Genomic DNA, 53,885 nt, shown 5'->3' with positions numbered 1-53,885 from the left:
TGCTCGGCCTGGCGCTGGCGGCGATCGCCGCGATCTGCCTGGGCGCGGCCCGCTTCGGCGGCGTGGCGGCGACCGAGGCCGCCGCCGCCGACCACCCCTGGCTGCTGCGCGGCCTCATCACGGCTGCGACGCTCGCCGTGCTGTTCGTGCTCAGGGACGACAATTTCGGCCTGCTGATGCTCTCAACCGTGCTGATCTATGCCACCGTCTGCGTCGGCCTGACCATCCAGATGGGTTATGCCGGCCTGACCAATTTCGCCGCCGCCGCCTTTGTCGGCACCGGCGGTTATACCGCCGCCATGCTCGGCCAGGCCGGCGGCCTGCCCGATCCCGTCGTGCTGGTCACCGGCGGACTGGTCGCGGTTGCCATCGGCTCGCTCTTGATCCTGCCGGTGCTGCGCACGCGCGGCCACTACGCGGCGCTGACGACGCTGGCCTTCGGCGTGATGTTCAACGTCTTCCTCGACGCCAACGAACTGCTCGGCGGGCCGCAGGGCCTGAAGATCCCCGGCATCAACCTGTTCGGCTGGGATTTTTCCGAGGACCTGCACATCGCCGGCTTCACCATCTCGTTCTACGCCAATTACGTGCTGCTGACCGGCGCGCTGGCGGCGCTCGCCATGATGCTGGCCGGCCTGATCGACCGGTCCTGGATCGGCATCTGGTTCGATGCCGTCCGGCTCGACGAAACCGCGGCCTCGGTGTTCGGCCTGAAGATCGGTCGGTGGAAGATCCTGGCCTTCACGCTGGGCAATTTCCTGGCCGGCGTGATGGGCGCGGTCTATGCGAAGATGACCGGCTTCATCGCGCCGAGCAATTTCACCTTCGGCGACTCGCTCGTCATGGTGTCGATCGTCATTCTCGGCGGCATCGGCAACCGCTGGGGCGTGCTGCCGGCAGCCCTCATCGTGGTGCTGCTGCCGGAGAAGCTGCAATTCATCCAGGAATACCGGCTGCTGCTCTACGCGCTGCTGGTGATCGTCATCCTGATCGTCCGGCCCGACGGGCTGGTGGCGCGCCGGGTGCGCAAGCTCAACCTGGAGGCCCGGTCATGAGTGCGCATCAGGCACAGGCCAACCCGGCCAGCGCGGCGAGCCCGGCGAGATTGCTCGAATGCCGCGGCCTGTCCGTGCGCTTCGGCGGGCTCATGGCGCTCAACGAACTCGACATCGATGTCGGCCGCGGCGAAGTGCTGGGGCTGATCGGCCCCAACGGTTCGGGCAAGACGACCTTCTTCAATGTGGTCAGCGGCGTCTATGCGGCGAGCGCCGGCTCGATCCGCCTCGACGGCGTCGACATCACCCGCGCCCAGGCGCAGAACCTGTCGGCCCATGGGCTTGCCCGCACCTTTCAGCGCTCGCGACTCTGCCTGCCCTTGTCGGTGTTCGACAATATCGCGCTCGGCGCGCAGGGCCGCCTCGACAGCGGGCTCTGGCACAACCTGTTCCGCCGCAAGGCCTTCGCGACCGAGGCCCGGACCATGGCGGCCGAGGCGCGCGAGCTCTTGCATGTGTTCAGCCCGACACTGGCCGACAAGCTGTTCGAACCGGCCATTTCGCTCGGCATGATCGACCGCCGCCGGGTCGAGATCTGCCGCGCCCTGGTCGGCCGGCCGAAGCTGGTGCTGCTCGACGAACCCTCCGCCGGCATGACCCATGACGAGACCGACCAGCTGATGGACGAGATCCTGGGCGTGCGCCGCTCGCTGGGCGATCTCACCATCATCATCGTCGAGCATGAAATGGGCCTGATCGAGCGGGTCACCGACCGCTGCGTGGTGCTCAATTACGGCAAGAAGATCTGCGAGGGCCGGTTCCGCGACGTTGCCGCGGACCCGGTCGTGCGCGAAGCCTATCTGGGGCAATCATGACCGGCCGGCTGACAGTTACGGACGTCTACACCGCCTATGACCGGGCCGATGTGCTCTCCGGCCTGTCGATCGAGGTGGCGCCCGGACGCATCACCTGCATCCTCGGGTCGAACGGCGCCGGCAAGTCGACGCTGATCCGTTCGATCCTGCGCCTGACGCCGCCACGCGCCGGCTCGATCGCCTTCGACGGCCACAAGCTCGACACCCTGCAGACCCACGAGATCGTCGGCCTCGGCATCGCCTGCATTCCCGAGGGACGGCGCATCTTCGCCAAGATGACGGTGGAGGAGAACCTGCGCCTCGGCGCCTACCGGGTGGCCTCCGAGAAGGTGATCCGGATGCGCATGGACAAGGTGTTCGAGACCTTTCCGCGGCTCGGCGAACGCGCCAGGCAATTGGCGGGCACCATGTCGGGCGGCGAACAGGCCATGGTCTCGATCGGCCGCGGCCTGATGACCGAACCGAAGCTGCTGGTTGTCGACGAGCCCTCGCTCGGCCTGTCGCCCCTGTTCGTCCAGGAGAACTTCAACGTCATCCGGCGCATCAACGACACCGGCGTGACCGTCCTGCTGGTCGAGCAGAACGTCAACCAGACGCTGGCGATCGCCCATTACGGTTATGTGCTGTCGCAAGGGCGGATCGCCGTGCACGGCACACCCGAGGTGCTTTTGGCCGATGCCGAGGTGCAGCGCGCCTATTTCGGCGGTGTCCATTGACCCGCCGGCGGCTGGCGGCGCCCCTCGTCGAGGCCGAATAATTGGCCCGATCCTTGCTGTTGTTTCCCGGACTGATAGGCTCGCCCGAGCGCGGCCATTCCGGAGGACGCATGGCAGAGTTCGGTCACCATCGCGGTCTCCCATCGGCCAAGGCGCCGCGGCGCCAGCTGTCGGTCGGCTTCGTGCTCCTGCCCAATTTCACGCTGATCGCCTTTTCGGCGATCATGGACCTGTTGCGGCTGGCCGCCGACGAGGGCGACCGGAGCCGGCCGGAACGCTGTTCCTGGAGCGTTCTGGCGCCCGATCTCAGCCCGATCGCGGCGAGCTGCGGCCTGCAGGTCCTGCCCTGGGAGACCTTCGACCGGCCCGAGCGTTTCGACTATATCGTCGTGGTCGGCGGCCTGATCGACCGCGGCACGACCTATCATCCCAAGACGCTGGATTTCCTGCGCCAGGCGGCGGCCAAGGGGGTTTCGATCGCCGGCGTCTGCACCGGCAGCTTCGCGCTCGCGGAAGCCCAGCTCATGCGCGGCCGCAAGTGCTGCGTCAGCTGGTACCACCTGCCCGACCTGATCGACCGTTATGGCGACATGGTGCCGGTGGCCGACCAGCTGTTCGTCGAGGACGGCCCGTTCATCACCTGCGCGGGCGGCCTTGCGGCGCTCGATCTCGGCGCCTGGATGGTCGAGCGGCACCTGGGTCCCGGCCGCGCGCAGAAGAGCCTGCACATCATGGTGACCGACAAGGCCCGGCCCGCGGCCGGCGCCCAGCCGCAACCGCCGAGCGCCGGCGCGGTCGACGATACCAGGGTGCGCCGCGCCATGCTGCTGATCGAGCAGAATCTCAGCACGCCGCAGAAGGTCGACGATATCGCCCATACGGTCGGCCTGTCGAAACGCCAGCTGGAGCGGGTCTTTCGCAAGGTCGTCGGCAAGAGCATCCAGGAGTTCTCGCGCGACCTCCGGGTGTTCTACGGCCTGTGGCTGCTGGCCAATTCCGACAAGACCATCACCATCGTCGCGACCGAAAGCGGCTTTTCCGACATCTCGCATTTCAACCGGCTGTTCCGGGCGACCTTCGGCTGCGCGCCTTCGGTCATCCGCCGGGAGGGACCGGAGGCCATGAAGGCGCTGATCCGGCGTTGGCAGGCGACGCAGACCAGCCCGGTGCCGGCCAAGCTCGCCACCATGGACGCGCCGCTGCCCGAGTGGACGGCCGCGATCGACCCGCCCGGCCCGGCATCGGGCGCATCCCGACCCGAGGCCGATCTGGCAACGCCGGGCTTCCTGCAGCGTGAGCGGCGCCCCTATATCTGAGCGCCGGCGCGCATCGCCGGCGCATCGTCCCGGCCAGGTTTCGAACCAGCGACATGTCAAGCGATCGCGCGGCCGGCGTTGAGACGGCGCGGCGCCTGAGGTCACCGGCATTGCCGCCGATCGATGCGACGCGGTCGCCCCGCCCCTTGCCCAAAATCTCGACGAAATGCCGCAAGCACGTGCTGCCGCACGGCCGCCGATGGCTGCGGAACGTCTGAAATTTCAGCTTGACTTCGATATGAAATAGCTTTTTTCTAAAGCTAATTAAGAATGATAATTCGACTATGAGGAGGATGCGCATGTTGGCGCAGCAGATCGTCAACGGATCGATGCTGGGAAGCATCTACGTGCTCGTCGCGGTGGCTTTCACCATTGCCATCGGCATCCTCAATTTCCTGAATTTCTCGATCCCCGGCCTGTTCATGCTGGGCGGCATGGTCAGCTGGGCCATGCTGGCCGCCGGCTGGCACTGGTCGGCCGCGATCATCACCGCGCTTTGCGCCGCCGCGGCGGTGGCGCTGCTGGTGGAACGGCTGTCCTACCGCCTGATGGCCGAGGGCGACCCGGAGATCCCGCTGGTCAGTTCGCTCGGCTTCCTGGTGCTCCTGGAAAACCTGGTGCTGATCCGCTTCGGCTCCGACCAGCAGTCGTTTCCAGCCCTCATCCCCGATTTCAACATCCGCGCCGCGGGCCTGGTCATCGGCGGAGCGCAGCTCGTCAGCCTTTTGGTCGCGGTCGCGCTGGTGGCGGGCTTGTCGGTGTTCCTGAAGGCCACCAGCACCGGCCGGCGGATCCGCGCCATCGCCGAGAGCCGCGAAACCGCGACCGTGCTCGGCGTCAACGTCTCGCGGCTGATCCCGCAGGTCTTCGTGTTCTCGGCGGTGTTCACCGCCATGGGCGGCATACTCTTCGCGATGAACTACCAGCAGGCCTCGCCCTTCATGGGCGAGGTGGTCGGGTTCAAGGGCGTCGCCGCCATGATCATCGGCGGCATGGGCAGCATCTGGGGCGCCATCCTCGGCGGCATGATCATTGGCCTCGCCGAGGTCCTTTCGATCCATTTCCTCGGTGCCAACATGGTCAATATCACCGTCTACGGCCTGCTCCTGGTCATCCTGATCATCCGGCCGCAAGGCCTGCTCGGCGCCAGCCTGACGCGGGAGAAGCTGTGATGACCAGTTATCAGCTCGGCATCCTGGTCATCCTGTCGTTCAACATCATCGCGGCCTATGCGGTCTACCTGCCGCTGGCCGCCGGCCAGCTCAATCTCGGCATTGCCGGCTTCATGGCGATCGGCGCCTATGCCGCCGCCTATCTCACCAATGAATTCGACTGGTCGGTGGCCTTCGCCATCCCGACCGGCGGCCTCCTGGCCGGGCTCATCGCGCTGATCGTCGCCGTGCCGGTGCTGCGCACCCATGGCATCTACCTGGCGCTCGCCACCTTCGCGCTCGGCCAGCTGATCGCGGCGGTCTTCCTCAATGTCGAGGCGGTCGGCGCGGCCGCCGGCTATCCGGTCAGCACCTATGTCGGCGCACCCTGGGTGATCGCCGCCGCGGTGGTGATCGTGCTGGTCGTCTTCCTGATCTCGCGCACCCGTTTCGCGCTCTACCTGACCGCGGTGAAGAGCGATGTCGTCGTCGCCGACCTGCTCGGCCTCAACGTCCGCGGCCTGCAGGTCGCCGGCTTCACCATCGGGGCGGTCATCGCCGGCATCGGCGGCGGCTTCTACGCCCATCATTTCAGCTTCGTCGAGGCGCAACATTTCAGCGTGCTGCTGAGCGTCTATACCGCGCTCTACGTGCTGCTCGGCGGCACCCAGACGGTCTGGGGTCCGCTGGTCGGCGCCGCCTTCTTCACGCTCCTGCCGGAACTCCTGCGCACCAGTTCGCAATGGCGTTACGCGGCCTTCGCCGCCCTCATCATCCTGATCATGGCGGCAAGGCCCCAAGGGCTCGTCACCGCCAACCTGTTCCACCGCTTCAGGCGCCGGGCGGGAGACGCGTCATGACGGCTTCCTCCCAACCCGTCCTGTCGGTCGCCGGGCTGTCGAAATCGTTCAACGCGCTCAAGGTCGTGCGTGATCTGAGCTTCGATGTCCGGCGCGGCGAGGCGACCGCGCTGATCGGCCCGAACGGCGCCGGCAAGACCACCGTGTTCAACCTGATCAGCGGCGTCTATGGCGTCACCGGCGGGCGGATCGCGGTCGACGGCCGCGACATCACCGACGTGCCGTCGCGCCAGCGCATCCGCCTCGGCCTGTCGCGCAGCTTCCAGAACGTCCGGCTGATGGCGCATCTCTCGGTCATCGAGAACCTCTTGGTCGGCCAGCACGTGCAGACCCGGGGCTTGCGCGACCTCGCCTCGCCGTTCCGGCTGTTCCCCCGCCACCGGTGGCGGCGCGAGGCCGTCGCGGCGCTGGAAGAGTGGGGTCTCGAGCGCTTCGCCGACGCACCGGTGAGCGCGCTCTCCTATGGCGTGCGCAAACGCGTCGACCTGGTGCGCGCGACGCTCGCCAAGCCAACCCTGCTGCTGCTCGACGAACCCGCCGCCGGGCTCAACCCGAGCGAGACGGTGACCTTGCGCGACCATCTCGTCGCGCTGAAGGCGCGTGGCGTGACGCTGCTGGTGGTCGAGCACGACATGCATTTCGTCGACAGCCTCTGCGACCACGTCGTGGTGCTGAACTTCGGCGAAAAGATCGCCGAGGGCTCGCTTGCCGACATCCAGCGCGAGCCGAAAGTCCGCGAGGCCTATCTCGGCGCGACGGGAGGGGTTTGAACCATGGTGCTTCTCGAGGTCGCCGACCTGACCGTCGACTATGGCCGCGTCCGCGCGCTGTCGGGCGTTTCGCTCACCGTGCGCGACGGCGAGGTCGCCACCGTTCTCGGCGCCAATGGCGCGGGCAAGAGCACGCTCCTGCGCGCGATGATCGGCACCGCCAAGCCGACCACCGGCAGCCTGCGTTTTGCCGGCACCGACATCACCCGCCTGCCGACCCATGGCCGGCTCGCCCAGGGCATCGTGCTGGTGCCGGAAGGCCGGCGCATCCTGATCTCGCTGACCATCGAGGACAACCTCCGGCTCGGCGCTCATCTGCGCCGCGACGGCGTGGCCGTCAGGCGCGAGATCGAGATGATCTACGAGCGCTTTCCGAACCTCGCCGAGCGCCGGTCGATGCTCGCTTCCTGCCTGTCGGGCGGCGAGCAGCAGATGCTGGCGATCGGCCGAGCGCTGCTCGCCAAGCCGCGCCTGATGATGCTGGACGAACCTTCGCTCGGCCTGTCGCCCTTGTTCGTCGAACGGCTGTTCGACTTGCTCGCCGAGCTCAACCGCGACGGCCTGACCATCCTGCTGGTGGAGCAGAACACCGGCAAGGCGCTGGCCGCGGCCGACAGCGCCACCGTGCTCGAACTCGGCCGCGTGCTGATGGCCGGCGATCCGCGCCAGCTGGCCGCCGATCCGGCCCTGCAGGCAGCCTATCTCGGCGCGGCCAAGCCCGCCCCGAACGCCCTTACCCCAAGCTGAGCTCCGACCACGAGAGGAACCGAACCGTGCAGACACGTCGTCAAGTTTTAGCCGCCGGCGCGGGTTTTGCGCTGATGTCGCGGGCGCAAGCCGCCGGACCGCAGGAGCTGATCCTCGGTTATTCCATGGCCAAGACCGGCCCCTATGTCAGCCTCGCCGCGGCCAATGAGGTCGCGGTCGATTTCGCCGTCGACGAGATCAACGCCGCCGGCGGGATCAACGGCAAACGCCTGAAGGTGGTCAAGTTCGACACCGGCGGCGAGCCGCGCCAGGCCCAGCTCGCAGTGCGCCAGCTGGCCGAGGACGGCAAGGCGCTGGCGATTATCGGGCCGTTCTCGTCGAGCGAGGTCCGGGTCGCCTTCCCGGCCGGCGACCGTGCCGGCATCACGCAGATGTCGATGGCCTCGTCCGCCCCGAGCCTGGCCAAGGGCTTTCGCTTCGCCTTCCGCAACACCACCGACGAAGGCCAGGTGATCGACCAGGTGCTGGCCGCGATCAAAGCGAAAGGCCTCGCTGCCGGTTCGAGCGCGATCGCCTTCGCCTCCGACGACACGGTGTCGAAGTCGATCGGCATCACCGTGCTGCCGACCTTGCTGCCGAAACACGGCGTGCCGATCCTCGGCTCGGTCGATTTTCAGCTGAACGCCTTCGACCTGTCGCCGCAGGTGTCGCGGCTCGCCCAGATGAAACCCGACATCGTCGGCCTCGGCGCGCCGCCCGAGGGCGCCATCAACCTTGCCAAGGAACTGCGCCGGCAAGGCGTCAGCACGCGGGTGATCGGCGGCACCACCATTGCCGATCCCGACCTGCCGGCCCGCATGGACGGCGCCGGCGAGACCATGACCATCGGCACGACCTTCTTCCGCGACGTCGACCAGCGCACCCGTACCTTCGCCGAGGACTTCGCCAAGCGGGCCAAGGCCGCGGGTCTCGCACGCACCGAGCCGAACCAGTTCGACGCCTCGGTCTACGACATCGTCTACCTCTATGCCGAGGCGATGAAGCTCGCCAAGGTGACCGGCGATCCGGCCAGGGCGGCCGAGGAGCGGGTGCAGATCCGCGATGCCCTGCGCGCGCTGAAGAACTATCCGGCGCTGGAAGGGCCGATCAGCTTCGATGCCGACGGCGACGCCATCAAGCCGGTCTATGTCATCGAGGTGAAGGGCGGAAAATGGGTCCTGCTCGACAAGCGCACGGCAGCCTGAGGCGCCGGCGGCGGGGCACCGTCCCGCCGTCCCACACCCACAAGCGGACATCCAGCATGACCTCGTCGAACCTGCCTTTTGTCGTCAAGCGCCAGCAGCGCTCCAGCGCCGAGATCTTCCGGATCGACCATGCCGTGATCGCCGGCTGGACCGGCCGCGATCCGGCGGCGCGGGAAAAACATATCGCCGAGCTGGAAGCGCTCGGCGTCAAGCGGCCGGCGACCACGCCGGTCTATTACCGCGTGGCTTCGAGCCGGCTCACCATCGACGACCGGATCGAGGTTTCCGGCCGGGCGTCGAGCGGCGAGGTCGAGTTCATGCTGCTGCGCAGCGGCGGCGTCACCTATGTCGGTGTCGGCTCCGACCATACCGACCGGCAGGTCGAGACCTATGACGTCACCGTCTCCAAGCAAATGTGCGAGAAGCCGGTGGCGCCCGAGCTCTGGCTGTTCGACGACGTGGCGGATCATTGGGACCGGCTGACCTTGCGCTCCTGGGCCACCATCGACGGCACCCGCGCGCTCTATCAGGAAGGCCCGGTCGATACGATGCTGGCGCCAGACGCCGTCATCGGCGGCTATCTGAACGGGGCACCCTTGCCCGAGGGCACCGCGATGTTCGGCGGCACGCTGGCCGCGCGCGGCGGCATTCGCCCGGCCGACCGCTTCGACTTCGAGATCGAGGATCCGGTGCTCGGCCGCCGCATCCGGCATGGCTACGAAGTCATTGCCCTGCCGCTGGCCTGATCCCGGCACGGCATCGTGACCGATGGCCCGCATGACGACCGCGAAGGGCGGCCGGCGCCGCCGCCCGCAGCGCCCTCATGCAATGATCTCGCTTATGCCGAGATCAAGCATCGGGTGATCACCTGCGTCTACCGGCCCGGCGAATGCCTGAGCGAGGCGGCGGTCAGCGCCGAGCTCGGTTATGGCCGGACCCCGGTGCACCAGGCCTTCATCCGGCTGAAGCGCGACGGCCTGGTCGACGTGCTGGCGCGCAAGGGCATCCTGGTCCGCCCGATCAGCCTGGACGAGGTGCTGGATATCGCCAGCGTCCGCCTGGTCAACGAGACCTATTGCGTGCGCCTGGCGGTGGAACGGGCGACGCCGCGGGATATCGCCGAGCTCGAGCAGAATGTCACGCAAGCCGGCGAGGCCGCGCGGGCCTGCGACATCGCCCGGCTCATGCTGCTCGACCGCCGGTTCCACCAGGTGATCGCCACCGGCGCAGGCAACCCGATCCTGGCCGAGGTGCTGGCGCATCTGCACGACCGGTCGCTGCGCGTCTGGTTCATGTCGCTGCGCGACGCCGAGCACCACCGCCGCGTCATCGAGGAGCACCACGCCATTGTCGCGGCGATGCGGGCGCGCAACCCCGATGCCGCCGAACAGGCGATGCGCGCCCATATCGCGGGCTATCGCGGCAATATCATCCGGCAGTTGTGAAGGCGGGCGGCGGACGAGATCCCCGTCGCCGCCCTTTTTCGTCATGGCCAGCCTTCGGCCGGCCGTCCACGCATGCCTTGACCCGCGGAAGCCGTGGATGGCCGTGACAAGCACGGCCAGGACGAAGTGAAACCGACCGCGCCACAGAAAAAGGCCCGCCACGACATGCGTGACGGGCCTTGTCGCTTGCGCGGTCCGGCAGCCGGCTCAGGCCGGATCGAAATAGTGGATCTCGAGCAGAAGGCAGCCGGCCTCCGACTTGAACGGGCCGTGGAAGGCGCCGGGCGGGCGGCAGGCATAGGTGAAGGGCTGGAACGGCGTGCCGCCCTTGCCGGCCTCGTCATTGCCGACCGTCAGGTCGCCCGACACCAGGAACACCTCTTCCCAATAGTCGTGAACGAAGGGTTTGGTGGTGAAGGTGCCGGCATCGAATTTCAACAGCCGCGTGCGGCTGCCCAGGCGGTTCGGCTCGTCGAGCGCCCCCGAGAGAACCTTCTGCTTGATGCCCGAGGGATAGCCCTCGGGGACCTCCCAGCCGGCGGTCATGTCGAGGGTGTGGAATTCGTCGTGCAGCTTGTTGATGGCCATGCTCGGCTCCCTGGAAGACGGTTTCTGGTGGTCAGGCGGCGGGGGCTTCGGCGAGCCCGGGAACTTCGTCGCCGAGCGCATAGCCATCGAGCATCAGGTTGAGCGCGCGATCGGCCCGGGCCCAGTCGTAGCTGCGGAAGGAATGACCCTTGGTGACGAAGGTCGCACCGGCGTAGAACATCTCGTATTGGGTGTGGCGCGAGGCGAATTCCGAACCGACCGCGTCCCAGGCGAGCTTGTAGAACTTCACCTTGTCGACGGCACTTGCCGCCGGCGACTGCTGGGTCTTCCCGATCAGGCCGGCAAGCTCCGGGTTCCGGAAGTCCTCAACCGACGACGGCAGCATGATCATGCCGCCGCCGGCGAGCTCGCGGAGCGTCGTCATCACCTTGGGATAGAGCTGCTGGGTCAGGGTCTGCGCCGCGTAGAGCGTATGGGTGTGCGGCACGAAATAGGCCCCGCGCTGCGATCCCTGCACCTCCATGCAGGCGACCAGCGCATCGACCATGCCGACCTCGGCCGCCAGCTGTCCGAGCGTCTCGCGCACCTGCGGGAAATTGACCACGCCGTTCATCTCGGCGGTGCGCCGGGCGATGCCGGTCAGGAAGCGCAGCTTCACCGCCAGGCGGATCATCGCCTGGTAGTTCTGATAGACATGGGCAGGCGTCGCGTGGAACTGCTTCTGGCACATCTCGACATTGTCGACGACGAAGACCCGGTCCCACGGCACCTTGACGTCGTCGAAATAGAGCACCGCGTCATTCTCGTCGAAGCGGCTCGACAAGGGGTTGTCGAACACCGAGGGCGCGGCCGCCTCATAGGACTTGCGCGACAGGATCTTCAGACCCTTGGTGTTCATCGGAATGGCGAAGGAATAGGCGTATTTCTCTTCGCCCGGCTGCAGCGGCTGGATGATGGTGACCAGCACTTCATTGGCCATGATGCCGCCGGTCGCCAGCATCTTGGCGCCGCGCACCGTGATGCCCTCGCGGTCGCGGTCGACCACGCCGGCGGCCAGGAACTCGCTCTTCTGCTGGGCCGCGCTCTTCGAGCGGTCGGCCTGCGGATTGATGATGACATAGGTCAGGTAGAGGTCGTTGTCGCGGGCGTAGCGGTAATAGTCGGCAAGGGCCGCCGCGCGCTTGGGGTCATAGGCCTCGAACACCTCGAGGCCCATATACATGCCGGCGATGCAGGAGGCGACGTGGTCGGGCGCGCGCCCCATGAAGCCGCCATGCAGTTCGGTCCAGGCCTCCAGCGCCTTGCGCCTGACGACCAGTTCCTCATAGGACCCGGGCAATTGCCAGATGCGGTTCGCCCTGACGCCCGAATCCGGCGCCACGAAGGTCATCAGGTCCTGGTTGGCGGGTGCCGCGTGGAAGTCGAACAGCTTGCCGGTCGACCTGACCGCATTGCGATAGGCCGGATGGCTGGTGACATCATTGACCCGCCTGCCGTCGATATAGACCTCGCGGCCATCGCGCAGCGACGCGATATGGTCTTTCCCGTTCTTCATCATGACATGACCTCCCTGAGGCAAAATGATCCGGTCGTTGCGGATGGTTCGGCTGGCTAGTAGTGGATCGGCAGCGGCCAGAGCGGCGCCCGCTCGCCCTCGCCATCGACGCCGTGATATTTGCCGCGAAAGAACAGCAGCGGCTGGGTTTCGAGGTCGGCCGGCGTCGAGAAGCGAATGACCTTGCCGACGAAGATGACGTGGTCGCCGCCGTCGTAATGGGCATAGGGTTCGCATTCGAAATGGGCGAGCGCACCGTGCAGCAAGGGCGCTTCGGCGTGACCCGGCGCCGAGGCGACCGCGGCCCATTTGTCGGCCTGCGCCCGGGCGAACTGGTTGGACAGATGTTCCTGCCCCCGGCTCAGAATGTTCACCGCATAGCCCCTGGCGACGAGCATGGCCGGCAGGCTCAAAGCCTTGCGGTCGGCGCTGAACAGGATCAGCGGCGGATCGATCGACACCGAATTGAACGAACTCATGGTCAGCCCGATGGCCTCGCCGGCGCCGCCATGGGCCGTGACGATGGCAACCCCGGTGGCGAACTGGCCGAGCGCGCGGCGAAACGCGCGGGCATCGAAAGCCGCAGCGCCTGACGACGCCGACAGATGGGATCCAGCTTCGTTGGCCATGGAAAGTATCTTTGTTAATTAGCTTATAAAGAAAGCTATCTTGATCAAGCATTCACTGTCAAGTGGCTTCGCGACGACCGCCATCGGAGGCGTAACGCCCTGTGAACGCTGCATTTCCCGACAGTACGGCCGAGGCGCCAGGCAATGGCAGGCGCCGGCCCGCGGCGGCACCGGCCAGCCGCGTGGGCCGCATCGGCGGGCTATCCGCGGTGTTGACCGTGCCGAAACTGCGCTATAGGTGGCGCCGTCGTGTCACTGTCCCAGGCCGACGCGCGGCATCCGGCGCGAGCGAGGACGAGCGGGACAACGACGATGAAATGCGGAGGGCGGCCGGGCGGTCGGACATGGCGAGAAAGCTCTCAGCGACGCATGAGATTGCGCCCCAAAAAGACTTGGCACCTCCGGCCGGGCGGCCCCTGACCGTGTCCAGACCGGAATTGCTCAGGGACGGCTCCGACAAGGCCTTTCGCCACTTCGTCCACGATACGCTGGCCTTTTCGGCGCGGATCCAGGAGGTGCGCGGCCGGCTCGGCGGGCTGATCGGCCTGACCAGCACGCAATATACCATCCTGATCACCATTGCCCATCTGCACGGGCCGGCCGGCGTCGGCATCAATGCGGTTGCCGAGCACGTGCACCTGAGCGGCGCCTTCGTGACCATCGAGGTCAACAAGCTGGTGGCCAGGAAGCTCGTGTCCAAGGAGACCAGCCTGGAGGATCGCCGCCGGGTCAACCTGACCATCACGGCCAAGGCGCGCGCCCTGCTCGACGAGCTGACCGTGGTGCAGGCACCGGTCAACGACGCCCTGTTCGCCGACCTGACCGCGGAAGAATTCGATATGTTGCGCGCGATCATGACCCGGCTGGTCGACACCGCCGACCGGTCGCTGCACCTGTTCGGCTTCCTGGCGCCGGATGGGCGGGGAACCGACTTCACCTGAGGGCGAAGCACATGATCGACCGGCGCGCACCGGCGCGCCGGTGATCCGGCACCTCATCGAGCCGGTCGCATGGGCGGCGGCGATGCCTAACCGGCAGCCACCCGCCGGGTCGTCCAGTCCCAGATCCTTTGCATGATCCCACCCCTGGCGATCGCGCGCAGCCGCGCCGCGACCTTCGGCGCCGTCATGGTGCCGCGATAATGACAGTCACAGAGAAGCCGATGGGCCTCGGCATGTCCCAGGCCGAAGAAACCCACGGCGTCGCCCAGCCGGTCGCTGAGGAGGCCGTCGGCGCGCAGGATCGGATCTGAAAAGGCGACCGATAGCGGCGTCTTGTCGCCGCGCAGGTTGTCGCGCTCCCGCGGCGCGTAGTCCTCGATCCGGACCAGCGGCACGACCTGGCCCTCATGCTGGTCGAGAACCGCGGCCCAACGTTCCAGACGCTCGCGGTGAGACAGTCGCGGGACATCTCGCCCAAGGGAGAAAATGTCGGCGACCTGTCTGATTTCGGCTAAGCTCTCGTGCTTCATGACAGCCTCCGCTTTGAAGCCGCCCCCCGGTGCTCGAGACGCATGATCGCGGTGCTCATTCGACGCCGGGCAAGCGCGGCCCGGGGATCGTGGCGTGATCCCCGTCTGCGATCCAACGCGCTCGCGTCGTTGCTGTTCCACCGGTCGCCGGAGAGATCGCAAGCCCCACGCCATGGCCGCCGCCGGCGACCCGTTTACTGCATAGGGGATTGTTCTGAAATGCGTGTCGCATTTTTGGGCACAAAGGCTCTACGGTGTCGCCACAACAAAAAAGTGCGGCCGGACCACCGGTCGCCGGGGAAACGACGCCAGAAAAGACCGGGGAGGATCAGCCGTGCTGAAGAAATGGGTTATCGCGACCACGCTTGCCGCCGTGATGGGGGCCGTGAGCTTGGGGGCAGCGGGCCTTCTGGCCGACGCCGCCGAAGCGCAGACGCCGCGCCGGGGCGGCACGATCCGGTTCACCGCGCCTTACGGCTCGAGCTTCGCCAGTCTCGACATTCACACCACGCCGCGCTCGCAGGACGAGATCTGGGCGCGCGCCATCCACCGCACGCTCTATAGCTGGGACGCGGCCGCCAACAAGCCGGTGCTCGAACTCGCCAGGGAGGTGACGGTCTCGGGCGGCGGCCTCGTCCATACCTTCAAGCTGCGTGACGACGCCTATTTCCACAATGGCCGCCGGATGACCGCCGACGACATCATCTGGACCTATACCCGGCTGATGGACGGCGCCAAGGCCTTTCCGGGCGCGCGCTACGCCCGCCTGATCAAAGGGGCGATCGAGGTCGAAAAGGGCCAGGCGCGGGAGATCTCCGGCTTGCGCAAGATCGACGACTTCACGCTCGAGATGACGCTGACCGAACGGATCGAGCCGGGGTTCAATTTCTACCAGGCGGTGACCTCGATCTATCCGGTGGGCGAGGGCAATAGCGAGAGCTTCGCCGCCCGGCCGATCGGCCTCGGTCCCTATAAGTTCGTCGAATATGTCCCGGGATCACGCATCGTCGGGGAGCGCTGGGAGCGGTTCTACAAAGCCGGCAGGCCCTATGCCGACCGGGTGGTGATCTCGATCATGGGCGAAGCCGCCGCGCGCGACGTCGCGTTCCGCAGCCGGGAGATCGATGCCTCCATCCTCGGCGCGGCGCAATATGTCGCCTATCGGGCCGACCCGCAGCTGTCGCGGGGGATCCTCGAGGTCCCCGAGGTGTTCACCCGGGTCATCGGCATGAACCCGAACTTCAAGCCTTTCGCCGACCGGCGCGTGCGCCAGGCGATCGGCTACGCCATCGACGCCGATCTGATCATCAGGCGGCTGCTCAGGGAAAAGGCCTTCCGGGCGACCAGCTGGCTGCCGATCTCGTCGCCCGCCTATGACGCCAATCTGAGGCCCTATGCCTTTGATCCGGCCAAGGCCAGGCAGCTTCTGACCGAGGCCGGCTATCCGAATGGCATCGAGTTCGAGATCACCGCGACCTCGAACGAAAGCTGGGGCATCCCGGTGGTCGAGGCGATCATCCCGATGCTCCAGAGGGCCGGCATCAAGGTCACCATCAAGCCGGTCGAATCGACCGTGCTGGCCGAGGTCCTGCGCAGCGGACAGTTCCAGGCCTTCATGTATTCGATGGTCTCAGGGCCCGATCCGGCAACGGCGCTGCGCTGCTTCCACTCGGCAACCCCGCAGTCGGCCTGCAATTACGCGCTGTTCAAGAACCCCGAATTCGACCGGCTGCTGGACGAGGCCGGCCGGACCGACGATCCGGCTGTCCGAGCCGAAAACCTGCGCAAGGCCAATGCCATCCTCCTCGAAGAGGTTCCGATGTGGTGGTTCAACTACAACAAGGCGGTGATGGCCTATCAGCCCTGGCTGAGAGGGCTGCAACCGAACGCCACCGAGCTCGCGGTGCAGAATTTCGAGGACATCTGGATCGACGAAACCTCGCCGGCCAAATAGGCCCCGACCAGGCCGGCCTTTCCTGACCTGTGGTTCCGGCGCCCCGGACGTCGTTCCGGAGCGCCCGGGTGGAGCCTCTCATGATCCAGTTCATTGTGCGGCGTCTCCTGCAGGCGGTGCCGATCATCCTGGCCGTCGCGGCCCTGATCTTCCTCTTGTTCAGCGTGATCCCCGGCACGTTCGCCGCGAGCCTCGGCGACGACGGCCGCAACGTCGTCGATGCCGAGGTCATGGCGCGCATGAACAAGGAACTGGGGCTCGACGATCCGGTCTATGTCCGCTTCGGCAAATATGTCGCCAAACTCGCCCAGCTCGATCTCGGCACGTCGTTCCGCACGCGGCAATCCGTGACATCCATGCTGGCCGCGCGGCTCTGGCCGACCGCGCAGCTGACCTTCGCCGCGATGCTCTTCGCCATGGTCTTCGGCGTCACGCTCGGCTTCATCGCCGCCATGCGGCCGGGCAGCTGGATCGACACCGTCTCGATGATCGGCGCCGTTTCCGGGCTGTCGCTGCCGAAATTCTGGCTCGGCCTGCTGCTGATGTACCTGTTCGCGCTGCAACTGGGCTGGTTCCCGAGTTTCGGCTACGGCAATGGCGGTCTCAGCCACCTGATCCTGCCGGCGGTGACGCTCGGCGTCGCGCCGCTCGCGCTGCTCGCCCGCACCACCCGGGCGGCGGTGCTCGATATCATGAACGCCGATTTCGTCCGCACCGCCCGCTCCAAGGGCATGAGCGAGCGCCGCGTGGTGCAATGGCACCTGGCGCGCAATGCCTTGGTCATCGTGCTGACCACGATCGGGCTGCAGTTCGGATCGGTGATCGGCCAGGCCGTGGTGGTCGAAAAGCTGTTCGCCTGGCCGGGCCTCGGGTCGCTGCTGGTCGACAGCGTGACCCTGCGCGACATCCCGGTCGTGCAAGGCACGATCCTGTTCATCGTCCTGCTGTTTCTCCTGATCAACACGATCGTCGACGTGCTGTGCGCGATGATCGATCCGCGTATCAAATATAGCTGAGGGCGGCCCCATGAAGCTGAATGTCAGTCTCATCATCGGTGGCGTCGCCTTGACCACGGTGGTGGTCGCCGGGCTGTTCGCGCCCTGGCTCGCCCATACCGACCCGGTGCTGGACGCCGATCTGATGAATGCCGAACTGCCGCCGGGCAAGGAGTTCTGGTTCGGCACCGATGCGCAGGGCCGCGACATCTACAGCCGCGTCCTCTACGGCGCCCAGATCTCGCTGACGGTGGGCATCGTCTCGCAGCTGATCAATACGGTGATCGGCGTGGCTCTCGGCGTCTCCGCGGGCTATTGGGGCGGCTGGTGGGACGATTTCGTCAGCGGCCTGACCAATATGATGTTGTCGATCCCCTCGCTGATCTTCGCCCTGGCGATCATGGCGATCCTCAACCCGGGGTTGACCAGCCTCCTGATCGCTCTCGGCCTGACCAACTGGTCGTTCACCTGCCGGCTGGCACGGGCCTCGACCCTGTCGCTGAAGAGCCAGGGTTATGTCCAGGCGGCCAAGACGCTCGGTTATGGCGACATTCGCATCATGCTGACCCAGCTCCTGCCCAACATGCTCGGCCCGATCATCGTGATCGCCACGCTCGGCATCGGCGGGGCGGTGCTGGCGGAGGCGACGCTGTCGTTCCTCGGCCTCGGCATCCGGCCGCCATTCCCGAGCTGGGGCAGCATGCTGTCGGACGCGCGCGACCAGATCACCACGGCGCCCTGGATCTCGGTTTTCCCCGGGCTGGCGATCTTCGTCACCGTGCTGGGCTTGAACCTGCTCGGCGACGGCCTGCGCGACATTCTCGACCCGCAATCGCGGAGCCGGCGGTCATGACCGGCGACGCCTTGCTTGAGGTCGAGAACCTCCGGATCGACCTGACCATCGGGGACCGGAAATACCCGGCCGTGCAGGATGTCTCGTTCAGCATCGCCCGGGGCGAGACCTTCGGCCTGGTCGGCGAGTCCGGTTGCGGCAAGAGCATTACCAGCCTGGCCCTGATGGGATTGCTGAAAGCCCCGCTCGGCATCGGCGGCGGCAGCATCCGCTTCAACGGCCGCGAGATCCGCGACCTGCCATCGGCCGAGGCGCGCAAACTGCGCGGCGACCGGATCGCGATGATCTTCCAGGAGCCGATGACGGCGCTGAACCCGCTCCTGCCGGTCGGCCGGCAGATTGCCGAGATGTTCGTGCTGCATCGCGGGGCGAGCTGGAAGGAGGCCGAACGCCAGGCCGTCGATGCGCTCGCGAGTGTCCGGGTTTCGGCGCCCGAGCGGCGGGTCAAGGACTATCCGCACCAGCTCTCCGGCGGCATGCGCCAGCGCGTGATGATCGCCATCGCCTTGGCCTGCGGGCCGGATCTCCTGCTCGCCGACGAGCCGACGACGGCGCTCGACGTCACCGTGCAGGCCGAGATCCTCGACCTGATCCGCGACCTGTCGGCCGCCAAGGGCACCGCCGTGCTGATGATCAGCCACGATCTCGGGCTGATCGCCAACATGTGCAGCCGGGTCGGCGTCATGTATGCCGGGCGCCTGGTCGAACAGCGCTCGGCCGACGAGATCTTCCAGGCCCCGAGCCATCCCTATACCGGCGGCCTCGTCGCCTCGCTGCCGCTGCTCGGCGCGCGTTCCGCCCATGGCCAGCAACGGCTCGCCGAGATCACCGGCGTGGTTCCGCCGGTGACGGCTTTCCCGGATGGCTGCCGCTTCAATCCGCGCTGCCATGCCAGCACCGAATTGTGCGTGCGCCAGGATCCTGAGGTGACCCCCCTGGCCAATGGCGGTCTCGTGAGGTGCCATCATCATGTCTGAACGATCGGCCGAAACGATCCTGCAGGTCGAGAACCTCACGGTTCATTTCCCGCTCGGCGGGGGGCTGCTCGGCGGACCGCGGCGCCTCGTCCACGCCGTCAACGGCGTCGATCTCGCGCTGAAGCGGGGCGAATGCCTGGGCCTGGTCGGCGAGTCCGGCTGCGGAAAGTCGACGCTGGCGCTCGCGATCCTCGGGCTGCAGCCGCCGACGCAAGGCCGCATCGTGGTCGGCGGACACGAACTCGGAACCGCCGGCATGGACCGCAAGGCACGCGCCCGGGTCGCCCAGATGGTGTTCCAGGATCCCTATTCGTCGCTGAACCCGCGCCAGACCGTGCGCGCGACGCTGGAAGGCCCGCTGCGCCTCCACGGCGTGACGGCGAAGAGCGAGATCGACGCGCGCGTCCAGGGCATGCTGGCCCGTGTCGGCCTGCGCCCGGAGGCGGCCGAACGTTATCCGCACGAATTTTCCGGCGGCCAGCGCCAGCGCATCGGCATCGCACGCGCGCTGATCCTCGAGCCGCAGATCGTCATTCTCGACGAACCGGTTTCCGCGCTCGACGTCTCGATCCGGGCGCAGATCATCAATCTCCTGCTCGAACTGAAAGAGACGCTCGGGCTCTCCTACATCATGATCAGCCATGACCTCGGCGTCGTCGAGCACATGAGCGACCGTGTCGCGGTGATGTATCTCGGCCGGATCGTCGAGACCGGCGCCTGGGAAGACATTTTCACGCGGCCGGGGCATCCCTATACGCGTGCACTGATCGCCGCGATTCCCGACCCGTTCAAGCGCAGCCGGGGCACCAAGATCACCGGCGAGCTGCCCAACCCGCTCAACCTGCCGGCCGGCTGCGGTTTTCATCCGCGCTGCCCCGAGGCGCGCGACCTGTGCCGGGCGACGGCGACGCCGGCGCTCGAGGAGGTCGCGCCTGATCATCGGGTGCGCTGCCGGCGTTATCACGAGATAAGGCAGGACGCGCCGCTGGCCGCGAGCGCCTGACCGGGTGCCGCGATTGCCCATGCGGGCAGCGCTCACATCCACGACCCGGCGTTCATGACCGGCTGACACATAGTCGATTGACTATGCAATCAGCTCGCGTTGATGTCCCTGCTTGACAGACACATAGCTCTGTAGCTATTGGTCGATCAATAGCCAGCGGGGTATCGATCCCAAATGTCAAAGGCTCACGATGTGCTCTTCAAAACGCTCGCCGATCCAACCCGGCGGGCCTTGTTCGAACGGCTGTGCCGCGAAGGCGAGAAGACGGTCGGGGATCTGACGGCCCGGGCCGGGGTCTCGCAACCGGTCGTCTCGAAACATCTCGGCGCGCTGAAACTGGCCGGCCTGGTGCGCGACCGCCACGAAGGTCGCCACACACATTATAGCGCGCAGCTCGGCGCGCTCGCCCCACTGATCGACTGGACAAGCCAAATGGCCGGCTTCTGGCAAAACCGGTTCGACGACCTGGAAGATCTGCTCAAGAGGATGGACCAATGAGCAAGGCGGCAATCGAAACGCTCTCCGTCATTGTCGAGAGGACGCCCAAGACGCCGGCGAAGGCCGCCAAGACGGTCGCAAAGAAGGCCGCCGCGACGGCGGCCAAGCCGCGCAAGACGGCACCGGAGCCGCAATCCGACAAGGCCGCCAAGCCGGCCCTGCTCGCGGGCGGCAATCCGCAGATCGCCAAGGGTTATGGCGACGCCCCCGTGCAGGCCTATATCGCGGCCATGCCGGGCTGGAAAAGCGAGGTTGGGCGCCGCCTCGACGCGCTCATCTCGCGCACCGTCCCCGGCGTGCACAAGGCGGTCAAATGGAACTCGCCGCTCTATGGCGTCGAGGGCCAGGGCTGGTTCCTCGGCGTCCATTGCTTCGCGAAATACGTCAAGCTGGCCTTCTTCCGCGGCGCGTCGCTGCGCCCTGTCCCGCCCGGCGCATCCAAGAGCCAGGACACCCGCTACCTCGACATCCATGAGCACGACCAGCTCGATGAAGCGCAGCTCGCCGCCTGGGTGCAGCAAGCCAGCCAGTTGCCCGGCGAGCGAATGTGAGCGACCAATGCGCGGCGGCTGCGGGGCGTGAGCGGACGCCGGATCATCAGCCCGCACATGCGGGTGAGCGACGACAACCAGGACGAAAGCGACAGCAAGCATGAAGAGCGACGCCAAGGACGGACAGGAAGCAGACGTCTCTGCCTCGGAGCTGATCGATGCGCGCATCGGCGAGCTGAAAGATTGGCGGGGCGAGACGCTCGCCCGGGTCCGCAATCTCATCAAGCAGGCCTGCCCCGAAGTGATCGAGGAGTGGAAGTGGCGGGGCGTTCCGGTCTGGTCGCAGGCCGGAATGATCTGCACCGGTGAGACCTACAAGACTGCGGTGAAGCTGACCTTCGCCAAGGGCGCCGCGCTGGAGGATCCTTCAGGCCTGTTCAACGCCAGCCTCGAAAGCAATACCAGGCGTGCCATCGATTTCCATGAAGGCGACACGATCGATGAAGCGGCGTTGAAAGCGCTCATTCGCGCCGCCGCGGCCCTGAACACGTCAGCGCGGGCCGGCCGGGCCCGCCCTCGGACGTGATCTCCTCGAAAAGGAATAGACCCATGAACCAGCACGCGACCGAGACCCAGTCCGTTGTCGTCGAACGAGAGATCCCGTTTCCGCCGGAGAAGATCTGGCGCGCGCTGACCCAGCCACACCTGATCGAGGAGTGGCTGATGAAGAACGATTTCATGCCGGTCGTCGACCACCGGTTCAATCTTCGCGCGGACTGGGGCGCGGTCGACTGCCAGGTCATGGCGGTCGAGCCGCACAAGACGCTGTCCTACACCTGGGCGGCCTATGGCCTGGAGAGCGTCGTCACCTGGACCCTCACCCCGACCAGCGCGGGGACCCATCTGCGCATGGAGCAATCGGGCTTCCGGCCGGACCAGCGGCAGGCCTATCAGGGCGCCAAGGCCGGGTGGCGGCAGTTCCTGGCAAACCTCGAGCAGACCCTGGCGCGGATGGATTGATGTGAGCCGGGACTTGCCCGGCGCGTCGAAGGGGGTGAACCGCGCCGAGATCGGGATCATGGGCGCGCAAGCCGGGCTGGTGCGGGCACTTGGCCGCATCAGGCCTGTGGCTGGCCGGCTATCGGGTGTGGTTCGCTCTTTTTTCGGAATTGCCATCGGCGCGCTATCCATGGCGCTGCTGCGCTTCATCCTCTCGTGATCCGCAGGCTGACGATAGCGCACCGTCCTCGCGCATTCGAACGCGAAAGCCCCCGGGCGCGGTGCGTCCGGGGGCGCCTATCGGTTATCGCCTTTACTTCGCTTCGGCGGCCTGCGCGATGAGCCTGGCGACCGCCTCGGGCTTCGAGACATAGACCGCATGGCTACCGGCGGTCTCGACAACCGTCGCACCGGCACGCTCTGCCATCATGCGCTGGGCCGCCGGGGGGATCATGCGGTCGTCCGCGGCAACCAGATAGTAGCTCGGCTTCGTCTTCCAGGCCGGGACGGTCACGGCGCCGGTCAGCGCTTCGACACCCCACGGCACCTGGGAGTCGGCCATGAAGGCCGCGGTCTTGGGGTCGACATCGGCCGCGAAGGAGGCAGCGAACTTCGCCTTGTCGAGAAAGAGGAAGCCGTCGACAGGGGGCATGATCGGCGGCACGGGCGCGCCAGCCGGCGGGTTGGCGATCAGGGTGGAGACCGACTCGCCCTGGTCCGGCGCGAAAGCCGCGATATAGACGGCAGCCTTCACCTTTTCGGCGGTTCCGGCTTCGGAGACGACCACGCCGCCATAGGAGTGGCCGACAAGAACGACCGGTCCATCCTGCTGCGCGATGGCACGCCTGGTGACCGCAACATCGTCGGCAAGCGAGGTGGTCGGATTCTGCACGATGGTGACGTTGTAACCGTCCTTCTTCAGAATGTCGTAGACGCCCTGCCAGCCCGAACCGTCGACGAAGCCGCCATGAACAAGCACGACATTCTTGGCGACGGAGGCGGAGGTGCTGAGGATGCTGGTCATTTCGGATCTCCCTTGGGCTTGATTCCGCGATAATCATTATCGCGATAATCATCCTATACGGACATCCGATTCCCTTGTAAAGCTCTTTTTTATCGCGATATCATTTTTCGCGATGCCGAACCTGCGGCACCCATTGGAGACCCTGATGCCCGACGCCCCCACGCTGCCGCTGGACAGCCAACTCTGCTTCTCGATCTATTCGGCTTCGATCGCCATCAACCGGGCCTACAAGCCGATGCTCGATGCCTTGGGCGTCACCTACACGCAGTATCTGGTCCTGAGCACATTGTGGGAAAAGGACGGCCTGACGATCTCTGTTATCGCCGACCGGCTGGGTCTCGAGCCCAGCACCATCACGCCGGCGGTGAAGCGGCTGGAAGCGGCGGGTTTTCTCGGCCGGCAGCGCAGCGTGGTGGACGAGCGGCAGGTGCAGGTCCACCTGACCGCGAAGGGCCGCGATCTTCATGTGAAAACCGGCTGCCTGACCGATGCTCTGCTGAAGCATTCGGGTTTCACCGTGCCGGACATGATCGACCTGAACCAAAAGGTGCAGAAACTGCGGGATGGGATGCGGGACGCGACCACCTGACAAACCGCATCGGGCTCTTTCCATCAGCCCGTTGGGGATCGCAGCTGTCACCGGCAAAATCGGGATCGGATATCGGCTTCGGCCTCACGTTGGCGCCGCCAAAGCGACACGTCGTCCAATCGCCATTGCCCGGTGAATCATGGGGTAGCGGGGCGGGTTTGATCCGCCCCCATTGAAGCGCGTCCGGGCCGTCCCTCATTCGGCTGCGATCCTCGAACGATCCAGCGGGCTCGGCCGGGCCGCTTGGAACGCCGTCTAGTTGGGCTTGATATTGTTGGCGCGAATGATGTCGCCCCATTTCCTGGCCTCGGCCTGCATGAATGCGCGCAACTCCGCTGGCGTCGACGTGGCCGGCTCGGCGCCGACCTCGACGATCCGGCGGCGCGTCGCGGGATCGGACATGGCCTTCATGTAGGCGGCGTGCAGGCGCGCGACGATCGGAGCTGGCGTGTTCTTCGGCGCGAGCATGGCGAACCAGCCATAGGCCTCGTAGCCGATCATGCCGACCTCCGCGACCGTCGGCACCTCAGGCAGCACCTCGGAACGCTTGTTTGCGGTAATCGCGAGGGGGCGCAGCTGACCACCCTGGATCTGCCCGAGCACATTGGGGATGAGCTGGAAGGAGACCTGCAACTGTCCGCCGACGAGGTCGCTCACGAGCTGTCCCGTCACCCGGTAGGGAATGTGCGCCATGCGCGTTCCGGTGACCTGCTCGAAATAGGCGGCCGCGAGATGCTGCGAACTGCCGTTGCCGATGCTGCCGTAGTGCAGCTTGCCCGGTTCCGTCTTGGCCGCGGCGATGAGGTCGGACACCGATCGCAGCGGCTGGTCGGCATTGACCACGATGACGTTCGGCAGGGTGGCGATCAGCGAGATCGGCTCGAAGTCGGCCAGCGGATCATAGCCGATCCTGGGAAAGAGCGACTGATTGACTGCCAGCGGCCCGGAGGCCGAGACCAGGATCGTGTAGCCATCCGGTTCTGCACGGGCCACGGCCGCCGTACCGAGATTGCCGCTGGCACCGGCCTGGTTCTCCACCACGAAGCGGTGGCCGAGATCATCCGCCATCTTCTCGAGCACGATGCGTCCGACAATGTCCGAAGCGCTGCCGGCGGCGAAGGGCACGATGACCCGGATGGGTCGTTCGGGATAGGCGCCTTGCGCCATGGCCGGCGCTCCGGCGAGGCCGGCGGCGGCGATCATGGCGAGGCCGGCAAGAGCGGTTCTGCGGCGAATGTCCATCACGATTCCTCCATCTTGTTTCCTGCGCGGCAGTCTTCGGGACTGCTTCTTGACGACCGGGCGGCCTTGCGAATCTCGCTGAAGCTCTGTCTCGGCGTCAGCGCCTCCGGCTCGACGATGATTTCGATCAGCGAGGCCTTTGCCGATGCCAGGGCCGACGGCCGCCTCCCCGCACTTTCGATGAGCTCGACATGCGTCGCTCCCGCAACGGCTCCGGCGGTCAGGCGCGGACAATCTGGTCCACGTAGCCCGTGTAGACCTGCGACTTCGGCTTCTCGCGATCTTCCGCGTTGACATAGGCGATGGAGCTGCGGCCCAAGAGGGCGGCCGGCAGCACCATGACGCGGATGAAGCGGCTGGCACGATCGCCCGCCGCCTGTGCGAAGACGGGATCGGGGCCGCTTTCGAACCATGCGGCGCCGGGACCGAAGCTTGCCGAATGGCCCGCGGTGTCGATGCGGATGCCGCCATCGATCAGGCAGCGGATGCCTGGCCCCTGATGCGTGTGCAGGTAGGCGCAGCCGCCCGGCGGGAAGGAGACGCTGTCGGCGCGGATCAGGATCTCGTCGGCGACCGGCCAGACAATGCGCCGGCGCAACTTCTCGCGCGTGACGCCCGCTTCTGTCGACAACGGGACGACGCGCGCTGCCTCGGGCGCGAGTTCGTAGCGCCAGACCGTCGCGCCGGCTGCTGCCGCTTTCACCTGGGCAGGTCCGGGCAGCAGGATCGCCTGGTCGTCGCGCAGGGAGGTGCCAGCGGCTTCGATCTCCCCGTGAACGACATAGCAGACACGATGGACGCCATCGTTCGGCAATGACAGCCGCGCTCCCGAGGCGATCACGTCCTCGACGAGCCTCAGTTCCATGGCGGGCGTGGTCATGCGGCATCCTCATGGATCAGCTTCGGGGAAAAAGCGGCCGGGATCAGGAGCTTGTTCTCCTGGTTCACCACCCATGGGCGGATCTTCGCCACATAGGCCTGCCAGCCGGGACCGGCGGCCAGCCGGCGCCGACGGGTCTCCCGGTCGGCAAGATCGCGATAGGCCCACAGATGCACGATCTGGTTGAGTGGACCGAACTCCGTTGAGAAATACCCGACCATAGTTCCGAGCATGTCCTTCTGGATGGCCAAACCCTCGTTCTCATAAACCTTGAGATAGTCGGCTACCTTCCCGGCCATCAGCGTATAAATTCTTTCCTCTACGATCATGATGCGTCATTTCCGGGTCGAAGAGATGCTCAGGAGGCCCTCTGAACCGAAGCAGGGCGCCGCTATTCGCCAGGGATCGTACAGGTCGGCCGCATCGGCGGCTTACCGTCGTGTCCGGTAACTTACCTTTCCGTCCGATTTAGTGGATGATGCCGGGAAAGCCTTGCCAGACAGAGCAGGCGAAGGAGGAAGCATGACCGGCGTCATCGGCGTCCATCAGGGCCTGTTCGGCCGGGTGACGCTTTTCCGCACCAACCAGCCCGTTCATGTCCACGCCCATCCGCATGTGCATGCGCTGATCAAGGTCGATGGCAAGGACGGCGCCTACCAGGTCAACGGCGCGCTCTGCCCGATCACCGATGATGAAATGGTGCTCATCAATCCTTGGGTGCCACACGCCAACTGGCGGGATGTCAACGATCCCCCCATCACCATCCTGGCGCTCTACCTGGAAGCCGGCTGGCTCGTGCGTGGCGGCAGCTTCCTGGCTCGGCGCCCGTTCAATCGCCAGTCGGCGACCGTCGACACCCCCATGCGGGCACTGGTCGCCAAGATCGCCGCGACCATTGCCGATGCTGCGATGCCGGCAGGCGAAGACGAGCTGGAAGCAGACATTCTCGAGCTGCTCCAACGGGTGCTCTCGGCGAACTCAGCGGCCGATCTCACCCCCATCGAGCCCAGGGCGGTCGACCGCCGCATTCGCAGAGCCGTCGGCCTGATGCGAGCGGAACCGGCAAAGCCGCACAATCTTGATGTCCTCGCGCAGTCGGTCGGCCTGTCTCGGTCACGCTTCTTTGAGCAGTTTGGCGCCAGCATGGGGATGACCCCCAGCGTCTACAACGACACGCTACGGGTGGAATACGCGATTGAGCAGCTGATCGGCACCGATCGGCCGGCCAGCGACATTTCTCTTGATCTCGGCTTCGCCGCGCCAGGACACTTCTCGCGCTTCTTCAAAAACAAGATCGGCTTTACGCCGCGCGAATACCGGCGTGTGTCCCACCTCAATAGCTGAACTGCCTGAAGCCATTGACCCGGCCCGACCGGATGGTCGCGGCAAGAGTTGGTGGATGATGGTTTTGGCGCCAGCCCGAGAAGCGGGGCAGGTCTGCCCGGAGCTCGGTCCGAAACCCACACAACAGCAGCCGTGCGTTCGCGCGTTTTCTGATGGGACGGAAAAATGGCGCACCCATCAGGATTCGAACCTGAGACCTTTGCCTTCGGAGGGCAACGCTCTATCCAGCTGAGCTATGGGTGCAAGCCGGCGACGCAGTGCGTCGGTGTCACGTCTTTAGCGGATCGTGATTGCCTCGGCAATCGCCGTTGCGCGAGAGCTTGCATTGTCGAGAGGACGGCCGGCGGTTGGAGCATGGGCGTGAAGATGCCGGCCCTCTTCGGCTACATGGCCTGGTCGATGGCGATCCTGGTGCCCCTGTTCATCCTGGTCACCTGGCTGTTCTTCACCGCGGGCGCGCCATTGGCCGGCGGGTAGCCGGCACCGGCGTGGCCGTTTGATTCATCCGGCGGTTTCGCCCGGCTTGCGGTCGGGCCACGGCATGGTTATCTGGCGTCGAGACAGGATTTGTCGCTTGCCATGATCCGCTTCGTCTTGCGCCTCGTCGGGTTTATTTTGGTGGCCCTGGGCTTTATCGCGCTGGTCATCGACGGGACCAAGTCGATCGCCGGCGGCCGGCTGATCTATACGGTCATCGGCGAGACCTGGCGCACGCTGCATTCCGACAGCCTGCAGGCGGTGCAGCCGGCGCTGGAAAAGGCCGGTCTCGCCTGGCTGTGGGACCCGGTCATGCTGACCGTGCTGATCCTGCCGACCGCGCTCGCCGGACTTGGGCTCGGCGCCCTCCTGATGATCGCGGGGCGCAAATATGAACCGCAGATCGGTGTCATCGGCCGGCGCTGACCACGCAAACCCGCCATGCGCGAGATCGGCTCTTGCGCAAGCTTGTTCACTCCGGCGTTCCGCTCGGGTAACGTTTGACCATCGTCGCGCGAACGAGGGGTGACCCTGCCGTCATCGAGTATGGACCCTAAGGCCTACAGGAGGTTTCCCATGTTCTCGTTCAAGAAGCTCGCCGTGCCCGCCGCCCGCGAGGCGCTGCCGGGCCGCACCACCGCCATCCCCACCGCCGAGCGTCATTTCGTCAATGGCCGGCCGCTGAAAGGGCCCTATCCGGACGGCCACGAGACGATGATCGTCGGGCTCGGCTGCTTCTGGGGCGCCGAACGCAAGTTCTGGGAATTGCCGGGCGTCTGGGTGACGGCGGTCGGTTATGCTGCGGGACTGACGCCGAACCCGACCTATGAGGAGGTCTGCTCCGGCATGACCGGCCATAACGAGGTGGTGCTGGTGGTCTATGACCCGGCCCAGGTGTCGACCGAGGCGGTCCTGAAGACCTTCTGGGAGAGCCACGACCCGACCCAGGGCATGCGCCAGGGCAACGACGTCGGCACGCAATACCGCTCGGGTCTCTACCTGACCAGCGCGGCGCAGCGGACCGCGGCGGAAACGTCCAAGGCGGCCTACGGCCAGGCGCTCGGCGGCAAGGGTTACGGGCCGATCACCACCGAGATCCTCGACGCGCCGGAATTCTATTTCGCCGAGGACTACCACCAGCAATATCTGGCCAAGAATCCGCGCGGCTATTGCGGGCTCGGCGGCACCGGCGTCGCCTGCCCGATCGGCACCGGAGTGGCCGCGTGAGGCGGATGACCGACGCGCAATATCTGGCCGGCGCGGCAGCGGCCCATGCCCGCGCCGCCGGCCGGCTGATCGCCTCGGAACCCGACCACGTGAAGGCCGTGCATCACGCCCGGCGCCACATCAAGCGCGCGCGCAGCCTGTTGCGTGCGCTGAAACCCCTGGCGGCGGAAGCGGTGACGCGCGAAAACGCCCTGCTGCGCGCCTTCGCCCACGCCCTGGCGCCGCTCCGCGACGCCCATGCGCTCGACGAAGCGGCCCAGGCGGTGGGAGCGACCGGCCCGGTGGTCACCCAGGCCGGCACGCTCGATCTCGCGGCACTCGGCCAGGCGCTGCAACGCCAGGCCAAGGTGATTGCCCGCCTGCCGCTCCAAGCCTCGCCCCGGCAGTTCCTGGCCAAGGCCATGCGGCGGGCCTATGGGCGGGCCCGCCGGGCTTTCCACACCTATGAGGCGGCGCCCCAGCCGGAACCGCTGCACGAGGCGCGCAAACGCATCAAGGACTGCCTGCATCTGGTCGAGGCCCTGGATGACGTCAGGCCCAAAGGCGCCAGTCCGAAACCCGGCAAGCTCGACCAGTTGGGTGAACTGATGGGGTCGATCCGCGACCTCGACCTCCTGGCCCAGCGGCTGCGCCGGGAAGCCGCCCCCGGACACAAGCTCGCCCGCATCGCCGCCCGCCATATCCGGCTGGAGCGGGCGGTGACCCGCGCCGGTGCCAAGGCCTTCGCCGTCACGCCCGGGGCGGTCAGGCGGGCCTGGGCGGGCGTCTAAGCCCGAAGCCCACCGGACACCGCATTGACAGGTAAATCCGGCACGGGCTTGATCGCCGCGCAGCCGGCGGCCGGCCGGCGCAGCGGGAGACGGCGATGTTCAGCCTGGTGGAAATCGGCACCTATATGGCGGTGGTCCTGGCCCTGTTCCTGGTGCCCGGCCCGGCGGTTCTGCTGACGCTCGCACGCAGCATCAAGGGCGGCGCCCGCTCCGGCATCGCCACCGGGCTCGGCATCGCGGCGGGCGATGCCCTGCACACCCTGATGGCGGTGCTCGGCCTGTCGGCCATCCTGATGACCTCGGCGCTTGCCTTCGACATCGTCAAATATTGCGGCGCGGCCTATCTGATCTATCTCGGCTACTGCGCCTGGCGCGAGCGTGGCGGCAATCTCGACATGCCCAGGGTTGCCAGGGTGTCGGGTGCAACCGCGTTCCGCCAGGCCATCCTGACCGAGATGCTCAATCCGAAGACCGCGCTGTTCTTCCTGTCCTTCCTGCCGCAATTCGTCCATCCCGAGCGCGGCTCCGCCGCCCTGCAGCTCGTCATGCTCGGCGCGATCTTCGTCGCGATGAGCGCCGCCTTCACCTCGGTCCTGGCGCTGATGGCGGCGCCGGCGGCCGGCTGGATCAGCCGCAACCGGGCGATCGGGCGCTGGCAGGGCAAGGTGATCGGCAGCATCTATGTCGGGCTCGGCATCCAGCTCGCCCTGCAGCAGCGGAACTGATCCGGCATGGCGATCGCAAGCGGCCACACATGGCGGCCGATGCGGCCCGGCGACCTTGGCCGCGTGGCGGCGATCGCGGCGGAAGTGCATCCGGATTTCCCCGAGGACGACGCGGTGTTCGCGGAACGGCTGGCGCTCTACCCTGAGGGCTGCCTGATGCTCGAGGCCGCCGGCAGCCCGGCCGGTTATGTCGTCAGCCATCCCTGGCGATCGGGACAGTTGCCGGCGCTCAACGCATTGCTGACGAAACTCCCGGACGACCGGTCGACCTATTACATTCATGACCTCGCGCTGTTGCCGGCGGCGCGCGGCAGCGGCGCCGCATCCGCGATCGTGGCCATCCTGGTCGGCCAGGCCGTCGCCGAGGGCTTGCCCGACCTGTCGCTGGTGGCGGTCAACAACTCGCAGGGCTTCTGGCAGCGCCACGGCTTTTCGGTGGTCACCGATCCCGCGCTTGCCGACAAGCTCGCGAGCTATGACGCGGCCGCCCGCCTGATGGTGCGTCCGACCCGCGGCTGACCGCCCGATCCTTATGGAATCCTTACCTTGGCGGGCCGCAATTCCGATCGCTCCCTTACGGCGTCCGGGCCTATGACAAGCCGGTTCCGCAGTGCCGAGGGAGACGGTCATGTCTTCGCTACTATCCACCCTGTCCCGACCCGTGTCGCAGCCGTTCCGTCTCATCTGCGGGCGCAACAGCGCCGGCCTCTGGGTGCTGCAAAGCGTCGACGGCGGTTATGGCTCGCTGTTCCCGTCGCGGGATGCGGCGCTGGACGAAGCGATGACCGAGAACGGCGGCGAACCGGTGGACGTGATGTTCGTCGGCGGCACCGTCGAACTGGACTTCCGCCCGCGCCCCGACTGGCCCGTGCAGGGCCCTGCCGCGCCAGCGACAAGACCGAGCGATGGCGACCATGGCGCGTGGCCGCGATCCGCCACGGTGCCCGGGACCACCCGCGCCAGCGCATTGGTTGCCCCCGCCTCGACCGGCAGAGCCGGCAGGCAGGGCACCCGGCCGGGCGTCGGTATCCCGCTCCTGGGCCTGCCGGGCTTCGTCGCCGCAAGCATGGCGGTGATCATCGTGGCGGCTGGCCTGCTTGCTGCGATCAACCCGTTGTGACGGTCATGACGACCCGAAACCTGGCGACAAAAGACCTGGCGATCGCCGCCCTGCTGCGCGCCTGAGCGCCATGGCGGCCGGCCGATTCCGGCCGGGCCGCCATCCCCCAATCCGCCACTCGTGACATTTGTCGCGTTTTCTGCAAGATGCCGCGATCTTGGAGCCTGTCCCTGTCGCGGACGGGGCCACCCAGAGCGATGTGCCGATGAGTTCCTTCACGCTCGCCGATCTCGAGACCGTCGTGGCGGCGCGCGCCGCCGCTGCGTCCGAGCAAAGCTACACCGCCTCGCTGATCGCCAAAGGCCCGGTGCATTGCGCCAAGAAATTCGGCGAGGAAGCGGTCGAGACCGTCATCGCGGCGACCGAGGGCGAGCCGAACGCGCTGATCGCCGAAAGCGCCGACCTGCTGTTCCATCTCCTGGTGGTGTGGAAAAGCCGCGGCATCACGCTGGATGCCGTGATGGCCGAGCTCGGCCGCCGCACCCATCAGTCGGGCCATGCGGAAAAGGCATCGCGCGGCGAAAAGCCTGCGGGAGCCGGCCGATGAACGAAGGTCCCCTGCTCGACGACATGATCGGAGCCACCACCATGGTGCACGAGGTCGACGCTCCCTCGCCCTATCGCGTGTTCACCCGCGCGCAATGGGCGGCCAAGCGCGCCGACACGCCAATGACCTTGACGCCTGACGAGGTGACCAAGCTCAAGTCGTTCACCGACCAATTGTCGATCGACGAGGTCGAGGCGATCTATCTGCCGATCTCGCGCCTCTTGTCCTTTTATGTCGCGGCCCAGCAGAAGCTGTCGCGCGCCAGCCAGACCTTCCTCGGCGCGACCGATGTGAAGATCCCCTTCGTCATCGGCGTCGCCGGTTCGGTCGCGGTCGGCAAATCGACCACCTCGCGCGTGCTCCAGGCGCTGCTGTCGCGCTGGTCGAACACGCCAAAGGTCGACCTGGTCACCACCGACGGCTTCCTGTTCCCGAACGCCTATCTGGAACGCGAAGACCTGATGAAGAAAAAGGGCTTTCCGGAGAGCTACGACACCAAGTCGCTGCTGCGCTTCCTGGCCGACGTCAAGGCCGGCAAGCGCCACGTCAAGGCACCGATCTATTCCCACACCGTCTATGACGTGGTGCCGGGCGGCAGCATCACGGTCGAGCGGCCGGACATCCTGATCGTCGAGGGCCTGAACGTGCTGCAGACCGGCCGGCCGCCACGCGACGGCAAGGCCATTCCCTATGTCTCCGACTATTTCGACTTCTCGGTGTTCATCGACGCCGAGGAGGACGTGCTGGAACAATGGTATATCGAGCGCTTCATGCGGCTGCGTGAAACCGCCTTCCGCGATCCGCAGAGCTATTTCCGCCGTTATGCCGAAAAGACCGAGTTCGAGGCGCTGAAGACGGCGCTCGGCTTCTGGTACGGCATCAACCTGGTCAACCTGCGCGACAACATCCTGCCCACCCGCCAGCGCGCCAAGCTGATCCTGAAGAAGGATCGCAACCACCAGATCGAGAGCGTCAGCCTGCGACGGGTGTGACGCCGCCGCCGGCGATGCCATCCCATCCGATGGGATGAAAAACCATCCCATCGGACAAGATGACAGCGCCGCAGCCTTCGGCTAGCTGTCGCGACATCCCGAGCCTTGAGGAAACGTCCATGGAAACGCCCGTGTCCTACGAGACCATCATCGTCGAAACCCGCGGCAAGGTCGGCCTGGTCACACTCAACCGGCCGAAGGCGCTGAACGCGTTGAACAGCCAGGTGATCGGCGAGATCAATGCGGTGCTGGACGGCTTCGAGAGGGATCCCGGCATCGGCGCCATCGTCATCACCGGCTCGGAAAAGGCCTTTGCCGCCGGCGCCGACATCCTGGAGATGAAGGCCAAGACCTATCCGGAAAGCTATCTGGAAGACTTCATCACCACCTGGGATCGCATCGGCCAGCGGCGCAAGCCGATCATCGCGGCGGTGGCCGGTTATGCGCTGGGCGGCGGCTGCGAGCTCGCCATGATGTGCGATTTCATCCTGGCGGCCGATACCGCCAAGTTCGGCCAGCCCGAAATCAAGCTCGGCGTCATGCCGGGCGCCGGCGGCACGCAGCGCCTGACCCGTTTCGTCGGCAAGTCCAAGGCCATGGAAATGTGCCTGACCGGCCGCCTGATGGACGCGGCCGAGGCCGAGCGGGTCGGCCTCGTCTCGCGCATCGTTCCGGCCGCCGACCTGGTCGCTGAGGCGATGAAGGTCGCAGCCCAGATCGCCGACCTGTCGCTGCCGGCCGTCATGATGACCAAGGAATCGGTCAACCGGTCCTATGAGACGACGCTCGCCGAGGGCGTGCGTTTCGAACGCCGGGTGTTCCACGCGATGTTCGCCATGGCCGACCAGAAGGAAGGCATGGCAGCCTTCGCCGAGAAGCGGCCGGCCGACTTCAAGAACCGCTGACCGGCCGAGCCTGCCGACGCCGGCTCGAAGCCCGATCCTTAAGCGACAGGTTTCCGGCCAGCCGCGACGCGTGTCGCCAAGGCCGCGCCATGCTCTCGCGCAATTTCCGCCCGGCTTGGGACCCGCCTGTTTCACGGCCGGCGGGGTTGGCAAGCCGATCCAGGCCGGCGGGAAATGCTCTGGGCGCGCGGGAGCCCTGCGGCACCGCATGCCCGCATGCCTTTTCATCGCCGCACGGACGTTCATGATCGAGGCCAAGATCCTCGAAGGAATTGATATGCCTGTTTCTCTCGCCGACGTTGCCACCGCCAATGCCAGCCGCTACTTGCAGCAGCTGTGCAAGCATTGGAGCCACAAGTTCCAGGTCGAGTTCGATGCCCATACGGGCAAGATCCCGTTCAGCGAGGAAGCGCGACTGATCCTCACTGCCAATGGCGACATTCTGTCCTTGCGCCTCGATGCGACAACCGAGCGGCTGCAAACCCTCGAACAGGTCGTCGAGGACCACCTGAAGCGCTTCGCCTTTCGCGAGGAGCTGCATATCGACTGGCGGCCGGCGGCCTGATGGCCGATCGCGCGAAGGTGTGAAAACGGCCTCGCCGCAGCGCAACAATCTGTGGCACCATCACGACCATTGGAGTGAGGCATGATCAAAGGGACCGGGCCTCGGCGCCCCGATGCCCGGGAACTTCGGATCATGTCCTGAGGCCGGCGCCGCCGGCCGCTGGAGACCGGCCGCATGACCTTCGTGACTGATCTGCTCGCAACCGTCACCCGGCGCAGCCGCCAGCTGATCGGCTGGGGTCCGGAGGAGACCACCAGGCGCTCGCCCGCCGATATCCTGCAACTGGCCGACCAGCTCCTGTCCCGCCGGGGCGAGGCTTCGGGCGTGGCGCTCGCCCGCGACATCATTTCCAGCTATCGCGCGCTCGACGCCAAGGGCCGCACGGCCGTGCTCGGCGCGGTCGCCGAACGTTTCGCCGCCGACCATGACAAGCTGCAGGCGGCGATCGCCGACTACCAGGCCGACCCGACGGCCGCGGCCACCGCCCAGCTGCATGTCGCCGCCGAACCGCGCCGCCAGGAACTGGTCCGCCGGCTCAACCTGGCGCCGGGCGGCACGCTGTCGCTGGTCAGGCTGCGCGAGGACCTGCTGGCACGACTGCCCGACCACCCGGAACTGAAGGTGCTCGACAGCGATCTCGTCCACCTGTTCTCATCCTGGTTCAATCGCGGTTTCCTGGTGGTCCGGCGCATCGACTGGTCGACGCCGGCCAATATCCTGGAAAAGATCATCCGCTACGAGGCGGTCCACGCGATCAGGGACTGGGACGACCTGCGCCGCAGGCTGCAGCCGGAAGACCGGCGCTGCTATGCCTTCTTCCATCCCCAGCTCGACGACGAGCCGCTGATCTTCGTCGAGGTGGCGCTAACCACCGAAATCCCCGGCGCGATCGGGCCGCTGATCGCCGAAGGCGGCATGCCGGTGGCCGCCGACGAGGCCCGGGTGGCGGTGTTCTATTCGATCTCCAACTGCCAGGACGGGCTTGCCGGCATTTCCTTCGGCTCGTTCCTGATCAAGCAGGTGGTGGAGGAGCTGAAACGGGAGCTGCCGAAGCTCGCGACCTTCGTGACGCTGTCGCCGGTGCCGGGTTTCGCGCGCTGGCTGAAACAGGAGCGCGAGGCCGAACCCTCGGAGCTCGCGGCGGAAGACCGCGAGGCGCTGCAGCTCCTGGACAAGCCCGACTGGCGCGCCAACACCCTGGCCGCCGAATGGGTCGACCGGGTGCTGGCGCGCGCCGCCGCCCGCTATTTCGTCGCGGCCAAATCGCCGGGCGGGCGGCCGCTCGATCCGGTCGCCCGTTTCCATCTCGGCAATGGCGCCAGGCTCGAGCGGATCAATCCCGGCGCCGACCTGTCGGCCTCGGGCCTCAGGCAATCCCATGGCGTGATGGTCAACTATCTCTATGACCTGCCGCGGATCGAAGAGAACCACGAGGCCTATGCCGAGCGGCGCGCGGTGGTGACCAGCGCGGCGGTGAAAAAGCTCGCCGCAAGCAAGAGCTGACGGGCCGGCCGGGCACGGCCGGTTCCAATGCAACATGGTTACATGTCTCACCGACCTGTGTTTTGGCGGAAAAATCTTCTCTCCCTAGGGTTTAAGCGAAGCCGCGCGGCAAAGCGCGGCTCGTCATAACGACCCGGAGGAAGCCCCATGACCCGCTGCCAGACCAGCCTTCTCGCCGCTGCCGCAGCCCTTGCCCTGATGGGGGCGCCGGCGGTCGCCCAGCCCGCCAACATGACCTTCTTCATCACCTCTCAGGGACCCGGACGGGGCGCCGACCTCGGCGGGCTCGAAGGCGCCGACCGGCATTGCCAGGCGCTCGCCCAGGCCGCAGGGGCCGGAACCCGCACCTGGCGGGCCTATCTGTCGACGCAAGGGGCGGGCGCCGTGAATGCGCGCGACCGGATCGGCCGCGGCCCCTGGCAGAATGCCCGCGGCGCGGTCATCGCCAAGGACGTCGCCGAACTGCACGGCACCAACAATCTCAACAAGCAGACGGCGCTGACCGAAAAAGGCGAGCTGGTGAACGGCCGCGGCGACACGCCCAACATGCATGACATCCTGACCGGCTCGCAGACCGACGGCACCGCCTTTGCCGGCGCCGACGATCGCACCTGCGGCAACTGGACCAAGAGCGGCGAGGGCTCCGCCATGGTTGGCCATCATGACCGCCAGGGCCTGAACACCGAGCCGCCGGCGCTGTCGTGGAACACCTCCCATCCGTCGCGCGGCTGCGGCATCGACGCCTTGAAGGCGACCGGTGGCAACGGCCTGTTCTACTGCTTCGCGACGAATTGAGACCGCGACCGGCCGTCGGTTCGCTTCGTCCGGAAGCGGGCTGACGGTCAGGCCTGCTGTCCCGGGCCGCGATCGAGCCAGTGCAGGGTCAGCCAGACCATGACGGCGAGGCAGCCGGCCATGCCGAGCGCCAGCGCCCACCAGGTCAGGCCCATGACGAGGGCAAGGAGCATGGCCAGTCCCCAGACCGGCGCGGCGACCAGCAGCACCGGGATCATCAGGAGGATGCCGCCGATCTCATGGTCCCGACCGGTGAGATCGGCGCCCCAATAGATGACGACACAGCACCCCATGGCGACGAGGCCGAGCGCCAGAAGACGCATCGTCCAGCTCCAGTCATGGCCGACGGCGGCGCGCGCCTGGGCCGCGAAATAGCCGGCGTCGTGGACGCCGCCGGCCATCGTGACCGGCAATATCCGCGCCTCATCGGCCGAGACCGGCACCAGGCGGTCACCCTGCTGGCGCGCGATCAGGCTCACCGGGGCGGGGCCGGCGACCTCCAGGCTATAGGATATCGCGAGATCGCCGACCTCGGGCGCCGCGGGATCGACGGCCGAAACGATGCGTCCGCCGACCAGGCGCAGATCGTTCCGCCCGAGCCTGGCGGCCAGCGCCGGCAAGGCCCCGGCCGATACCGGCTGGCGGACGACAGGGGCAATGCGCTCGGCAAGCCGCGGGTCGAGCGGCAGGTCGCCGATCAGCATGCCCGGCGCGAGCATGGTCCGTGACATCAGCGGCATGGGCGGATTGCTGCGCCCGTCGGGCTTGCCGTCGATGCTCAGGAGCATGGTCGGATAACCGAAGCCGAGCCAGCGGGCCGCGATGGTCCGGCTGGCGGAATCGGCGCCGGTGAGGCGCATCCACTGGAACATCTCGACCTGGCGCGTCAGCTTGAGGCCGTCGGCCTGAAAGCCGGTGTCGGGATCGACCACCGGCGCCTGGGCCGTGACGATGCCGGTGACATGAACGAGGCGGCCGTCATGGGCCGGGTTCAGCCGTGCCGGATCGATCGAGACGATGCCGGCCGCGATCCGGTCGACACGGCGGCCGAGGCGCCGGTCGATATGTTGGCCAACCACCATGAGCAGGATCGCGGCGAGCACGCAGCCGGCGGCCAGGACATATTGGGTCGGCAACCGGTGCCCTGAAATCGCCGTGCTGGTCATCACCTAAAAAAACCGTCAGCTTGGCGGCAGCGGCGCTGCCATCCCCTTCAGTTTCAGCACGGCCATGTTTCCGCGGTCTTGCACCTCTTGAGAAATTGCGTTGCGTCGAAAGAAACGACCGGGCGAGCGCCTCGGCCGCATGGCCGATCCTGCCGGCGCCCAGCAAAAAGGGCGGCCTTTCGGCCGCCCTCCTTGAATTCATCCGTCGGCCAAAGAAGGCCTTTCAGCGCACCGCTCACTCGGCGGCGTCGCCCTCTTCCTTCTGCTTCTTCTCGAGGTCTTCGCCGGTCGTCTGGTCGACGATCTTCATCGACAGGCGGGTCTTGCCGCGATCGTCGAAGCCGAGCAGCTTCACCTTGACCTTGTCGCCTTCCTTGACCACGTCGGTCACCTTGCCGACCCGCTGATTGGCGAGCTGCGAGATGTGGACGAGGCCGTCACGCGAGCCGAAGAAGTTCACGAAGGCGCCGAAATCGACAACCTTGACGACGGTGCCGTCATAGATCTGGCCGAGCTCGGGCTCCTGGGTGATCGACTTGATCCAGTTGACCGCGGCGCGGATCGATTCGCCATTGGCCGACGCCACCTTCACGGTGCCGTCGTCCTCGATATTGATCTTGGCGCCGGTCTTCTCGACGATCTCGCGGATCACCTTGCCGCCGGTGCCGATCACTTCGCGGATCTTGTCGGTCGGGATCTTGAAGCTCTCGATGCGCGGCGCATGTTCGCCGAGCTCCGAACGGGCGGCGGTGAGCGCATTGGCCATCTCGCCCAGGATATGGGCGCGGCCGTCCTTGGCCTGGCCGAGGGCGACCTTCATGATCTCCTCGGTGATGCCGGCGATCTTGATGTCCATCTGGAGCGAGGTGATGCCCTCGGACGAACCGGCCACCTTGAAGTCCATGTCGCCGAGGTGATCCTCGTCGCCGAGGATGTCGGACAGCACCGCGAAGCGCTCGCCCTCGAGGATCAGGCCCATGGCGATACCGGCGATCGGACGCTTGATCGGCACGCCGGCGTCCATCAGCGCCAGCGAGGCGCCGCAGACGGTGGCCATCGACGAGGAACCGTTGGACTCGGTGACCTCGGAAACGACGCGGATGGTGTAGGGGAACTCGTGCTTCTCCGGCAGCATCGGACGCACCGCGCGCCAGGCAAGCTTGCCGTGGCCGACTTCGCGGCGGCCCGGACGGCCCATGCGGCCGGCTTCACCCACCGAATAGGGGGGGAAGTTGTAGTGCAGCAGGAAGTTTTCCTTGTAGGTGCCGTTGAGCGCGTCGATGAACTGCTCGTCTTCCGCGGTGCCGAGCGTGGTGACCACCAGTGCCTGGGTCTCGCCGCGGGTGAACACGGCCGAACCATGGGTGCGCGGCAGGATGCCGACTTCCGAGACGATCGGACGGACGGTCTTCAGGTCACGGCCGTCGATGCGCGAGCCGGTGTCGAGGATGTTCAGGCGAACGACCTTGGCTTCGAGCTCCTTGAACACGCCGGCAACCACCTGCTTGTCCAGCTTGCCTTCGGCGGCATCGCCGGCGAACTGGGCCAGCGCCGTCTTCTTGACTTCGCCGACCGCGGCATAACGGGCGGTCTTCTCGCGGATCGAATAGGCGGCGCGCAGGTCCTTCTCGACCAGCGCCAGCATGTCCTTCTCCAGCGCCGAATAGTCGGGCGGGGTGAAGTCGCGCGGTTCCTTGGCGGCCTTCTCGGCCAGCGCGATGATCGCGTTGATGACCGGCTGGAAATATTTGTGGCCGAACATGACGGCGCCGAGCATGACCTCTTCGGACAGCTCCTGGGCTTCCGATTCAACCATCAGCACGGCGTCGGCGGTGCCGGCGACGACCAGATCGAGCTTCGAATCCTTGATGTCGTCGACATAGGGGTTGAGCACGTATTCGCCGTCGATGTAACCGACGCGGGCGGCACCCACCGGGCCCATGAAGGGCACGCCGGACAGGGTCAACGCCGCGGAAGCGGCGACCATGGCGACGATGTCGGGATCGTTTTCCATGTCGTGCGAGAGCGTGGTGACGATCACCTGCGTCTCGTTCTTGTAGCCGTCGACGAACAGCGGCCGGATCGGCCGGTCGATCAGGCGCGACACCAGCGTCTCGCGCTCGGTCGGCTGGCCTTCACGCTTGAAATAGCCGCCGGGAATGCGACCGGCCGCGAAGTATTTTTCCTGATAGTTGACCGTCAGCGGGAAGAAGTCGATGCCGGCCTTCGGCTCGAAATTGGACACGACGGTGGCGAGCACGGTGGTCTCGCCATAGGTGGCGAGCACGGCGCCGTGCGCCTGGCGGGCGATCTTGCCGGTCTCGAGGACCAGCTTGCGACCACCCCAGGTGATCTCCTCGCGATGAATATCGAACATGGCTTTTTTCCTTTCTCGGACCTACGGACGGCAAATAGCCATGGGCAAGACGGCAAGAGGCTCGTATCGCGGCGTCACGCGCCCCGAGCCCCTTGCGATCCTGCCATGGCGATCGGTCTGTCCAGTGTGTGGCCTTGTCTAGCCAGGACCGCGACCCTGCGCGGCCTTCGGTGCGGAGGCTCCCGGGATGGGAAGGCCTCTCGAATGCGAAACGGCCCCGCCCGCTGTTCAAGCGGCAGGGCCGGTCCGGATGTCAGCGACGGATGCCGAGGCGCTCGATCAGCGCCTTGTAGCGCGGCTCGTCCTTGCGCTTCACATAGTCGAGAAGCGAACGGCGCTGCGAAACCATCTTCAGAAGACCACGGCGGGAATGGTTGTCCTTCACGTGGCTCTTGAAATGCTCGGTCAGATTGGTGATGCGCTCGGTGAGGATCGCAACCTGGACCTCAGGCGAACCAGTGTCGCCGGCCTTCAGGGCATATTCCTTGATGAGCTCGGCCTTACGGGCGTCAGAAACCGACATCGGTCAAATCCTTATTCATGAGTGTTGGTCTTGCGGCCGCGCCGGGATGTCGTCCAGCGTGGTCGAATGGCTCCGCGGGCAATGAACAGGGAATGAGCGCCGGTGCGGACCCGGTGGTACAGATCGTGCCACCGAAGGCGCGGCTTATACACGAAAACGGCGCAAAGGGAAGCGATACGGTGGTTCGCCCCCCGGGGACCGGCCGCAGGCTTCCACGCCGGGCCTGAATCGCCGCATGATGAGCCATGGACCGAAGCCCCTCCGCCACCCTGCCCCAGCCTCCCGTCGACGGCCGTCAGTCGGAACGGGCGCTGGCCATTGCCCGCGGCACGACCCGGCTGATGGCGGCGCTCGATTTCGCCGTGGTCGCCGAATTGCCCTTGCCGTCCGGCCGGCGCGCCGACCTGGTGGCGCTCAATCCGGCGGGAACGCTGTGGATCATCGAGGTCAAATCCTCGATCGATGATTTCCGCACCGATCGCAAATGGGGCGACTATCGCGCCCATGCCGACCGGGTGCTGTTTGCGGTCGCGCCGGATTTCCCGACCGCGATCCTGCCGGACGAGGCCGGCCTGATCCTGGCCGACGCCCATGGCGCCGAACTGCTGCGCGACGGCATCGCCACGCCGCTGGCGGCGGCAACCCGCAAGGCCATGCTGCTGCGCTTCGCCCGCGCCGCCGCCGGCCGGCTGACCCTGCTGCACGACCCGCTGGCGCGCGGCAATTGGGACCTGTGAGGCCGGATCAGCGCGGCGCGCGCTTGGCCAGGATGCGCTGCAGGGTGCGCCGGTGCATGCCGAGCCGGCGGGCGGTCTCGGAGACGTTGCGGCTGCACAGCTCATAAACCCGCTGGATATGTTCCCAGCGCACCCGGTCGGCCGACATCGGGTTTTCCGGCAGGTCGCTCATCGGCCGCGCCACCGCCAGAAGGGCTGCGAACACGTCGTCGGCGTCGGCGGGCTTGGCCAGATAGTCGACGGCGCCAAGCTTCACCGCGTTCACCGCGGTGGCGATATTGCCATAGCCGGTCAGGATGACGCCGCGCGCGTCGGGGCGCGCCGTCTTCAAGGCCGAGATGACATCGAGGCCGTTGCCGTCGCCGAGCCGCATGTCGACCACGGCGAAGGCCGGCGGGCGCGCCGCGACCACGGCCAGGCCCTGGGCCACGCTTTCGGCCGGCGTGACCGCGAAGCCGCGGGCCTCCATGGCCCGGCACAAGCGCTGCAGGAATGGCTTGTCGTCATCGACGACCAGGAGCGAGCGATCCGCCGGCAATTCGACCGATGCCGTGTGAGTGGCGGATTCATTCTCGAGCATGTGATGCACCTCCGGTCGGCGATTTCGGCACCAGTGCCGTCTTCCTTATCTAGGATGTCGGCGGCGCCACTCAAGTCTCGGTCTGCGCCGGCTGCACCGGAACGGCCCTGGGCGCCGGACCGGAGAGGCCGTCGCGGAAGGCCGCGCGCGGCCAGACCACCTCGACGATGGCGCCGGTTTCGGGCGCCGTCCTGTTGCGGAAGGTGATACGCGCGCCGGACCGTTCCAGCAATGTCTTGGCGATGAACACGCCGAGCCCCATGCCCGACGGCTCCTCGCCGATCTGCTCCTCGTCCGCCGCGCGCCGGCTGCGGCCCTTGCCGCGCCGGGTGAGATAGGGCTCGCCAATGCGGTCGACGATATCGGGCGGGAAGCCCGGGCCGTCGTCGGCAATGATGACGGCCACCTGGCTATTGTCCCAATGCGCCTTGATCGCCACCGACGAGCGGGCGAAATCGACGGCGTTTTCGACAATATTGCCGAGCCCGTAGAGCACCGCCGGGTTGCGCTGGATCACCGGGCCGCCCTCGCGGTTCTCAGGCAGGTCGACGGTGATGGCGACGTCGAAGAAACGGTGTGGCTGGACCACCTCCTCGATCAGCTGGGCCAGCGGCATGGTGTCGAACGGCGCGTCGCCGCCCGACAGGCTCTTCAGTTTGGCCAGAATCTCGCGGCAGCGTTTGACCTGCTCGCCGAGCAGCGCCATGTCCTCGCCGATCGGCCCGTCCTTGGGCAATTCGCCGGCGAGCTCCTTGGTGACCAGCGCAATGGTCGCGAGCGGCGTGCCGAGTTCATGCGCGGCGGCGGCGGCCAGGCCGTCGAGCTGCGACAGGTGCAGCTCGCGCGCCAGCACCAGTTCGGTGGCGGCGAGCGCGTCGGTGAACTGGCGCGATTCCTCGGCGACCTGCCAGGCATAGAGCCCGATGAAGGAAATGCAGAGCACCAGCGCCGCCCAGACGCCGAAGAGGTAGAGCGTCGGCAGACGCAGGTCGTCGCGCCATTCCCACGGCAGCGGCAAATGCACGAAGGCGACGACACTGGCGCAAGCCACCGCCAGGACGCCGATCGACAGGGTCATGCGCGGCGGCAGCGAGGTGGCCGAGATCAGCACCGGGGCGAGGAACAGGAAGGCAAAGGGATTTTCCAAGCCGCCGGTGAGGAACAACAGGAAGGCCAGCTGCAGGATGTCCCAGGCGAGCGACGCGCCGGCTTCCGGCGCGTCCAGCCGGTGATTGGCCGGATAACGCAGCCGGAGCGAAATGTTGAGCCAGGCCGAGGCGCCGACCGCGATCAGGCACCATTCGATCGGCAGCGAGGAATCAAGACCCCAGAATACCGTGAAGATCGCCGCGGTCTGGCCGGCGAGCGCGAACCAGCGCAGCCGGATCAGCGTCTCCAGCCGGACGCTGCGCCGCCAGGTGGTGGTTTCAGTCAGCAGGTTGAGCCTGAGATTCATCCGCATCGGCGGAACCTAGGCCGCATGGGCTGGAAAAGCCATGCGGCGCGACGGCGCCCAAACCGAGCCGAGCCGAAGACGGCTCACATCGCGAGATCGGCGACCACGGCGTCGAGCACCGGGAAACCCGCCGGGGTCACCTTGAGGCGATCGCCGGGCAGGCGCGCCAGGAAACCTTCGCCCTCCAGGAAGGCAATGCGCTCGGGATCCAGCACGCGGCCGGACAGGGCCTCATAGCGCTTCAGGTCAATGCCTTCGGCGAGCCTCAGGCCCATGACCAGGAATTCGTCCGCGGTCTCTTCCTGGACCAGCCGCTCCTCGGCAATGACGCCGGAACCCTGGGCCTCGACCAGGCCGAGCCAGGTTTCCGGATGCTTTTCGGTTGATGTCGCGACCCGGCCGTTGCCAAGCGTCAGCCGGCCATGGGCGCCGGGCCCGACGCCGGCGAAATCGCCCGAACGCCAATAGATCATGTTGTGCCGGCACTCGGCGCCGGGGCGGGCGTGGTTGGAAATCTCATAGGCCGGCAGCCCGGCCTCGCTGCAAATCTGCTGGGTCAGGTCGTAAAGAACCCGGCCCATTTCGGCGTCCGGGACCTTCAGCTTGCCGGCGCGGTGCAGGGCCTCGAACACCGTGCCGGGCTCAATGGTGAGCTGGTAGAGCGAGAGATGTTCGGCGGCTTCCGCAATGGCCCGCCGGAGCTCGGCCTCCCAGGCCTGAGGGGTCTGGTCGGTGCGGGCATAGATGAGATCGAAGGAATAGCGGTCGAAATGCCGGCGCGCGACGTCGACAGCGCGCAGCGCCTCGTCGACCGAATGCATCCGGCCGAGACTTTTCAGGTCGGCATCGTCGAGCGCCTGGACGCCGAGCGAGACCCGGTTGACGCCGGCGGCGCGAAAACCCTTGAAGCGCTCGGCCTCGACGCTGGTCGGATTGGCCTCCAGCGTCACCTCGCAATCGGCACCGACGGTCCAGAGCCTGGCGATCTCGTCGAGCACGGCGCCAACCGTTGCCGGCAACATCAGCGAGGGCGTGCCGCCACCGAGGAAGATCGACGACACGCGGCGGCCGGGCACACGCGCGGCGGTCGTCCTCAATTCGCGGGCAAACGCCGCAACGAAGCGCTCCTGGTCGGGCGCGACATGGCGGACATGGCTGTTGAAATCGCAATAGGGACATTTCGAGGCGCAGAACGGCCAATGGACATAGACCCCGAATCCGGGATCGTCCGTGCCGCCGCCGCCGGGAGGTCGAAATGTCGTCATGGCCCGTATCTAGGCCTTTCCGGCCAGGTTTTGAAGCGGCGGCAGGACCGTTTCGGCGAGCCGCATGAAGGCGCGGGCGCGGTGCGACAGGCCCTGGCCATGGGGCGGCAGGCCATGTTTGGCTTCCGGCCCGATCTCGCCGAAGGTCAGTGCCAGGCCGTCGGGCACAAACATCGGGTCGTAACCGAAACCTTGCGCGCCGCGCGGCGGCCAGGCCAGCGTGCCGAACACCCGTCCCTCGAAGATCGCCTCTTCGCCGTCGGGCCAGGTCAGCGACAGGGCCGAAACGAAATGGGCCCGGGCGCCGGCGGTGGCGACGCCGCGCAAGGCCAGCTCGCGATCGACGCGGGCCATGGCGGCGGCGAAGTCGCGCGGGTTGCCGGCCCAGTCGGCGGTGAACAGGCCGGGGGCGCCGTCGAGCGCGTCGATGGCCAGGCCGGAATCATCGGCAACCGCCGGCAATCCGGTGGCGGCGGTGGCGGCGCGCGCCTTGATGGCGGCGTTCTCGGCATAAAGCGTGCCGATCTCGGCGGGCTCGGGCAGGCCGAGCTCGCCGGCGGAGACCAGCTCGATGCCATGCGGGCCCATCAGGTCGCGGAATTCGGCGAGCTTGCCCTTGTTGTGGGTGGCAACCACCAGCCGGGTGCCGGCGCTGAGCTTGCGGCCGGTCACGCGACCGCCGTCTTCTGCAGGTCGACCAGCTTGGTGCAGCCGGTCTTGGCGAGCGCCAGGAGCTGCAGCAGCTCGGCTTCCGAGAACGGCGTCTTCTCGGCGGTGCCCTGGATCTCGACAATGCCGCCGGCGCCGGTCAGCACGAAATTCGCGTCGGTATCGGCTTCCGAATCCTCGGCATAGTCGAGGTCGAGCACCGGCGTCCCCTTGTAGATACCGCAGGAAATGGCGGCGATATGGTCCTTCAGCGGGTTCGCCTTGACCATGTCGCGGGCCTTCATCCAGGCGATGCAATCATGCAGCGCCACCCAGGCGCCGGTGATCGCGGCGGTGCGCGTGCCGCCATCAGCCTGGATCACGTCGCAGTCGATGGTGATCTGCCGTTCGCCCAGCGCCGGCAGGTCGACCACCGTGCGCAGCGCCCGGCCGATCAGCCGCTGGATCTCCATGGTGCGGCCGGACGGCTTGCCGGCGGTCGATTCCCGGCGCGTGCGCTCCAGCGTCGCGCGCGGCAGCATGGAATATTCCGCGGTCACCCAGCCGCGACCCTGGCCGCGCAGCCAGGATGGCGGCTTTTCTTCCAGGCTCGCGGTGCACAGCACATGGGTATTGCCGAATTTCACGAAACAGGAGCCTTCGGCATAGCGGGCAACCGCGCGTTCGAGCGAGACGGGGCGCAGCGCGTCGGGCGCGCGTTTGGAGGGACGCATGGCGGGTTCCTGGTCAAATGATTGCGGTTCTTACGGCGAGCCGGGCCGAAGAACAAGAACGAGCCCACCGGCAGGGCCGAGCCGTGATAGGCTTCGAGGCTTGATCAGGCGGCCCCCACGGCCCAAATTCGCCGCTTGGAGGTCCAGCCTTGTCCGCCGAAACCCCGCGTTCCCAAGCCACCCTGTCCGCGCTCGCCCAGCTCGACGAGCGTTCGCGCGAGATTTTCCGGCAGATCGTCGAAAGCTATCTGGCCACCGGCGAGCCGGTCGGTTCGCGCAACCTGTCACGGATCATCCCGATGACGCTGTCGCCGGCGTCGATCCGCAATGTCATGCACGATCTGGAGGAAGCCGGCCTGATCTTCGCGCCGCATACCTCGGCCGGGCGGCTGCCGACCGAAACCGGCCTGCGCTTCTTCGTCGACGCCTTGATGCAATTCGGCGATCTCGCCGAATCCGAGCGCAATGCCATCGAGGCCCAGGTCGCCGCCTCCGGTCCCGACCGCTCGATGGAGACGGTGCTGGCGGACGCCTCGCAGCTCCTGTCCGGCATGTCGCGCGGCGCCGGCGTGGTGCTGACCTCGAAATCCAACGCCCGGCTGAAACATGTCGAATTCGTCCGCATCGAACTGGAGAAGGCCCTGGTCGTGCTGGTCTCCGAGGATGGCCAGGTCGAGAACCGCATCGTGCCGATCCCGCCCGGCCTGCCGCCCTCGGCGCTGGTGGAAGCCTCCAATTTCCTCAATGCGCGCATTCGCGGACGGACGCTGACCGAGGCGCGGGTCGAGCTGCAGCGGGGCCTGGCCACCGCCAAGGCCGAACTCGACGGCCTCACCCAGAAGCTGGTCGAGGCCGGCTTCGCCTCCTGGTCGGGCGGCGACCCGGCCGACCGCCAGCTGATCGTGCGCGGCCAGGCCAACCTGCTCGGCGACCTCAAGGCGCTGGAGGATCTGGAGCGCATCCGGCTCCTGTTCGACGACCTGGAATCGAAACGCGACCTGGTCGACCTGCTCGACCGCGCCGAGACGGCGGAGGGCGTGCGCATCTTCATCGGCTCGGAGAACAAGCTGTTCTCGCTGTCCGGTTCGTCGATGATCGTCGCACCCTATCGCGACGGCCAGAGCCGCATCGTCGGCGTGCTCGGCGTGATCGGGCCGACCCGGCTCAACTATGCCCGGATCGTGCCGATGGTCGACTACACCGCCAAGGTGCTGTCGCGGCTGATCGGCTGATCGTTCACAGGGCCCGCTCGCGCAGTCACCGCCGCATTTCCGCCTGCAGGCAATTCGACCATAAGTCACTCGGGCCACACGTTACTCGGACGACACGTTACTCGGACCAAAAGTCACATGGCGGCGCGCCGCCTCATCGACGATCCTCGAAGACCACACGGGAGGCAGGCATGCACGGGAAGTTCAACTGGAACGAATTGATGACCGACGATGTCGAGAAGGCCAAGGCCTTCTACGCCGCGACCGCCGGCTGGACCTACCAGAAGTTTCCCATGCCGGATGCCGAATACTGGATCGCGCACGCTTCCGACGGGTCGCCCGCCGCCGGCATCATGTCGATGCCCGCGGATGATCCGGAGGCGACGCCGGGCTGGCTGTCTTATGTCGAAATCGACAATGTCGACCAGCGCACCCAGGCCGTCACCGCAGCCGGCGGCCAGTTGCTGCAGGAACCCTTCGACATTCCCGGTGTCGGCCGCATCGCCATCATCGCCGACCCGTCGGGCTGCGTCATCGGCTGGCTGACGCCGATCGCCACCCCGACCAACTGACGGTCCGGTTCAGGCGGCCGGGGTGACGCGGCGAAGCGTCAGGTTGATCCGGCCGCCGTCCCTGAGCAGCGTGCTGGTGCCCGGCAGCAGCCGGTCGACGCCGTGAAAGGCGAGCCGGGCGGCGCCGCCGAACACCAGGGCATCGCCCGAGGCGAGCTTGACCGAGACGGTCTTGCCGCCGCGCGCGCTGCCACCGATCCGGAACAGGCCGGTGTCACCGAGCGACAGCGAGACCACCGGCGCGTCGAAATTCTGCTCGTCGCGATCCTGGTGCAGGCTCATCCGGGCGCCGGGCGCGTACCAGTTGACCAGGCAGGCTTCGGGGGCGTGCGGGTAACCGGAAAGCTCCCGCCAGGCCGCCATGACCATCTCCGGGATCGGCGGCCAGGGCTTGCCGGTCACCGGATGCAGCTGCTGGTACCGATAGCCGGCAACGTCCGAGACCCAGCCGAGCGGTCCGGCATTGGTCATCCGGACCGAGAAGGGCTTGGCGGTGCGCGGCATGACCGGCTGGAACAGGGGCGCCTCGCCGATCAGCCCGCGCAAGGTCGCAGCGAGCCCGGCCTGCGCCGGGCCATCCAGATAGCCCGGGTACCAGACGCAGCCCGGAACGACCGGGACGGCGGTCATCGCGACGGCGGACGCCGCGCGGTCGAGGCCTCGGCCGGCGCCGGCGTTGCCACGCGCGCCTCGAGAGCTGCCGCCCGCGCCTCGGTATATTTCAGCGCGCAATAGCCGAGACCCGCATCCGAAGTACCGTAATTGCGGCAGACCCGCTCGCGATTGGCGCCAAAACCGGCCTGTTCCTGCAGGAAGGCCCGCCCCTCGGGGGTCGTGCGCAGCCGCGCCTGCAAGGTGCGGCGCGCCTCGTTGAGCCGCCGGTCGGCGGCGCCGCGTGCCCGCTCGATCTCGGCGTCGGAGGGCATTTCCCGGTCGACCGGTCCCCAGATGCCGGTCGGGTCGACGATACATTCTTCGGTGAACCGGCAGACGCCGTCGGGCGCGGTCACGATGGCCGCATCGGACAGCAGGTCGATGACCATGGTGCAGCCGGGGAAGGCAGCCTCGAAGCGCGACAGGCCTGCCGGCCGGCCGAGCGGCTTCAGGGTGACGGTCTGGCCGGCATTCAGGTCCGGCGTGCAGATGCTGCGGATATCATTGCCGCGTCGGCCGGCGCCGGTCGCGGCAATGGTGAAGCTCTGCTGGGTCGGCGGGCCGACGCGGGTAATCACCATGGAGCCCTGCCGGCCGAGATAGCGCAGGTTGCGGCCCGGCAAGGTCTCCTCGCCGCGCCGTGGCGGCGGCCCGGCCGGCCCGCGCTGGCCCGACTGGCCGACACCGCCGCCCCGGGCGGCCGGCGGCCGTCCCGACGGCACGGTGGCGCCCTGTGGCGTCGGAGCCACGGCGCCGGGCAATTGCATTTGCGCGCGGGCCTCCAGGCCGCCAAAGGCGACCAGGGCGGAAATCGCCAGGAGGAAACCGAAACGCTTCATCGAGAGATCCGATAATCGTTGAACTCCTGTCACATAGCGCGCCGGCAGCGCCGGGTCACGTCGCGTGAAGCGGCCAGGAACGTGTCGGTCCGGCATTGTTGCCGTTCAGCCGCAGTCGTGTCCCGCGGGCCGGTTCCGGCGGAGAACCGGCGGGTTTGAGGGAGCGAATTCCCGGCTGCGATGCGACAGCAGTTCTTGCATGCTGAAAAGCCTGTCCCTATATCGCGAACAACCAACGAGAGCTTCGAGGGTTTCGCCGCTTTCGTTCACTTCAAAACCCCAGGATGAAAAGGGGTCGGCGCAAACAAGTTCCGACGGGCGCCCCGCCCGTGCTGTCTTGTCGCGTTCAAGGGTGCTTCGGGCCCTGCCGACCCGCTTAGAGTGAGGAGAAGATTATGGGCAAGGTCATCGGCATCGACCTCGGCACGACCAATTCATGCGTCGCGGTGATGGAAGGCACGACGCCGAAGGTGATCATCAATTCGGAAGGCGCCAATACGACGCCGTCCATCGTGGCCTTCACCGATGAGGAACGCCTCGTCGGCCAGCCGGCCAAGCGCCAGGCGGTGACCAATCCCGAGCGGACGATTTTCGCGGTGAAGCGCCTGATCGGCCGCCGCTATGATGACCCGACCGTTGCCAAGGACCAGAAGCTGGTCCCCTACAAGATCGCGCGGGCCGGCAATGGCGACGCCTGGGTCGAGGCCGAGGGCAAGAGCTACTCGCCCTCGCAGATCTCGGCCTTCATCCTGCAGAAGATGAAGGAAACCGCCGAATCCTATCTCGGTCAGACCGTCGACCAGGCGGTGATCACGGTTCCCGCCTATTTCAACGACGCCCAGCGCCAGGCGACCAAGGATGCCGGCAAGATCGCCGGCCTCGAGGTGCTGCGCATCATCAACGAGCCGACCGCGGCGGCGCTCGCTTATGGCCTCGACAAGAAGACCTCCGGCACGATCGCGGTCTACGACCTCGGTGGCGGCACGTTCGACGTGTCGATCCTGGAGATCGGCGACGGCGTGTTCGAGGTCAAATCGACCAATGGCGACACGTTCCTGGGCGGTGAAGACTTCGACATGCGTCTGGTCGACTATCTGGCGGCCGAGTTCCAGAAGGAGCAGGGCATCGACCTGCGCAAGGACAAGCTGGCGCTGCAGCGGCTGAAGGAAGCCGCCGAGAAGGCCAAGATCGAGCTGTCGTCCTCGACCCAGACCGAAATCAACCTGCCGTTCATCACGGCCGACGCCTCGGGTCCGAAACACCTGCAGTTGAAGCTCACCCGCGCCAAGTTCGAGGCGCTGGTCGACGATCTCGTGCAGCGCACCGTCGAACCCTGCCGCAAGGCGCTGAAGGATGCCGGCCTGTCGGCCGGTCAGATCGACGAAGTGGTCCTGGTCGGCGGCATGACCCGCATGCCGAAGATCCAGGAAGTGGTGAAGCAGTTCTTCGGCAAGGAGCCGCACAAGGGCGTCAACCCGGATGAGGTCGTCGCCATGGGCGCGGCGATCCAGGCCGGCGTGCTGCAGGGCGACGTCAAGGACGTGCTGCTGCTCGACGTGACGCCGCTGTCGCTCGGCATCGAGACGCTGGGTGGCGTGTTCACCCGCCTGATCGACCGCAACACCACGATCCCGACCAAGAAGAGCCAGGTCTTCTCCACCGCCGACGACAATCAGAACGCGGTGACGATCCGGGTCTTCCAGGGCGAGCGCGAGATGGCCGCCGACAACAAGATCCTCGGCCAGTTCGATCTGATGGGCATTCCGCCGGCGCCGCGCGGCATTCCGCAGATCGAGGTGACCTTCGACATCGATGCCAACGGCATCGTCAATGTCCAGGCCAAGGACAAGGGCACCGGCAAGGAACAGCAGATCCGCATCCAGGCCTCCGGCGGCCTGTCCGACAACGACATCGAAAAGATGGTCAAGGACGCCGAGGCCCACGCCGCCGAGGACAAGCAGCGCAAGGAGCTGGCGGAAGCCAGGAACCAGGCCGACGGCCTCGTTCACTCCACCGAGAAGGCGCTGGCCGAACATGGCGCCAAGGTCGGCGAAGCCGACCGCAAGGCCATCGAGGACGCGCTTGCGGCCGTCAAGGAAGCAGCCAAGGGCGAAGATGCCGAGGCGCTGAAGGAAAAGGCCAATGCGCTGGCGCAGGCCTCGATGAAGCTCGGCGAGGCCATGTATGCCGCGCAGAGCGGCGAGGCCGAGGCCGGCGCCGCGCCGAAGAAGGACGATGTGGTCGATGCCGACTTCACGGAAGTGAAGGACGACAAGAACAACAAGAAGTCGGCCTGATACGACTTCAACGGATCGCCCGGGGGCTTGAAAAACCCCGGGCGTTTGATCGAGGGGCCTTCGATGGCGACAGTCGTCACATGCATGACGCTCATCGCAGGGCTGGTTCTGTTCGTGACGGCGGGGCTTCACGGCTATTGGGCGCTGGGCGGCCAGGCCGGCCTGCAGGCGGCGATCCCGAGCCTCGAAGGGCGGCCGAGCTTCGTGCCGGGCCAATCACTGACAGCGCTGGTCGCCGTGCTGATCGCGGGCCTCGGCGTGCTGTTCCTTTTGGCTGGCGGGGTGATCCGGTTGGGCCTTCTGCCGCCGATCCTGCCAACCATCGCAATTGGCCTCGCCGGCCTTGCATTCATCAGTCGGGCCATTGGCGACTTCAACCTGGTCGGTTTCTTCAAGAAGCCGAACGGTTCGGTCTTTGCCCGCCTTGACACGGCTTATTATTCGCCGCTTTGCCTGTTCCTGGGCATGACCGCCATCATCTTGGCGGCCCGCGGCCATTGGTGATCAGAGCAAGATGTCCAAGCGCGACTATTACGACATTCTGGGATGCGGCCGCGATGCCGATGATGCCGCGCTGAAATCGGCCTTCCGCAAGAAGGCGATGCAGTATCATCCCGACCGCAACCCGAACAATTCCGAAGCCGAGCACCAGTTCAAGGAACTGAACGAAGCCTATCAGGTCTTGTCCGACGGCCAGAAGCGCGCGGCCTATGACCGGTTCGGCCACCAGGCTTTCGAGAATGGCGGCGGCGGGCCCCAGGGCTTCGGCGGCGACTTCTCGTCGTCCATGTCCGACATCTTCGAAGAATTGTTCGGCATGGCCGGCGGCCGCCGCAGGGGTGCCGGCGGCGGGGGTGGCCGCGAGCGCGGCGCCGATCTTCGCTACAACATGGACATCACGCTGGAGGAAGCCTTTCACGGCAAGTCCGCCCAGCTGCGCATTCCGACGACCGCGACCTGCGAGGTCTGTTCGGGCTCGGGCGCCAAGGCCGGCTCCAAGCCGAAGACCTGCGGCACCTGCGGCGGCCACGGCCGGGTGCGCGCCAGCCAGGGTTTCTTCTCGATCGAACGGACCTGCCCGACCTGCCAGGGCCGCGGCCAGGTGATCGAAGACCCTTGCGCCAATTGCGGCGGCGCCGGCCGGGTGACCAAGGAGCGGGTCCTGTCGGTCAACATCCCCGCGGGCGTCGAGGACGGCACGCGCATCCGGCTTGCCAATGAAGGCGAGGCCGGTTTCCGCGGCGGCCCGTCGGGCGATCTCTATATTTTCCTGTCGATCCAGCCGCACTCCTTCTTCCAGCGCGACGGCCAGGATCTCTATTGCCGGGCGCCGGTCTCGCTGGTCACCGCCACGCTCGGCGGCGCCTTCGAGGTGCCGACCGTCGACGGCGGCCGGGCGCAGGTCAAGGTTCCCGAAGGCACCCAATCGGGCAAGCGCTTCCGCCTGTCCGGCAAAGGCATGCCGGTGCTGCGCTCCAAGGTCACCGGCGACCTCTATGTCCAGGTCGACGTCGAGACCCCGCGCAACCTGACCAAGCGCCAGAAGGAACTGCTCGCCGAGTTCGACAAGGAGAGCTCGAAGGACACCCAGCCGGAAACCGCGGGCTTCTTCGCCAAGGCCAAGGCGTTCTGGGACGGGCTGGCCAGCAAGGAAGGCTAAGATCGCCGGTCAGGCGGTTGCCCCGAATTCGTAGAACAGTCTGACACACCCCTCCGGCAGCACGTCGGTCGAGACGAGCTTGATGCTGCGCGAAAAGCCGTTGGCCGGAAACAAGGGAATGCCGGCCCCGACGATCTCGGGCACGACATAGAGCTCGAGCTGGTCGAGGGCGCCGCAGGCGATGAAGGCCTGCTGCAGAAGCCCGCCGCCGACCATCCAGACATCGCCGTCATCGAGCGCGCGCAGGTGGCCGACCAGCGCGTCGATACCGCCGGTCCAGAGCTCGACATCGCCGATCGGCCGGTCGATGGGCCGCGACGTCACCACGAAGACACGCTTGCCGGCATAGGCCCATGGCCCGGGATGATCGGCGACCACGTCATAGGTTGCCCGCCCCATGACGATGG

Annotated in this window: 62 protein-coding genes and 1 tRNA gene (2 of these 63 only partly in view); 43 read left to right on the top strand and 20 right to left on the bottom strand. The window is 66.7% G+C overall.

Annotated features, from left to right (window positions below; all coding sequences use genetic code 11):
* From E8M01_RS14215 to E8M01_RS14165, 11 genes are all read left to right on the top strand, one after another.
* On the top strand, window positions 1-1,055 hold the 3' portion of the coding sequence (locus tag E8M01_RS14215; protein ID WP_215908888.1) for a branched-chain amino acid ABC transporter permease. Its footprint begins 178 nt before the window's first position; 1,055 of the gene's 1,233 nt are visible here — the last part of the coding sequence; its start codon lies off the left edge, out of view; the stop codon is at window positions 1,053-1,055.
* On the top strand, window positions 1,052-1,870 hold the full coding sequence (locus tag E8M01_RS14210) for an ABC transporter ATP-binding protein (RefSeq protein WP_136960710.1): 819 nt from the start codon (window positions 1,052-1,054) through the stop codon (window positions 1,868-1,870). Before E8M01_RS14215 ends, E8M01_RS14210 begins: the two co-directional genes overlap by 4 nt.
* On the top strand, window positions 1,867-2,586 hold the full coding sequence (locus E8M01_RS14205) for an ABC transporter ATP-binding protein (RefSeq protein WP_136960709.1): 720 nt from the start codon (window positions 1,867-1,869) through the stop codon (window positions 2,584-2,586). The genes E8M01_RS14210 and E8M01_RS14205 overlap by 4 nt, the downstream gene beginning before the upstream one ends.
* A 110-nt stretch (window positions 2,587-2,696) precedes the next feature.
* Window positions 2,697-3,902, top strand: coding sequence for a GlxA family transcriptional regulator (locus tag E8M01_RS14200; protein ID WP_136960708.1), 1,206 nt, complete (start codon window positions 2,697-2,699; stop codon window positions 3,900-3,902).
* A gap of 299 nt (window positions 3,903-4,201) precedes the next feature.
* Complete coding sequence (locus tag E8M01_RS14195) at window positions 4,202-5,074, top strand: branched-chain amino acid ABC transporter permease (protein WP_136960707.1); 873 nt, start codon at window positions 4,202-4,204, stop codon at window positions 5,072-5,074.
* On the top strand, window positions 5,074-5,913 hold the full coding sequence (locus E8M01_RS14190; protein WP_136960706.1) for a branched-chain amino acid ABC transporter permease: 840 nt from the start codon (window positions 5,074-5,076) through the stop codon (window positions 5,911-5,913). The genes E8M01_RS14195 and E8M01_RS14190 overlap by 1 nt, the downstream gene beginning before the upstream one ends.
* On the top strand, window positions 5,910-6,683 hold the full coding sequence (locus E8M01_RS14185) for an ABC transporter ATP-binding protein (protein ID WP_136960705.1): 774 nt from the start codon (window positions 5,910-5,912) through the stop codon (window positions 6,681-6,683). The genes E8M01_RS14190 and E8M01_RS14185 overlap by 4 nt, the downstream gene beginning before the upstream one ends.
* A gap of 3 nt (window positions 6,684-6,686) precedes the next feature.
* Window positions 6,687-7,430, top strand: coding sequence for an ABC transporter ATP-binding protein (locus E8M01_RS14180; RefSeq protein ID WP_136960704.1), 744 nt, complete (start codon window positions 6,687-6,689; stop codon window positions 7,428-7,430).
* A gap of 26 nt (window positions 7,431-7,456) precedes the next feature.
* Window positions 7,457-8,635: an ABC transporter substrate-binding protein gene (locus E8M01_RS14175; RefSeq protein WP_136960703.1), complete on the top strand. Its 1,179-nt coding sequence runs from the start codon at window positions 7,457-7,459 to the stop codon at window positions 8,633-8,635.
* A gap of 56 nt (window positions 8,636-8,691) precedes the next feature.
* Complete coding sequence (locus tag E8M01_RS14170; protein WP_136960702.1) at window positions 8,692-9,381, top strand: DUF2848 domain-containing protein; 690 nt, start codon at window positions 8,692-8,694, stop codon at window positions 9,379-9,381.
* 15 nt (window positions 9,382-9,396) lie between these two features.
* Window positions 9,397-10,080: a GntR family transcriptional regulator gene (locus E8M01_RS14165; RefSeq protein ID WP_136960701.1), complete on the top strand. Its 684-nt coding sequence runs from the start codon at window positions 9,397-9,399 to the stop codon at window positions 10,078-10,080.
* Between the two features lie 207 nt (window positions 10,081-10,287).
* Here E8M01_RS14165 and E8M01_RS14160 read toward each other — a convergent pair whose 3' ends face one another.
* Genes E8M01_RS14160 through E8M01_RS14150 form a run of 3 tightly spaced genes read right to left on the bottom strand, consistent with a single transcriptional unit; the run spans window position 10,288 to window position 12,813 of the window.
* The gene (locus tag E8M01_RS14160; protein ID WP_136960700.1) at window positions 10,288-10,668 is read right to left on the bottom strand and encodes a cupin domain-containing protein; all 381 of its coding nucleotides are present in this window, start codon (window positions 10,666-10,668) and stop codon (window positions 10,288-10,290) included.
* Window positions 10,669-10,699: 31 nt separating this feature from the next.
* Window positions 10,700-12,187, bottom strand: a complete 1,488-nt coding sequence (locus E8M01_RS14155) for a 4-hydroxyphenylacetate 3-hydroxylase family protein (RefSeq protein WP_136960699.1) — start codon at window positions 12,185-12,187, stop codon at window positions 10,700-10,702.
* A 53-nt stretch (window positions 12,188-12,240) separates the two neighbouring features.
* A complete protein-coding gene (locus tag E8M01_RS14150) occupies window positions 12,241-12,813 on the bottom strand; it encodes a flavin reductase family protein (RefSeq protein WP_136960698.1) in 573 nt (190 codons plus the stop codon).
* 422 nt (window positions 12,814-13,235) lie between these two features.
* Between E8M01_RS14150 and E8M01_RS14145 the strand changes: the two genes are divergently transcribed.
* Window positions 13,236-13,754, top strand: coding sequence for a MarR family winged helix-turn-helix transcriptional regulator (locus tag E8M01_RS14145; RefSeq protein WP_246088730.1), 519 nt, complete (start codon window positions 13,236-13,238; stop codon window positions 13,752-13,754).
* 86 nt (window positions 13,755-13,840) lie between these two features.
* Here E8M01_RS14145 and E8M01_RS14140 read toward each other — a convergent pair whose 3' ends face one another.
* The gene (locus tag E8M01_RS14140; protein WP_136960696.1) at window positions 13,841-14,284 is read right to left on the bottom strand and encodes a hypothetical protein; all 444 of its coding nucleotides are present in this window, start codon (window positions 14,282-14,284) and stop codon (window positions 13,841-13,843) included.
* A 376-nt stretch (window positions 14,285-14,660) separates the two neighbouring features.
* On the opposite strand from E8M01_RS14140, the gene E8M01_RS14135 reads away from it, so the two are divergent.
* The 10 genes from E8M01_RS14135 to E8M01_RS14090 all read left to right on the top strand — a co-directional run bounded on the left by E8M01_RS14135 (window position 14,661) and on the right by E8M01_RS14090 (window position 22,274).
* Window positions 14,661-16,238, top strand: coding sequence for an ABC transporter substrate-binding protein (locus tag E8M01_RS14135; protein WP_136964633.1), 1,578 nt, complete (start codon window positions 14,661-14,663; stop codon window positions 16,236-16,238).
* Between the two features lie 80 nt (window positions 16,239-16,318).
* The gene (locus tag E8M01_RS14130; protein WP_136960695.1) at window positions 16,319-17,254 is read left to right on the top strand and encodes an ABC transporter permease; all 936 of its coding nucleotides are present in this window, start codon (window positions 16,319-16,321) and stop codon (window positions 17,252-17,254) included.
* A gap of 10 nt (window positions 17,255-17,264) precedes the next feature.
* A complete protein-coding gene (locus E8M01_RS14125; RefSeq protein ID WP_136960694.1) occupies window positions 17,265-18,086 on the top strand; it encodes an ABC transporter permease in 822 nt (273 codons plus the stop codon).
* On the top strand, window positions 18,083-19,063 hold the full coding sequence (locus E8M01_RS14120) for an ABC transporter ATP-binding protein (protein ID WP_136960693.1): 981 nt from the start codon (window positions 18,083-18,085) through the stop codon (window positions 19,061-19,063). Before E8M01_RS14125 ends, E8M01_RS14120 begins: the two co-directional genes overlap by 4 nt.
* The gene (locus tag E8M01_RS14115; protein ID WP_136960692.1) at window positions 19,056-20,066 is read left to right on the top strand and encodes an ABC transporter ATP-binding protein; all 1,011 of its coding nucleotides are present in this window, start codon (window positions 19,056-19,058) and stop codon (window positions 20,064-20,066) included. The genes E8M01_RS14120 and E8M01_RS14115 overlap by 8 nt, the downstream gene beginning before the upstream one ends.
* Window positions 20,067-20,240: 174 nt before the next feature.
* Complete coding sequence (locus E8M01_RS14110) at window positions 20,241-20,564, top strand: ArsR/SmtB family transcription factor (RefSeq protein ID WP_136960691.1); 324 nt, start codon at window positions 20,241-20,243, stop codon at window positions 20,562-20,564.
* A 29-nt stretch (window positions 20,565-20,593) separates the two neighbouring features.
* Window positions 20,594-21,115, top strand: a complete 522-nt coding sequence (locus tag E8M01_RS14105) for a DUF1801 domain-containing protein (RefSeq protein ID WP_246088806.1) — start codon at window positions 20,594-20,596, stop codon at window positions 21,113-21,115.
* Window positions 21,116-21,215: 100 nt separating this feature from the next.
* A complete protein-coding gene (locus E8M01_RS14100) occupies window positions 21,216-21,641 on the top strand; it encodes a DUF1801 domain-containing protein (RefSeq protein ID WP_136960689.1) in 426 nt (141 codons plus the stop codon).
* Between the two features lie 23 nt (window positions 21,642-21,664).
* Entirely contained in the window at window positions 21,665-22,075 is a 411-nt protein-coding gene (locus E8M01_RS14095; RefSeq protein WP_136960688.1) for an SRPBCC family protein, read from the top strand.
* A 13-nt stretch (window positions 22,076-22,088) separates the two neighbouring features.
* Window positions 22,089-22,274, top strand: coding sequence for a hypothetical protein (locus tag E8M01_RS14090; protein ID WP_136960687.1), 186 nt, complete (start codon window positions 22,089-22,091; stop codon window positions 22,272-22,274).
* Window positions 22,275-22,367: 93 nt separating this feature from the next.
* On the opposite strand, the gene E8M01_RS14085 is transcribed toward E8M01_RS14090, so the two are convergent.
* Complete coding sequence (locus E8M01_RS14085; RefSeq protein WP_136960686.1) at window positions 22,368-23,078, bottom strand: alpha/beta fold hydrolase; 711 nt, start codon at window positions 23,076-23,078, stop codon at window positions 22,368-22,370.
* A gap of 145 nt (window positions 23,079-23,223) precedes the next feature.
* Here E8M01_RS14085 and E8M01_RS14080 point away from each other — a divergent pair, with 145 nt between their 5' ends.
* The gene (locus tag E8M01_RS14080; RefSeq protein ID WP_136960685.1) at window positions 23,224-23,667 is read left to right on the top strand and encodes a MarR family winged helix-turn-helix transcriptional regulator; all 444 of its coding nucleotides are present in this window, start codon (window positions 23,224-23,226) and stop codon (window positions 23,665-23,667) included.
* 255 nt (window positions 23,668-23,922) lie between these two features.
* On the opposite strand, the gene E8M01_RS14075 is transcribed toward E8M01_RS14080, so the two are convergent.
* The 3 genes from E8M01_RS14075 to E8M01_RS14065 all read right to left on the bottom strand — a co-directional run bounded on the left by E8M01_RS14075 (window position 23,923) and on the right by E8M01_RS14065 (window position 26,118).
* Entirely contained in the window at window positions 23,923-24,870 is a 948-nt protein-coding gene (locus E8M01_RS14075) for a Bug family tripartite tricarboxylate transporter substrate binding protein (RefSeq protein WP_136960684.1), read from the bottom strand.
* A 259-nt stretch (window positions 24,871-25,129) separates the two neighbouring features.
* Window positions 25,130-25,789 carry a hypothetical protein gene (locus E8M01_RS14070; protein WP_136960683.1) on the bottom strand — a complete coding sequence of 220 codons (660 nt, stop codon included), beginning with the start codon at window positions 25,787-25,789 and terminating at the stop codon, window positions 25,130-25,132.
* Entirely contained in the window at window positions 25,786-26,118 is a 333-nt protein-coding gene (locus tag E8M01_RS14065) for an NIPSNAP family protein (protein WP_136960682.1), read from the bottom strand. Before E8M01_RS14065 ends, E8M01_RS14070 begins: the two co-directional genes overlap by 4 nt.
* A gap of 193 nt (window positions 26,119-26,311) precedes the next feature.
* On the opposite strand from E8M01_RS14065, the gene E8M01_RS14060 reads away from it, so the two are divergent.
* Window positions 26,312-27,133 (top strand): helix-turn-helix domain-containing protein, encoded by an 822-nt coding sequence (locus E8M01_RS14060; protein WP_136960681.1) that lies wholly within the window; start codon window positions 26,312-26,314, stop codon window positions 27,131-27,133.
* A 166-nt stretch (window positions 27,134-27,299) separates the two neighbouring features.
* Here E8M01_RS14060 and E8M01_RS14055 read toward each other — a convergent pair.
* A tRNA-Arg gene (locus E8M01_RS14055) sits at window positions 27,300-27,376 on the bottom strand.
* Window positions 27,377-27,493: 117 nt separating this feature from the next.
* Between E8M01_RS14055 and E8M01_RS14050 the strand changes: the two genes are divergently transcribed.
* The 13 genes from E8M01_RS14050 to E8M01_RS13990 all read left to right on the top strand — a co-directional run bounded on the left by E8M01_RS14050 (window position 27,494) and on the right by E8M01_RS13990 (window position 36,759).
* A complete protein-coding gene (locus tag E8M01_RS14050) occupies window positions 27,494-27,610 on the top strand; it encodes a sodium:proton antiporter (protein WP_425467723.1) in 117 nt (38 codons plus the stop codon).
* Window positions 27,611-27,712: 102 nt separating this feature from the next.
* Window positions 27,713-28,036, top strand: a complete 324-nt coding sequence (locus E8M01_RS14045) for a hypothetical protein (RefSeq protein WP_136960680.1) — start codon at window positions 27,713-27,715, stop codon at window positions 28,034-28,036.
* A 150-nt stretch (window positions 28,037-28,186) separates the two neighbouring features.
* Window positions 28,187-28,837, top strand: coding sequence for a peptide-methionine (S)-S-oxide reductase MsrA (msrA, locus tag E8M01_RS14040; RefSeq protein ID WP_136960679.1), 651 nt, complete (start codon window positions 28,187-28,189; stop codon window positions 28,835-28,837).
* A gap of 5 nt (window positions 28,838-28,842) precedes the next feature.
* Window positions 28,843-29,607, top strand: coding sequence for a CHAD domain-containing protein (locus tag E8M01_RS14035; RefSeq protein ID WP_246088805.1), 765 nt, complete (start codon window positions 28,843-28,845; stop codon window positions 29,605-29,607).
* A 95-nt stretch (window positions 29,608-29,702) separates the two neighbouring features.
* Window positions 29,703-30,332, top strand: a complete 630-nt coding sequence (locus E8M01_RS14030; RefSeq protein ID WP_136960677.1) for a LysE family translocator — start codon at window positions 29,703-29,705, stop codon at window positions 30,330-30,332.
* A 6-nt stretch (window positions 30,333-30,338) separates the two neighbouring features.
* Entirely contained in the window at window positions 30,339-30,851 is a 513-nt protein-coding gene (locus E8M01_RS14025; protein ID WP_136960676.1) for a GNAT family N-acetyltransferase, read from the top strand.
* A gap of 109 nt (window positions 30,852-30,960) precedes the next feature.
* Entirely contained in the window at window positions 30,961-31,452 is a 492-nt protein-coding gene (locus E8M01_RS14020) for a hypothetical protein (protein ID WP_136960675.1), read from the top strand.
* A gap of 205 nt (window positions 31,453-31,657) precedes the next feature.
* Window positions 31,658-31,999, top strand: a complete 342-nt coding sequence (locus E8M01_RS14015) for a phosphoribosyl-ATP diphosphatase (RefSeq protein WP_136960674.1) — start codon at window positions 31,658-31,660, stop codon at window positions 31,997-31,999.
* Between the two features lie 41 nt (window positions 32,000-32,040).
* Complete coding sequence (gene coaA, locus E8M01_RS14010) at window positions 32,041-32,991, top strand: type I pantothenate kinase (protein ID WP_136964632.1); 951 nt, start codon at window positions 32,041-32,043, stop codon at window positions 32,989-32,991.
* A 131-nt stretch (window positions 32,992-33,122) separates the two neighbouring features.
* On the top strand, window positions 33,123-33,896 hold the full coding sequence (locus E8M01_RS14005; protein WP_136964631.1) for an enoyl-CoA hydratase: 774 nt from the start codon (window positions 33,123-33,125) through the stop codon (window positions 33,894-33,896).
* 244 nt (window positions 33,897-34,140) lie between these two features.
* Window positions 34,141-34,461 (top strand): DUF2218 domain-containing protein, encoded by a 321-nt coding sequence (locus E8M01_RS14000; protein WP_246088729.1) that lies wholly within the window; start codon window positions 34,141-34,143, stop codon window positions 34,459-34,461.
* A gap of 174 nt (window positions 34,462-34,635) precedes the next feature.
* Window positions 34,636-35,964 (top strand): malonyl-CoA decarboxylase, encoded by a 1,329-nt coding sequence (locus E8M01_RS13995; RefSeq protein ID WP_136960673.1) that lies wholly within the window; start codon window positions 34,636-34,638, stop codon window positions 35,962-35,964.
* A gap of 147 nt (window positions 35,965-36,111) precedes the next feature.
* Window positions 36,112-36,759, top strand: a complete 648-nt coding sequence (locus E8M01_RS13990; RefSeq protein ID WP_136960672.1) for a lectin — start codon at window positions 36,112-36,114, stop codon at window positions 36,757-36,759.
* A gap of 47 nt (window positions 36,760-36,806) precedes the next feature.
* Here E8M01_RS13990 and E8M01_RS13985 read toward each other — a convergent pair whose 3' ends face one another.
* From E8M01_RS13985 to rpsO, 3 genes are all read right to left on the bottom strand, one after another.
* Window positions 36,807-37,925: a TMEM43 family protein gene (locus E8M01_RS13985; protein ID WP_136960671.1), complete on the bottom strand. Its 1,119-nt coding sequence runs from the start codon at window positions 37,923-37,925 to the stop codon at window positions 36,807-36,809.
* Window positions 37,926-38,160: 235 nt separating this feature from the next.
* Window positions 38,161-40,302 carry a polyribonucleotide nucleotidyltransferase gene (pnp, locus tag E8M01_RS13980; protein WP_136960670.1) on the bottom strand — a complete coding sequence of 714 codons (2,142 nt, stop codon included), beginning with the start codon at window positions 40,300-40,302 and terminating at the stop codon, window positions 38,161-38,163.
* A gap of 253 nt (window positions 40,303-40,555) precedes the next feature.
* Window positions 40,556-40,825, bottom strand: coding sequence for a 30S ribosomal protein S15 (gene rpsO / locus E8M01_RS13975; protein ID WP_136960669.1), 270 nt, complete (start codon window positions 40,823-40,825; stop codon window positions 40,556-40,558).
* A gap of 245 nt (window positions 40,826-41,070) precedes the next feature.
* Here rpsO and E8M01_RS13970 point away from each other — a divergent pair, with 245 nt between their 5' ends.
* Window positions 41,071-41,562 (top strand): MmcB family DNA repair protein, encoded by a 492-nt coding sequence (locus E8M01_RS13970; protein WP_136960668.1) that lies wholly within the window; start codon window positions 41,071-41,073, stop codon window positions 41,560-41,562.
* Window positions 41,563-41,569: 7 nt separating this feature from the next.
* Here the strand turns inward: E8M01_RS13970 and E8M01_RS13965 are convergent, their stop codons facing one another.
* The 5 genes from E8M01_RS13965 to rph all read right to left on the bottom strand — a co-directional run bounded on the left by E8M01_RS13965 (window position 41,570) and on the right by rph (window position 46,245).
* Window positions 41,570-42,142, bottom strand: coding sequence for an ActR/PrrA/RegA family redox response regulator transcription factor (locus E8M01_RS13965; RefSeq protein WP_136960667.1), 573 nt, complete (start codon window positions 42,140-42,142; stop codon window positions 41,570-41,572).
* 70 nt (window positions 42,143-42,212) lie between these two features.
* On the bottom strand, window positions 42,213-43,604 hold the full coding sequence (locus E8M01_RS13960) for an ActS/PrrB/RegB family redox-sensitive histidine kinase (RefSeq protein WP_281287846.1): 1,392 nt from the start codon (window positions 43,602-43,604) through the stop codon (window positions 42,213-42,215).
* A 77-nt stretch (window positions 43,605-43,681) separates the two neighbouring features.
* Complete coding sequence (gene hemW, locus E8M01_RS13955; RefSeq protein WP_136960666.1) at window positions 43,682-44,863, bottom strand: radical SAM family heme chaperone HemW; 1,182 nt, start codon at window positions 44,861-44,863, stop codon at window positions 43,682-43,684.
* Window positions 44,864-44,872: 9 nt separating this feature from the next.
* Window positions 44,873-45,535, bottom strand: a complete 663-nt coding sequence (locus tag E8M01_RS13950; RefSeq protein ID WP_136960665.1) for a non-canonical purine NTP pyrophosphatase — start codon at window positions 45,533-45,535, stop codon at window positions 44,873-44,875.
* Window positions 45,532-46,245, bottom strand: a complete 714-nt coding sequence (rph, locus tag E8M01_RS13945) for a ribonuclease PH (RefSeq protein ID WP_136960664.1) — start codon at window positions 46,243-46,245, stop codon at window positions 45,532-45,534. The genes E8M01_RS13950 and rph overlap by 4 nt, the downstream gene beginning before the upstream one ends.
* Window positions 46,246-46,394: 149 nt before the next feature.
* Between rph and hrcA the strand changes: the two genes are divergently transcribed.
* Window positions 46,395-47,477, top strand: a complete 1,083-nt coding sequence (hrcA, locus tag E8M01_RS13940) for a heat-inducible transcriptional repressor HrcA (RefSeq protein ID WP_136960663.1) — start codon at window positions 46,395-46,397, stop codon at window positions 47,475-47,477.
* Window positions 47,478-47,647: 170 nt separating this feature from the next.
* Entirely contained in the window at window positions 47,648-48,028 is a 381-nt protein-coding gene (locus E8M01_RS13935; RefSeq protein ID WP_136960662.1) for a VOC family protein, read from the top strand.
* 9 nt (window positions 48,029-48,037) lie between these two features.
* On the opposite strand, the gene E8M01_RS13930 is transcribed toward E8M01_RS13935, so the two are convergent.
* Both E8M01_RS13930 and E8M01_RS13925 read right to left on the bottom strand, forming a co-directional pair.
* Window positions 48,038-48,658, bottom strand: a complete 621-nt coding sequence (locus E8M01_RS13930; protein WP_136960661.1) for an alpha-ketoglutarate-dependent dioxygenase AlkB family protein — start codon at window positions 48,656-48,658, stop codon at window positions 48,038-48,040.
* Window positions 48,655-49,521 carry a hypothetical protein gene (locus tag E8M01_RS13925; protein ID WP_136960660.1) on the bottom strand — a complete coding sequence of 289 codons (867 nt, stop codon included), beginning with the start codon at window positions 49,519-49,521 and terminating at the stop codon, window positions 48,655-48,657. Before E8M01_RS13925 ends, E8M01_RS13930 begins: the two co-directional genes overlap by 4 nt.
* A 395-nt stretch (window positions 49,522-49,916) precedes the next feature.
* Between E8M01_RS13925 and dnaK the strand changes: the two genes are divergently transcribed.
* The 3 genes from dnaK to dnaJ all read left to right on the top strand — a co-directional run bounded on the left by dnaK (window position 49,917) and on the right by dnaJ (window position 53,478).
* A complete protein-coding gene (dnaK, locus tag E8M01_RS13920; protein ID WP_136960659.1) occupies window positions 49,917-51,818 on the top strand; it encodes a molecular chaperone DnaK in 1,902 nt (633 codons plus the stop codon).
* A gap of 63 nt (window positions 51,819-51,881) precedes the next feature.
* Window positions 51,882-52,322: a DUF3995 domain-containing protein gene (locus E8M01_RS13915; RefSeq protein WP_136960658.1), complete on the top strand. Its 441-nt coding sequence runs from the start codon at window positions 51,882-51,884 to the stop codon at window positions 52,320-52,322.
* A 10-nt stretch (window positions 52,323-52,332) separates the two neighbouring features.
* Window positions 52,333-53,478: a molecular chaperone DnaJ gene (gene dnaJ, locus E8M01_RS13910; protein WP_136960657.1), complete on the top strand. Its 1,146-nt coding sequence runs from the start codon at window positions 52,333-52,335 to the stop codon at window positions 53,476-53,478.
* Window positions 53,479-53,487: 9 nt separating this feature from the next.
* Here dnaJ and E8M01_RS13905 read toward each other — a convergent pair whose 3' ends face one another.
* Window positions 53,488-53,885, bottom strand: partial view of a dihydrofolate reductase family protein gene (locus tag E8M01_RS13905; RefSeq protein WP_136960656.1) — the 3' portion only. Its footprint extends 142 nt past the window's final position; 398 of the gene's 540 nt are visible here — the last part of the coding sequence; its start codon lies beyond the right edge, outside the window; its stop codon occupies window positions 53,488-53,490.

Source organism: Phreatobacter stygius, from assembly GCF_005144885.1.
GTDB lineage: Bacteria > Pseudomonadota > Alphaproteobacteria > Rhizobiales > Phreatobacteraceae > Phreatobacter > Phreatobacter stygius.
The sequence above is the reverse complement of the archived record's forward strand: the minus strand, read 5'-3'. Positions and strand labels throughout refer to the sequence as shown.

Excerpts from the sequence above, each read along its gene's own strand:
- E8M01_RS14170 (WP_136960702.1), top strand. The coding sequence starts at position 8,692 with ATGACCTCGTCGAACCTGCCTTTTGTCGTCAAGCGCCAGCAGCGCTCC.
- E8M01_RS13960 (WP_281287846.1), bottom strand. The coding sequence starts at position 43,604 with ATGCGGATGAATCTCAGGCTCAACCTGCTGACTGAAACCACCACCTGG.
- msrA (WP_136960679.1), top strand. The coding sequence starts at position 28,187 with ATGTTCTCGTTCAAGAAGCTCGCCGTGCCCGCCGCCCGCGAGGCGCTG.
- E8M01_RS14075 (WP_136960684.1), bottom strand. The coding sequence starts at position 24,870 with ATGATCGCCGCCGCCGGCCTCGCCGGAGCGCCGGCCATGGCGCAAGGC.
- E8M01_RS14025 (WP_136960676.1), top strand. The coding sequence starts at position 30,339 with ATGGCGATCGCAAGCGGCCACACATGGCGGCCGATGCGGCCCGGCGAC.
- E8M01_RS13995 (WP_136960673.1), top strand. The coding sequence starts at position 34,636 with ATGACCTTCGTGACTGATCTGCTCGCAACCGTCACCCGGCGCAGCCGC.
- E8M01_RS14190 (WP_136960706.1), top strand. The coding sequence starts at position 5,074 with ATGACCAGTTATCAGCTCGGCATCCTGGTCATCCTGTCGTTCAACATC.
- E8M01_RS14115 (WP_136960692.1), top strand. The coding sequence starts at position 19,056 with ATGTCTGAACGATCGGCCGAAACGATCCTGCAGGTCGAGAACCTCACG.
- E8M01_RS14030 (WP_136960677.1), top strand. The coding sequence starts at position 29,703 with ATGTTCAGCCTGGTGGAAATCGGCACCTATATGGCGGTGGTCCTGGCC.
- E8M01_RS14125 (WP_136960694.1), top strand. The coding sequence starts at position 17,265 with ATGAAGCTGAATGTCAGTCTCATCATCGGTGGCGTCGCCTTGACCACG.
- E8M01_RS14110 (WP_136960691.1), top strand. The coding sequence starts at position 20,241 with ATGTCAAAGGCTCACGATGTGCTCTTCAAAACGCTCGCCGATCCAACC.
- E8M01_RS13970 (WP_136960668.1), top strand. The coding sequence starts at position 41,071 with ATGGACCGAAGCCCCTCCGCCACCCTGCCCCAGCCTCCCGTCGACGGC.
- E8M01_RS14205 (WP_136960709.1), top strand. The coding sequence starts at position 1,867 with ATGACCGGCCGGCTGACAGTTACGGACGTCTACACCGCCTATGACCGG.
- E8M01_RS14015 (WP_136960674.1), top strand. The coding sequence starts at position 31,658 with ATGAGTTCCTTCACGCTCGCCGATCTCGAGACCGTCGTGGCGGCGCGC.
- E8M01_RS14130 (WP_136960695.1), top strand. The coding sequence starts at position 16,319 with ATGATCCAGTTCATTGTGCGGCGTCTCCTGCAGGCGGTGCCGATCATC.
- E8M01_RS13925 (WP_136960660.1), bottom strand. The coding sequence starts at position 49,521 with ATGAAGCGTTTCGGTTTCCTCCTGGCGATTTCCGCCCTGGTCGCCTTT.
- E8M01_RS14120 (WP_136960693.1), top strand. The coding sequence starts at position 18,083 with ATGACCGGCGACGCCTTGCTTGAGGTCGAGAACCTCCGGATCGACCTG.
- E8M01_RS14150 (WP_136960698.1), bottom strand. The coding sequence starts at position 12,813 with ATGGCCAACGAAGCTGGATCCCATCTGTCGGCGTCGTCAGGCGCTGCG.
- E8M01_RS14020 (WP_136960675.1), top strand. The coding sequence starts at position 30,961 with ATGTCTTCGCTACTATCCACCCTGTCCCGACCCGTGTCGCAGCCGTTC.
- E8M01_RS14060 (WP_136960681.1), top strand. The coding sequence starts at position 26,312 with ATGACCGGCGTCATCGGCGTCCATCAGGGCCTGTTCGGCCGGGTGACG.
- E8M01_RS14180 (WP_136960704.1), top strand. The coding sequence starts at position 6,687 with ATGGTGCTTCTCGAGGTCGCCGACCTGACCGTCGACTATGGCCGCGTC.
- coaA (WP_136964632.1), top strand. The coding sequence starts at position 32,041 with ATGGTGCACGAGGTCGACGCTCCCTCGCCCTATCGCGTGTTCACCCGC.
- E8M01_RS14080 (WP_136960685.1), top strand. The coding sequence starts at position 23,224 with ATGCCCGACGCCCCCACGCTGCCGCTGGACAGCCAACTCTGCTTCTCG.
- E8M01_RS14070 (WP_136960683.1), bottom strand. The coding sequence starts at position 25,789 with ATGACCACGCCCGCCATGGAACTGAGGCTCGTCGAGGACGTGATCGCC.
- E8M01_RS14135 (WP_136964633.1), top strand. The coding sequence starts at position 14,661 with ATGGGGGCCGTGAGCTTGGGGGCAGCGGGCCTTCTGGCCGACGCCGCC.
- rph (WP_136960664.1), bottom strand. The coding sequence starts at position 46,245 with ATGCGTCCCTCCAAACGCGCGCCCGACGCGCTGCGCCCCGTCTCGCTC.
- E8M01_RS14045 (WP_136960680.1), top strand. The coding sequence starts at position 27,713 with ATGATCCGCTTCGTCTTGCGCCTCGTCGGGTTTATTTTGGTGGCCCTG.
- dnaK (WP_136960659.1), top strand. The coding sequence starts at position 49,917 with ATGGGCAAGGTCATCGGCATCGACCTCGGCACGACCAATTCATGCGTC.
- E8M01_RS14065 (WP_136960682.1), bottom strand. The coding sequence starts at position 26,118 with ATGATCGTAGAGGAAAGAATTTATACGCTGATGGCCGGGAAGGTAGCC.
- E8M01_RS13985 (WP_136960671.1), bottom strand. The coding sequence starts at position 37,925 with ATGACCAGCACGGCGATTTCAGGGCACCGGTTGCCGACCCAATATGTC.
- E8M01_RS14095 (WP_136960688.1), top strand. The coding sequence starts at position 21,665 with ATGAACCAGCACGCGACCGAGACCCAGTCCGTTGTCGTCGAACGAGAG.
- E8M01_RS14200 (WP_136960708.1), top strand. The coding sequence starts at position 2,697 with ATGGCAGAGTTCGGTCACCATCGCGGTCTCCCATCGGCCAAGGCGCCG.
- dnaJ (WP_136960657.1), top strand. The coding sequence starts at position 52,333 with ATGTCCAAGCGCGACTATTACGACATTCTGGGATGCGGCCGCGATGCC.
- E8M01_RS14140 (WP_136960696.1), bottom strand. The coding sequence starts at position 14,284 with ATGAAGCACGAGAGCTTAGCCGAAATCAGACAGGTCGCCGACATTTTC.
- E8M01_RS14195 (WP_136960707.1), top strand. The coding sequence starts at position 4,202 with ATGTTGGCGCAGCAGATCGTCAACGGATCGATGCTGGGAAGCATCTAC.
- E8M01_RS14185 (WP_136960705.1), top strand. The coding sequence starts at position 5,910 with ATGACGGCTTCCTCCCAACCCGTCCTGTCGGTCGCCGGGCTGTCGAAA.
- E8M01_RS14100 (WP_136960689.1), top strand. The coding sequence starts at position 21,216 with ATGAAGAGCGACGCCAAGGACGGACAGGAAGCAGACGTCTCTGCCTCG.
- E8M01_RS13930 (WP_136960661.1), bottom strand. The coding sequence starts at position 48,658 with ATGACCGCCGTCCCGGTCGTTCCGGGCTGCGTCTGGTACCCGGGCTAT.
- E8M01_RS14155 (WP_136960699.1), bottom strand. The coding sequence starts at position 12,187 with ATGATGAAGAACGGGAAAGACCATATCGCGTCGCTGCGCGATGGCCGC.
- hemW (WP_136960666.1), bottom strand. The coding sequence starts at position 44,863 with ATGACGACATTTCGACCTCCCGGCGGCGGCGGCACGGACGATCCCGGA.
- E8M01_RS14000 (WP_246088729.1), top strand. The coding sequence starts at position 34,141 with ATGATCGAGGCCAAGATCCTCGAAGGAATTGATATGCCTGTTTCTCTC.
- E8M01_RS13935 (WP_136960662.1), top strand. The coding sequence starts at position 47,648 with ATGCACGGGAAGTTCAACTGGAACGAATTGATGACCGACGATGTCGAG.
- E8M01_RS13965 (WP_136960667.1), bottom strand. The coding sequence starts at position 42,142 with ATGCTCGAGAATGAATCCGCCACTCACACGGCATCGGTCGAATTGCCG.
- E8M01_RS14085 (WP_136960686.1), bottom strand. The coding sequence starts at position 23,078 with ATGACCAGCATCCTCAGCACCTCCGCCTCCGTCGCCAAGAATGTCGTG.
- E8M01_RS14160 (WP_136960700.1), bottom strand. The coding sequence starts at position 10,668 with ATGGCCATCAACAAGCTGCACGACGAATTCCACACCCTCGACATGACC.
- E8M01_RS13990 (WP_136960672.1), top strand. The coding sequence starts at position 36,112 with ATGACCCGCTGCCAGACCAGCCTTCTCGCCGCTGCCGCAGCCCTTGCC.
- rpsO (WP_136960669.1), bottom strand. The coding sequence starts at position 40,825 with ATGTCGGTTTCTGACGCCCGTAAGGCCGAGCTCATCAAGGAATATGCC.
- E8M01_RS14210 (WP_136960710.1), top strand. The coding sequence starts at position 1,052 with ATGAGTGCGCATCAGGCACAGGCCAACCCGGCCAGCGCGGCGAGCCCG.
- pnp (WP_136960670.1), bottom strand. The coding sequence starts at position 40,302 with ATGTTCGATATTCATCGCGAGGAGATCACCTGGGGTGGTCGCAAGCTG.
- E8M01_RS13915 (WP_136960658.1), top strand. The coding sequence starts at position 51,882 with ATGGCGACAGTCGTCACATGCATGACGCTCATCGCAGGGCTGGTTCTG.
- E8M01_RS14035 (WP_246088805.1), top strand. The coding sequence starts at position 28,843 with ATGACCGACGCGCAATATCTGGCCGGCGCGGCAGCGGCCCATGCCCGC.